Annotated in this window: 49 protein-coding genes and 1 pseudogene; 24 read left to right on the forward strand and 26 right to left on the reverse strand. The window is 50.8% G+C overall.

Going from position 1 to position 50,860, the window contains the following annotated elements; genetic code table 11:
• Positions 1-813 (reverse strand): annotated as a pseudogene (locus tag V7676_RS16355) (transposase); the annotation flags it as partial.
• Positions 814-1,486: 673 nt separating this feature from the next.
• Between V7676_RS16355 and V7676_RS16360 the strand changes: the two are divergent.
• The 3 genes from V7676_RS16360 to V7676_RS16370 all read left to right on the forward strand — a co-directional run bounded on the left by V7676_RS16360 (position 1,487) and on the right by V7676_RS16370 (position 6,196).
• Positions 1,487-3,679, forward strand: coding sequence for a catalase (locus V7676_RS16360; RefSeq protein ID WP_335660680.1), 2,193 nt, complete (start codon positions 1,487-1,489; stop codon positions 3,677-3,679).
• Positions 3,680-3,889: 210 nt separating this feature from the next.
• Positions 3,890-5,443: an FAD/NAD(P)-binding protein gene (locus V7676_RS16365; RefSeq protein WP_335660727.1), complete on the forward strand. Its 1,554-nt coding sequence runs from the start codon at positions 3,890-3,892 to the stop codon at positions 5,441-5,443.
• 249 nt (positions 5,444-5,692) lie between these two features.
• Positions 5,693-6,196 carry a Dps family protein gene (locus V7676_RS16370; protein ID WP_335660681.1) on the forward strand — a complete coding sequence of 168 codons (504 nt, stop codon included), beginning with the start codon at positions 5,693-5,695 and terminating at the stop codon, positions 6,194-6,196.
• Between the two features lie 114 nt (positions 6,197-6,310).
• Here V7676_RS16370 and V7676_RS16375 read toward each other — a convergent pair whose 3' ends face one another.
• Entirely contained in the window at positions 6,311-6,538 is a 228-nt protein-coding gene (locus tag V7676_RS16375) for a hypothetical protein (protein ID WP_335660682.1), read from the reverse strand.
• Positions 6,539-6,632: 94 nt separating this feature from the next.
• Positions 6,633-8,153: a sensor histidine kinase gene (locus tag V7676_RS16380; RefSeq protein WP_335660683.1), complete on the reverse strand. Its 1,521-nt coding sequence runs from the start codon at positions 8,151-8,153 to the stop codon at positions 6,633-6,635.
• A 158-nt stretch (positions 8,154-8,311) separates the two neighbouring features.
• Between V7676_RS16380 and V7676_RS16385 the strand changes: the two genes are divergently transcribed.
• A complete protein-coding gene (locus tag V7676_RS16385; RefSeq protein WP_335660684.1) occupies positions 8,312-9,088 on the forward strand; it encodes a response regulator in 777 nt (258 codons plus the stop codon).
• 148 nt (positions 9,089-9,236) lie between these two features.
• Here V7676_RS16385 and V7676_RS16390 read toward each other — a convergent pair whose 3' ends face one another.
• Positions 9,237-9,827: a sigma-70 family RNA polymerase sigma factor gene (locus tag V7676_RS16390; protein ID WP_335660685.1), complete on the reverse strand. Its 591-nt coding sequence runs from the start codon at positions 9,825-9,827 to the stop codon at positions 9,237-9,239.
• Complete coding sequence (locus V7676_RS16395; protein ID WP_335660686.1) at positions 9,820-9,984, reverse strand: NepR family anti-sigma factor; 165 nt, start codon at positions 9,982-9,984, stop codon at positions 9,820-9,822. Before V7676_RS16395 ends, V7676_RS16390 begins: the two co-directional genes overlap by 8 nt.
• 250 nt (positions 9,985-10,234) lie before the next feature.
• Between V7676_RS16395 and V7676_RS16400 the strand changes: the two genes are divergently transcribed.
• The gene (locus V7676_RS16400) at positions 10,235-10,459 is read left to right on the forward strand and encodes a hypothetical protein (RefSeq protein ID WP_335660687.1); all 225 of its coding nucleotides are present in this window, start codon (positions 10,235-10,237) and stop codon (positions 10,457-10,459) included.
• A 33-nt stretch (positions 10,460-10,492) separates the two neighbouring features.
• Here the strand turns inward: V7676_RS16400 and V7676_RS16405 are convergent, their stop codons facing one another.
• Positions 10,493-10,915, reverse strand: a complete 423-nt coding sequence (locus tag V7676_RS16405) for a BLUF domain-containing protein (RefSeq protein WP_335660688.1) — start codon at positions 10,913-10,915, stop codon at positions 10,493-10,495.
• Positions 10,916-11,226: 311 nt separating this feature from the next.
• Between V7676_RS16405 and V7676_RS16410 the strand changes: the two genes are divergently transcribed.
• Both V7676_RS16410 and V7676_RS16415 read left to right on the forward strand, forming a co-directional pair.
• A complete protein-coding gene (locus V7676_RS16410; RefSeq protein WP_335660689.1) occupies positions 11,227-11,667 on the forward strand; it encodes a ferritin-like domain-containing protein in 441 nt (146 codons plus the stop codon).
• A gap of 35 nt (positions 11,668-11,702) precedes the next feature.
• Positions 11,703-11,888 (forward strand): PLD nuclease N-terminal domain-containing protein, encoded by a 186-nt coding sequence (locus tag V7676_RS16415; RefSeq protein ID WP_335660690.1) that lies wholly within the window; start codon positions 11,703-11,705, stop codon positions 11,886-11,888.
• 656 nt (positions 11,889-12,544) lie between these two features.
• Here V7676_RS16415 and V7676_RS16420 read toward each other — a convergent pair.
• A complete protein-coding gene (locus V7676_RS16420; RefSeq protein WP_335660691.1) occupies positions 12,545-13,414 on the reverse strand; it encodes a LysR family transcriptional regulator in 870 nt (289 codons plus the stop codon).
• Between the two features lie 101 nt (positions 13,415-13,515).
• Here V7676_RS16420 and V7676_RS16425 point away from each other — a divergent pair, with 101 nt between their 5' ends.
• The 6 genes from V7676_RS16425 to V7676_RS16450 all read left to right on the forward strand — a co-directional run bounded on the left by V7676_RS16425 (position 13,516) and on the right by V7676_RS16450 (position 20,693).
• Positions 13,516-15,084 (forward strand): proton-conducting transporter transmembrane domain-containing protein, encoded by a 1,569-nt coding sequence (locus V7676_RS16425; protein WP_335660692.1) that lies wholly within the window; start codon positions 13,516-13,518, stop codon positions 15,082-15,084.
• 4 nt (positions 15,085-15,088) lie between these two features.
• On the forward strand, positions 15,089-17,590 hold the full coding sequence (locus tag V7676_RS16430; RefSeq protein ID WP_335660693.1) for a YbcC family protein: 2,502 nt from the start codon (positions 15,089-15,091) through the stop codon (positions 17,588-17,590).
• A 331-nt stretch (positions 17,591-17,921) separates the two neighbouring features.
• The gene (locus V7676_RS16435) at positions 17,922-18,137 is read left to right on the forward strand and encodes a hypothetical protein (protein WP_335660694.1); all 216 of its coding nucleotides are present in this window, start codon (positions 17,922-17,924) and stop codon (positions 18,135-18,137) included.
• An 852-nt stretch (positions 18,138-18,989) separates the two neighbouring features.
• A complete protein-coding gene (locus V7676_RS16440) occupies positions 18,990-19,274 on the forward strand; it encodes a TFIIB-type zinc ribbon-containing protein (protein WP_335660695.1) in 285 nt (94 codons plus the stop codon).
• A gap of 189 nt (positions 19,275-19,463) precedes the next feature.
• Positions 19,464-20,207, forward strand: coding sequence for a TerC family protein (locus V7676_RS16445; protein ID WP_335660696.1), 744 nt, complete (start codon positions 19,464-19,466; stop codon positions 20,205-20,207).
• Positions 20,208-20,426: 219 nt separating this feature from the next.
• Complete coding sequence (locus V7676_RS16450) at positions 20,427-20,693, forward strand: hypothetical protein (protein ID WP_335660697.1); 267 nt, start codon at positions 20,427-20,429, stop codon at positions 20,691-20,693.
• A 331-nt stretch (positions 20,694-21,024) separates the two neighbouring features.
• Here the strand turns inward: V7676_RS16450 and V7676_RS16455 are convergent, their stop codons facing one another.
• The 5 genes from V7676_RS16455 to V7676_RS16470 all read right to left on the reverse strand — a co-directional run bounded on the left by V7676_RS16455 (position 21,025) and on the right by V7676_RS16470 (position 23,090).
• Positions 21,025-21,315: a hypothetical protein gene (locus tag V7676_RS16455; protein ID WP_335660698.1), complete on the reverse strand. Its 291-nt coding sequence runs from the start codon at positions 21,313-21,315 to the stop codon at positions 21,025-21,027.
• A 324-nt stretch (positions 21,316-21,639) separates the two neighbouring features.
• On the reverse strand, positions 21,640-21,831 hold the full coding sequence (locus V7676_RS18875) for an RNA polymerase sigma factor (RefSeq protein WP_442955459.1): 192 nt from the start codon (positions 21,829-21,831) through the stop codon (positions 21,640-21,642).
• A gap of 24 nt (positions 21,832-21,855) precedes the next feature.
• Positions 21,856-22,218 (reverse strand): RNA polymerase sigma factor, encoded by a 363-nt coding sequence (locus tag V7676_RS16460; RefSeq protein ID WP_335660699.1) that lies wholly within the window; start codon positions 22,216-22,218, stop codon positions 21,856-21,858.
• A gap of 36 nt (positions 22,219-22,254) precedes the next feature.
• Positions 22,255-22,500: a Spy/CpxP family protein refolding chaperone gene (locus V7676_RS16465; protein ID WP_335660728.1), complete on the reverse strand. Its 246-nt coding sequence runs from the start codon at positions 22,498-22,500 to the stop codon at positions 22,255-22,257.
• Between the two features lie 50 nt (positions 22,501-22,550).
• Positions 22,551-23,090, reverse strand: coding sequence for a metallophosphoesterase family protein (locus V7676_RS16470; RefSeq protein ID WP_335660700.1), 540 nt, complete (start codon positions 23,088-23,090; stop codon positions 22,551-22,553).
• A gap of 382 nt (positions 23,091-23,472) precedes the next feature.
• Here V7676_RS16470 and V7676_RS16475 point away from each other — a divergent pair, with 382 nt between their 5' ends.
• On the forward strand, positions 23,473-23,613 hold the full coding sequence (locus tag V7676_RS16475; RefSeq protein ID WP_335660701.1) for a hypothetical protein: 141 nt from the start codon (positions 23,473-23,475) through the stop codon (positions 23,611-23,613).
• A 406-nt stretch (positions 23,614-24,019) separates the two neighbouring features.
• Here V7676_RS16475 and V7676_RS16480 read toward each other — a convergent pair whose 3' ends face one another.
• From V7676_RS16480 to V7676_RS16530, 11 genes are all read right to left on the reverse strand, one after another.
• A complete protein-coding gene (locus V7676_RS16480) occupies positions 24,020-24,631 on the reverse strand; it encodes a cytochrome c oxidase subunit 3 (RefSeq protein WP_335660702.1) in 612 nt (203 codons plus the stop codon).
• A complete protein-coding gene (locus V7676_RS16485; RefSeq protein WP_335660703.1) occupies positions 24,628-25,329 on the reverse strand; it encodes a hypothetical protein in 702 nt (233 codons plus the stop codon). Before V7676_RS16485 ends, V7676_RS16480 begins: the two co-directional genes overlap by 4 nt.
• A 65-nt stretch (positions 25,330-25,394) precedes the next feature.
• Complete coding sequence (locus V7676_RS16490; protein ID WP_335660704.1) at positions 25,395-26,171, reverse strand: EthD domain-containing protein; 777 nt, start codon at positions 26,169-26,171, stop codon at positions 25,395-25,397.
• Positions 26,159-26,950, reverse strand: coding sequence for an SDR family oxidoreductase (locus V7676_RS16495; RefSeq protein WP_335660705.1), 792 nt, complete (start codon positions 26,948-26,950; stop codon positions 26,159-26,161). The genes V7676_RS16490 and V7676_RS16495 overlap by 13 nt, the downstream gene beginning before the upstream one ends.
• The gene (locus V7676_RS16500) at positions 26,947-28,356 is read right to left on the reverse strand and encodes an aldehyde dehydrogenase family protein (protein ID WP_335660706.1); all 1,410 of its coding nucleotides are present in this window, start codon (positions 28,354-28,356) and stop codon (positions 26,947-26,949) included. Before V7676_RS16500 ends, V7676_RS16495 begins: the two co-directional genes overlap by 4 nt.
• Positions 28,357-28,401: 45 nt before the next feature.
• Positions 28,402-31,890, reverse strand: coding sequence for an indolepyruvate ferredoxin oxidoreductase family protein (locus V7676_RS16505; RefSeq protein ID WP_335660707.1), 3,489 nt, complete (start codon positions 31,888-31,890; stop codon positions 28,402-28,404).
• Positions 31,891-31,910: 20 nt separating this feature from the next.
• Positions 31,911-32,609 (reverse strand): glutathione S-transferase family protein, encoded by a 699-nt coding sequence (locus tag V7676_RS16510; protein WP_335660708.1) that lies wholly within the window; start codon positions 32,607-32,609, stop codon positions 31,911-31,913.
• Positions 32,610-32,611: 2 nt separating this feature from the next.
• Positions 32,612-34,057 (reverse strand): FAD-binding oxidoreductase, encoded by a 1,446-nt coding sequence (locus V7676_RS16515; RefSeq protein ID WP_335660709.1) that lies wholly within the window; start codon positions 34,055-34,057, stop codon positions 32,612-32,614.
• On the reverse strand, positions 34,057-34,359 hold the full coding sequence (locus V7676_RS16520; protein ID WP_335660710.1) for a Rieske (2Fe-2S) protein: 303 nt from the start codon (positions 34,357-34,359) through the stop codon (positions 34,057-34,059). Before V7676_RS16520 ends, V7676_RS16515 begins: the two co-directional genes overlap by 1 nt.
• Positions 34,360-34,361: 2 nt before the next feature.
• Positions 34,362-35,591: a cytochrome P450 gene (locus tag V7676_RS16525; RefSeq protein ID WP_335660711.1), complete on the reverse strand. Its 1,230-nt coding sequence runs from the start codon at positions 35,589-35,591 to the stop codon at positions 34,362-34,364.
• 12 nt (positions 35,592-35,603) lie between these two features.
• Positions 35,604-36,020 carry an ester cyclase gene (locus V7676_RS16530; protein WP_335660712.1) on the reverse strand — a complete coding sequence of 139 codons (417 nt, stop codon included), beginning with the start codon at positions 36,018-36,020 and terminating at the stop codon, positions 35,604-35,606.
• 393 nt (positions 36,021-36,413) lie between these two features.
• Here V7676_RS16530 and V7676_RS16535 point away from each other — a divergent pair, with 393 nt between their 5' ends.
• From V7676_RS16535 to V7676_RS16545, 3 genes are all read left to right on the forward strand, one after another.
• The gene (locus V7676_RS16535; protein WP_335660713.1) at positions 36,414-38,696 is read left to right on the forward strand and encodes a TonB-dependent receptor; all 2,283 of its coding nucleotides are present in this window, start codon (positions 36,414-36,416) and stop codon (positions 38,694-38,696) included.
• Between the two features lie 82 nt (positions 38,697-38,778).
• Positions 38,779-39,207 carry an ester cyclase gene (locus V7676_RS16540; RefSeq protein ID WP_335660714.1) on the forward strand — a complete coding sequence of 143 codons (429 nt, stop codon included), beginning with the start codon at positions 38,779-38,781 and terminating at the stop codon, positions 39,205-39,207.
• Positions 39,208-39,209: 2 nt separating this feature from the next.
• A complete protein-coding gene (locus tag V7676_RS16545) occupies positions 39,210-39,971 on the forward strand; it encodes an SDR family NAD(P)-dependent oxidoreductase (RefSeq protein ID WP_335660715.1) in 762 nt (253 codons plus the stop codon).
• Between the two features lie 99 nt (positions 39,972-40,070).
• Here V7676_RS16545 and V7676_RS16550 read toward each other — a convergent pair whose 3' ends face one another.
• The 3 genes from V7676_RS16550 to V7676_RS16560 form a co-directional block, all read right to left on the reverse strand.
• Positions 40,071-41,096 (reverse strand): AraC family transcriptional regulator, encoded by a 1,026-nt coding sequence (locus V7676_RS16550; RefSeq protein ID WP_335660716.1) that lies wholly within the window; start codon positions 41,094-41,096, stop codon positions 40,071-40,073.
• 356 nt (positions 41,097-41,452) lie between these two features.
• Positions 41,453-42,070, reverse strand: coding sequence for a response regulator transcription factor (locus tag V7676_RS16555; RefSeq protein ID WP_335660717.1), 618 nt, complete (start codon positions 42,068-42,070; stop codon positions 41,453-41,455).
• A 26-nt stretch (positions 42,071-42,096) separates the two neighbouring features.
• Positions 42,097-44,211, reverse strand: a complete 2,115-nt coding sequence (locus V7676_RS16560) for a sensor histidine kinase (RefSeq protein WP_335660718.1) — start codon at positions 44,209-44,211, stop codon at positions 42,097-42,099.
• Positions 44,212-44,461: 250 nt separating this feature from the next.
• Here V7676_RS16560 and V7676_RS16565 point away from each other — a divergent pair, with 250 nt between their 5' ends.
• Genes V7676_RS16565 through V7676_RS16595 form a run of 7 tightly spaced genes read left to right on the forward strand, consistent with a single transcriptional unit; the run spans position 44,462 to position 50,322 of the window.
• Positions 44,462-45,694, forward strand: a complete 1,233-nt coding sequence (locus V7676_RS16565; RefSeq protein ID WP_335660719.1) for a hypothetical protein — start codon at positions 44,462-44,464, stop codon at positions 45,692-45,694.
• Positions 45,691-46,980: a tetratricopeptide repeat protein gene (locus V7676_RS16570; protein WP_335660720.1), complete on the forward strand. Its 1,290-nt coding sequence runs from the start codon at positions 45,691-45,693 to the stop codon at positions 46,978-46,980. Before V7676_RS16565 ends, V7676_RS16570 begins: the two co-directional genes overlap by 4 nt.
• Before the next feature lie 5 nt (positions 46,981-46,985).
• Entirely contained in the window at positions 46,986-47,618 is a 633-nt protein-coding gene (locus tag V7676_RS16575; RefSeq protein ID WP_335660722.1) for a tetratricopeptide repeat protein, read from the forward strand.
• A gap of 6 nt (positions 47,619-47,624) precedes the next feature.
• On the forward strand, positions 47,625-48,506 hold the full coding sequence (locus tag V7676_RS16580; protein ID WP_335660723.1) for a hypothetical protein: 882 nt from the start codon (positions 47,625-47,627) through the stop codon (positions 48,504-48,506).
• Positions 48,507-48,527: 21 nt separating this feature from the next.
• Positions 48,528-48,863, forward strand: coding sequence for a hypothetical protein (locus V7676_RS16585; RefSeq protein ID WP_335660724.1), 336 nt, complete (start codon positions 48,528-48,530; stop codon positions 48,861-48,863).
• 40 nt (positions 48,864-48,903) lie between these two features.
• The gene (locus V7676_RS16590) at positions 48,904-49,794 is read left to right on the forward strand and encodes a hypothetical protein (RefSeq protein WP_335660725.1); all 891 of its coding nucleotides are present in this window, start codon (positions 48,904-48,906) and stop codon (positions 49,792-49,794) included.
• A 27-nt stretch (positions 49,795-49,821) separates the two neighbouring features.
• Entirely contained in the window at positions 49,822-50,322 is a 501-nt protein-coding gene (locus V7676_RS16595) for a hypothetical protein (RefSeq protein ID WP_335660726.1), read from the forward strand.
• Positions 50,323-50,860: the final 538 nt, after the last annotated feature.

The raw sequence follows: 50,860 nt of genomic DNA on the forward strand, positions 1-50,860 counted from the left end.
GGCATCGGCTACAAGCCGGTCCGGCCACAGACCAAAGCGTTCCTGCGTCCGCTCGATCATAGTGCGCTGTGCAGTTACCTCGGCCTGACGGATCGAGGTCGTCGCTTCTACATCCATGATCAACGCATGGTCCAGGTCGATCAGATAGTTGGTTGAGTAAGCGAAGAAGGCCCGTTCGCGGCTCGCTGCGGTCCATCGCGCGGCAGTATCGGTGGGGGCCAGCTACTTGGGCACGACTGGCGTCGCGCCACCGAACGCTGCATCGTCAAGCACTGCGAGATACTCGGTGACGGCGCGTCCCGCAGCTTGGGGTGGTAGACCTTCACTGCCGGGAACCGCACGCTGTCGGTCAACATCCGCTCGGATCAGGCTGGCATCAATCGCGAAGCCTTCGCCGCCAACCAGACCTTCCTCAATGCACCACCGCACGGTCGCCTCGAACAACTTGCGCAGCAGATCACTATCCCTGAAACGGCCATGTCAATTTTTGGAGAAGGTAGAATGCTCGGGCACCGCACCATCGAGGCCCAAGCGGCAGAACCAGCGATAGGCAAGGTTGAGATGAACCTCTTCGCATAAGCGACGTTCCGAACGAATGCCCATGCAATAGCCGATAATCAACATCCGGATCATCAGCTCAGGATCGATTGAGGGCCTTCCCATTGAACTATAGAACGGCTTTAAATGATCGCGGATACTCGACAGATCAACGAACCTATCAATCGACCGCAGCAAGTGATCACCCGGCACATGATCTTCCAGACTGAACCCGTAAAATAGTGCCTCCTGCATCACCGTCCGCTCGCCCATCATCGCAGTATCTCCCGCTTCCACAGAAATACTGAATCACATCTTTACAACGCTGGCAAGGGAGAGTTTTTCAACACAATCTCCCCCGATGCGGACAGTCGCAGCAGTCCGCATCCTGTGTCCGCTTTGCATTCAATTCCGGGTATTTACGTGCAATTATGAAATTGCTAAAATTAGACATTCCGAGCACTGCGCATATGCGCCTCTGGATAGATTTAGTGTAGGAACTTTTGGACCATTTCTGCCCAATCGGTCCAAGGAAATGCAACATGAGTATATCATAATACGATCTACCAACTGGCAATAAACCACTTGGAACGCTGGAGCGAAGGTCGAATCAAAGTGGCCTTTCACGCAGAACTAAATCTTGGCTATCCGTTTCTCCTTGGACTGCGAACAGCGTATGCGCGAAAAAGCTACGTTTGATCTTGGGATTCCTCCAAGCCTCCAAGATCGGTTCCCTTAGGCCTATACCTTCAAATCGCGCACCACCTATGGTCGTATCATGCAGGCTGCAATCCTCGAAAATCGTCGGCCGAAAGCCCCATTTGTTCAAATTACACTGGGGAAAATCAATCACAAACTTCCAAGATTGATTTTTGGGAACGAAAATTGAGGTGAGTTGTTTCCTCATAACAATGCAACCCTATGCAACCGCAGTCAGAGGAGTGATTATATGACCAATAAGAAATCTAAACCTATGTCGAAACGGCAATCTACTTCACGCAGCCCTGCGCTCGACAACGGGCTTCTTGAAATCCAGCCTGGTAGCGGCCGTACTGAATATGTGGAAGTGCAACGAGACATTGGAGGCGAAACTCATCAACAAGTTAAATCAGATGCAGATCAAAGCAATGAGATTGCCCACCTGACTGACAATTTCGGACACCGGATTTCCGACAATCAGAACAGCCTCAAATCTGGAACACGCGGACCCAGTCTGCTGGAAGATTTCGTGCTCCGCGAAAAAATATTCCATTTTGACCATGAACGCATCCCTGAGCGCATCGTACATGCGCGTGGTTCCGGAGCGCATGGTGTATTCGAGGTGACCGAAGCCATTCCTGAGTTGACGAAGGCCGCTCTTTTCCAAAAAAAAGGGAATAGCTGTCCGCTATTTGTACGCTTTTCGACGGTCGCCGGATCGAAAGGTTCCAAGGACACACCACGCGACGTTCGCGGATTTGCCGTAAAATTCTATACGGAAGCCGGGAATTGGGATCTGGTAGGCAACAATATGGCCCCATTTTTTATCCAAGACGCGATCAAATTCCCCGATCTCATTCATTCGGTAAAGCCAGAAGCCGATCGCGGCTACCCCCAGGCAGCCTCTGCCCATGATACGTTCTGGGATTTTATCAGCCTGATGCCGGAAAGCATGCACATGATCATGTGGGCGATGTCCGATCGTGCCCTGCCCCGCAGCTTGCGGATGATGGAAGGGTTTGGCGTCCACACGTTCCGCCTCGTCAATGCCGAGGGCAAGGGAACATTCGTCAAGTTCCACTGGAAGCCAAAGCTTGGTATGCAGTCAACCACCTGGGACGAGGCGGTCAAGATTTCCGGCGCCGATCCCGACTATCACCGCCGCGACCTGCACGACGCTATTGACGCGGGTGATTTTCCCGAATGGGAACTGGGTATCCAGACCTTTGACGAGGAATGGGCGGCCAAGCAGCCTTACGATGTGCTCGACGCTACCAAAATAATACCCGAAGAAGAAATTCCGGTTCGGATCGTTGGTAAAATGACACTCAACCGTAACCCGGACAATTTTTTTGCCGAAACTGAGCAGGTGGCCTTTTTGCCGACGAATGTCATTCCCGGTATCGATTTCTCCAATGATCCTCTGCTCCAGGGGCGACTGTTCAGCTATCTCGATACGCAGAAATCGCGTCTCGGAACGACGAACTTTCACCAGATCCCGATCAATGCGCCGAAATGCCCGATGCACAATTTCGAGCGCGACGGCCTGATGCAGACAATGGTGCCGACAGGTCGCGCCAACTACGAGCCGAACAGTCTCGCCGAAGCAGGTGAGGACGGTGGCCCGCGCGAATGTCCGGAAACCGGTTTTACTTCTTTCACCGAAAATGGCGAGAGAAATGACCCGACCGAAAAAGTACGGGCGCGTGGAGAATTGTTTGCCGATCATTTCAGCCAGGCACGAATGTTCTATCTTTCCCAGACCGAAAACGAACAGGCGCATATCGCTTCGGCAATCGTCTTCGAATTGTCGAAAGTAACCCTGGCCCATGTTCGCGAACGCGTGGTTTCCCAGATACGGAATATCGATGAGGATCTGGCCCAGCGGATTGCCGATGGCCTGGCGATTGATCTGCCGAAGGCCGCCAAGCCGGCGCGCGAGCCGGTCGATCTCGGCACCTCCGACGCCCTGTCCATTCAGAAGAACGCCAAGGACATATTGCAGGGCCGACAGGTGGGCATCCTGTTTGCGGAAGGTTCGGACAAGAAAGCGATCGACGACATCAAGAAGGCGGTCGAAGACAAGGGCGGCACCGCCATGTTGATCGCCCCTAAGGTGGGAGGAATCAAGGTGAAAGGCGGAACGCTGGAAGCCGACGGCCAGTTGGCAGGAACCCCCTCGGTGCTACTCGATGCTGTCGCCATGGTTCTAACGGAGGCGGCGGCCAAGAAACTCACCACGGACAGCGCGGCCGTCGGCTTCGTCTGCGATGCCTGGGCGCATTTAAAGGCGATTGGCTATGACGAGGGCGCTCTTGTGTTGCTCGATCATTGCCACGTGCCAAATGATGCAGACGGGGTCTCCGGCGCTGACGCGTCGTTTGTCGACAACGCAGCGATGCGTTTCTTTAATCGGGAGCCCGATGTTCGCGATCTTGCGTGATAGGATATAAATATTTGTTTTGCTGGCCGGATGATCGTGTAGTGGTAATCGCAAATTGGTGGGTGACAGACCGCTAGCGCAATTTCGGCCAGCAGGCTGTAACATTCCGTTTTCGATGCGGCCGCGCTTCAGGTTATCCGTTTTAAAGCGCTGCGCCGTTTTGCGTTTTGTGTTGCCGAAAGGGATTAATTCGTGCGTCAGATTGGAATCGTGGGCAGCGGGCCCATGGCAATTTACCTCCTGAAGCATCTCGCTTCCAGCGATGAACCGCTTGCGATTACCATTTTCGAAGCCTCGACGTCTGCGGGCGTGGGCATGCCATACGATCCCGCCCTGAACGCGGACTATATGCTCTGCAACGCTTTTAGCCGCGAAATCCCTGCACTTGAGCGGCCGCTGATAGACTGGCTCAAGGACCGTCCGGCCCGCGAGCTTAGCGAGTGGGAGCTGTCCGTGCATGACCTAACGGCCCGCGCTTTCTATCCGCGCGTGCTGATCGGTGAATATCTCCATTCGCAATTTGGGGATTTGTGCGAAAATGCACGCGCTGCAGGGCACATGGTCACGGTGCACACGGATAGCCGCGTCAACGACATTAGGGTTGCCGATACAGCAAAGGTGACAATCCATTACGGGTCGGGGCAGTTCGGACAAACCGCACAGTTTGACGCTGTCATAATCGCTTCGGGTCATTCCTGGTCAAGCGTTCCTGAAATTGATGGCGTCAAGCTGGTCTCGCCGTGGCCATACACCAATATCACCGAGCTGGCCCAAGACAATATCGGCGTTCTTGGGTCGTCTCTGTCGGCGATCGACGTCGTGGGGGCAATTGCTCATGCGCGGGGTCAGTTTGAGGAAAGCGGGGATCGGATCAGCTGGTTACCGAATGATATAGATGATGCGCTGCGGATCACTATGGTGTCGCACATGGGGATCATGCCGGAGGGGGATTTCTACTATCCCTTTCCGTATGAGCCGCTGATCTGCATTACACAGGAAGCGATCAACGACGAGATTGCCCGTGGATCTGAGGATCTGCTGGATCGCGTGTTCACGCTTCTGTGCGATGAGCTCGACGCTGCTGACCCCGACTATCTGGACAGTTTGCCTAAAACGGCGAGAACTGTCGAAGGGTTTGCGCCAGCGTATTTTTCACGGCGGCGCGAAGTTGGCGGACTGCGTGCGGTGAAGCGTGATTTGGCTGCGGCGCGCGAGACCTTGCGGCGCAAGGAGACAATCCTCCATCGTTATGCCTTGCTTCGCGGTCACGAGGCGTTCGATCATATATTGCGGGAACTGACGCCTGAAGACTATTCGCGTTTTCTCGATCATCTTATGCCAGTCTTTGCTGATTGCTATGCTGCTGTTCCGCACCTTTCTCTCGCTCGCATCATCGCTCTGTACGATGCTGGTGTTCTTGAGCTTGTTGCAACTGAGGAAGGAGCAAAATTTTCACAAACGGAGGATGGTCGCATCGAGGTAGATACTGAAGATGGTACCATAGGATTTGATGTCATGGTAGATGCGCGCGGGCAGGCTCCAGCAAGTTTGACGGATTTGCCATTCCCGGAGCTGGTTAAGGCTTTACGCAGTCCCGAAGAACCGGTGTTGCAGCCGTTTGCGCTGGACTTGGCGCAAGATAGTGCAAGCCGGATTTACTGTCTGGCGCTGCCACAACTTTTGGAACGTTATCCGTTCTCTCAGGGTTTGGTCGAATGTTCCCACCACGCCCGCCGTGTCGTTGACGATATCTTCTGCGCTTAGAAAGGCCATCTGGCTATCCGATAAATTCCAAGGTCTGGGTGGCGCAGCACGCTTACTTGGAGGGATAAACAAGTGGGTCAAGAATAAGGTTGTTGAGCGAGTTTTTGGAACCAACTCTCTCCGGATGTGTTGTTTTAATATGAATGATCGAAAAACACATAATGTCAGGGCGTCTTATCCGGCGCAGCTCGCTTTCTAACGGGGATGACCAGAAATCAGAGGCTTTTTAACAACCTGAAGGATTAGATTATGACAACTACAATTTTACAATCTGTAACTGAAACAAATGACATAGATACCGGGATAGATGATAAAAAGACGGTCGGTATTGCAAAGGCGCTCAGTAAAGCGCTAGCGGATAGCTATACTCTATATGTGAAGACATTGGGTGTGCACTGGAATGTCACCGGACCTGCATTTTACAGCCTCCATAAGCTCACGGAGGCGCAATATGAAGACCTCCACGCAGCAGCTGACGCAATAGCGGAGCGCGTGCGGGCTTTGGGCCAGATTGCGCCAGCATCTTATGACGAGTTCAAAAAACTATCGAAAATCGAAAGCAGCAAAATACCGATGCAAGCAAGTGAAATGCTCGATGAATTGATCGCTGACAACGAAATTGCAGCGAAGCGGTTCAGAGAGTTTGTCACGATTGCGGAGGAAGCAGAAGACGTCTTTACGGCCGATATGTTGACCTCGCGGATCGGGCAACATGAAGAAAATATATGGATGCTGAAATCCATGCGCGGATGATCGCTCGATAACATAAAAGAAAAGCCGCTTTTGCGGCTTTTTTTGTTTCTGGAACATGCACAAAAAAGGGAGCTGAACTAATATGTCCAGCTCCCTTTTTTAATCCTGTTTGACCTATTTTTCGTCAGGCATCGTCACGTCGACATCAGGAACTTCGATAGTGGTTTTTTCTGTGCCGATTTCAACATCAGCAGTTTCAACGTCGATTTCCGGCAATTTTCCGGCGTCACCAGCTACATCTACGTCCAATTCAGGCATTTCGCCTTCTTCAGTGACTTTGGCTTCACATGCTGTAAGCGCCAGGGCCGCTGCTGCGACTGCTGCAATCGAAATCTTTTTCATTTTAATCGTCCTCCATTTGGTTCGAACCATTTACGATTCGCTTCAAACATGGTTCCATCTTTTCTCGAAAAATTTTTGTGCGGACTATATTTACCTAGTTAGTTAGCTCCGGTACCGGAAAGCGGATCGTGCACTCAAGGCCCTCTGCTCGCCACTCGCGCTTTATCTCGCCTTGCAGGTTTCCTTTGACGCTATGATCGATGAGCGATGCTCCAAAGCCCGAGCTAGGCGCAGTGTTAAGCGGCTCTGCTGTACCCTTCTCGGACCAGATAAGGATAATATGCTCCGCCTCGTCGACAGTTTCTATGGTCCATTGGATTCTGATCCTGCCCCTGTTCGAGGAAAGCGCCCCGTATTTTGATGCGTTTGTAGCTAGTTCATTCAACACCAGAGATATTGATACCATCGCATTCTCCGGGATTGTGATTTCCGGACCTTCGAAAAATATCCGAGGATAGGATTGCGTCAAATCCTGCACTAATGCGGTAAGTGATCCGGTGACGAAATTAGTATCGAGCAATATTTGTTGCGCCCGGTTCAGGGCTCTCAGCCGTCCTTGGATCCTCTCGATATAGTCATCGATTGAGGTCGCAGATTTTTTAGTCAAGGACATTATTGACTGTAGTGTTGCGAACAGATTGCGCATCCGGTGATGCAATTCCCGGGTGTGGAGTTTTAACTGTTCCTGCTGAGCGATTGATTCGGTTATGTCTACGTTAAGTCCTGTAAGGAAGGGGGCCCCGTTCCGTTCGACATAATCCCCGTAACCATGGATCCATTTCGTCTGCCCGGAGGGGAGCACGATCCGAAAAGTGGCATCATAGCTTTTCCCCGGCAATCCCGCCGCAGCCATAGCTTCCTGCACGGAGGCTCTGTCTTCCGGGTGGACACGCTCGAACGCAGCTTCTTCGGTGCCCAGATTGTCCGCAGTATCTTCGCCCCAGACCTCCGAATAAGCACCACCCCAAGTGAGTTTCCCTTCCACCAAATCTAACACGAAGCTTGCAGTATTGCTGAGCGCGAGCGTTAGTTCGAGATTTGCGCGGTCTTCTGCGGCCTGCCTTTGCGCCTGTCTCCGCGCGCTGATTTCGCGACGCAATTCCAGCTCGCTCATCACAATATCGGCCATTGTTCTCAGCTGTTCGATTTCGGGTGGCCTGAAATCGGTTCGTGCGTGGGTATCGCCGATCCACAATGTTCCTATCACCAGACCATTTTCGGCGACCAGTGGCGCGCCGGCGTAAAAACGAATATGGGGGGCGTTGAGTACTAAAGGATTTTTGTAAAAGCGTTCGTCCTCCTGTGCGTCCCTAACGATAAGAGCTTCCCGGCTTTCCACGATAAAACGACAGAATGATATGTTGCGCGCGGTCTGCTCCAGATTGACCCCCACCACCGATTTGAACCATTGGCGCTTGTCATCAATAAATGAAATGGAAGCGAGGGGAACTTTGAATATATTTGCCGCGAGATGGGTTAGCCGGTCAAACACAATCTCCGGTTCGCTGTCCATGATATCGTAGCTGTTGAGCGTAGCCAAACGTTCGGGTTCGAACGGATCGGAGCCGGACGATATAATATCTGATTCCAAATCTTCAGCTTTTGTCAGTGTCATTGCCGCTCCCGTGTTTCGGATATTACCCAATTACTACCATCGAACTATGCTTCGGTTCCAGTCGAACCTGCATCTCTAAATCTTTGAGCATAAATTTCGATTTTATTGGAACCAATTGGATCGAATTGGGTATATTAATCAAAATTGGAGGGTTTTATATGTCATTAGCGGATAAACTTCGGCCACATCTGCCTTATCTTCGTCGATATGCGCGGGTTGTGAGCGGTAGCCAGAGCAGTGGGGATTCATTCGTGAATGCTACGTTGGAGGCTATTGTTGCTGACCCTGAAACAATCACCGCCGGTGATAATCTTCGGGTTCAATTGTACAAAGCGTTCTGCAAAATTTGGGAAAGCGCTAATCTGGAAGTGGAGCGCGACGAGGGCGATACAGTCCAGAATCATTTGCGAAAAATCCCGCCCATTAGCCGACAGATATTGCTTCTGACGTCGCTGGAAGGTTTTTCCACCGATGAAGTCGCTGAAATTGTGGATGTCGGCGTCAACTCTATCAACGGGTTGCTGGAAGATGCGATTTTGGAAATCGAAAACGAGCTGAGATCAGATGTTCTGATTATTGAGGATGAAGCCTTGATTTCGATGGAGCTGGAGCAGATTGTCACCGGATTGGGACATAAAGTGTGCGGTACCGCGACAACCCATAAAGGCGCGTTGGCAGCGGTCGCAAAATCAAAGCCGAATCTGGTGCTGGCAGATATTCAATTGGCGGATGGCAGCTCTGGTATCGATGCTGTAAAAGACATTCTGGCGCAGTTTACGGTTCCAGTTATTTTCATCACCGCGTTCCCCGAGAGGTTGTTGACGGGCGAGCGTCCCGAGCCAACATTTTTAATCACCAAGCCGTTCCAGCCCAACGCCATCCGCGCGGCGATCAGCCAAGCGCTGTTCTTCACGCCGGCTCAGCAGGATGCGTAGGGAATAATAAATTCATCGAGCATCGGACGAGAAGCGTCTAGCTGCGACAAAAGATAACAGACCCTGATACGGGTTTTGGCTGTTTAGTGTTTCAACAAAAAGTCGCGCGCAGATATTGTCTGCGCGCGACTTTTTGTTCTTATCATTTCTAGAGTGTAGCGGCGTCGACCGCTTCCAATATCTTTTCCAGCGCAGAGTCGGTTGATTGGTTCGAGCCTTCAGACGCTTGGGTAAACCGGCCGTCGTCCAATATTCCGTGCAATGTTGCGCGTGCTCGCGAGACCCTGCTCTTCATTGTACCAAGAGTGGTTCCGGCAATATCGGCCGCATCCTGATAGGAATGACCGCCAGCGCCGACCAATATTATAGCTTCGCGCTGATCATCTGACAATTCCATCAATGCGCGTCGCAAGTCCGCAAGATGCAAAGGATCCTGTTGTGGCGCTGGCGTCGACAATATCCGCTCCGCCACCAACTCGTCATAATTTCCTTTGAACTTATTCTGGCGCATCTGTGAAAAATATGTGTTTCGCAGGATAACGAAGGTCCAAGCCCGCATCGAACTACCTGCGACAAATCGGTCCCGCGCTGCCCAGGCTTTGAGCAAAGTGTCTTGTACTAAATCATCGGCGGTATCGGGGTTTCCCGACAGACTCCGCCCAAACGCACGAAGATGCGGCAGGGTTTCTGCCAATTCTATTTTGAAATCCGGATCCGAAAGCGGCTTATCCTCACTCATCAGAGTTTGAATCCGATCCGGTCTCGCTATCAAGCTTTCCAAGCTTATCCAGCAACGCCAACATATTGTCTGGCAGGGGTTCGTCGAGCACGCTTTGATACATGTTTTTGAGGCCCATGCCCAGCCTATCCTGTGCTTGTTGTGTCTCCAATGTCATGCCGTTATCCCCCCCCAGTGCTTCGGTAGCGTTCTGATTTGGCGACGCGGATCCGTGCTCTTGATCGTCATCTTCTTTTTCTTCCTGATTTGGCAAAGGATGGCCTCGCATTCTCTGATTTCATGATGATAAAACACGGCTGGGGGGAAAAGGTTCCATAATATTTTCTACCGGAAAAGTCCAACTGACCGGGAACAAATGTGGCTTAGCTTCGTTGAGAGCATATCTGAACAGCCAATTGAAGGATAAAATGATGACAGTTGAACAGCAGAAAAATGATTCAAATCTAAAAATGGAAGGCGAGGGTAGTCGTGAGGGTTCAAGGCGCTATCAGGAAGCCCAGCATGAGTTTGCGCAAAATGCGGACGTACGGAAAAAAGCGAAAGAAGCTGCTGCTGCGCTAGACGGTGAAGAGGCTGGAGAGCTAGAAAAAGCGCGACAGGCCGCAGCACAAGGCAAAACTACCGAAGGCTAGTCAATACCGGAGGCGGGAGCTTTTTTTTTGAGATTATTCGGCTTGCGAGCCAAAGGATTTGAAGCTTACGAAATGTTTTCTCGTCTCCGGTTTAACCCACTTGCTAGACAAAAGTTCGTCGATACCAAGCTTGGTATCGGATCCCTCCGCACTTAGGAGGATGCCAGCCATTTTCCAGTCTGGAAATTCCCGATGCTGAGCCTCGCGCCGATCAAATATTACCATCCCGTCATGGCGCTTATCGGCTTCGATCGAGCGAATGCAACAATTGACATTGTCTCGCGGACCCTCCAGAATCTGCATAAAGTTCAGCCCGTTGAAAGCGAGCAAACCGGTTAAGCCAAGCTCCGCGTTTCGATGATTGGCGCTATCTAGAATAATCTGAAAATCCGAAGTTTCCAGATCGGATCGCGCGGTACTGATATAGCTAATTGATGTTATCAAGCTATCTGGCATGTTGTAGCAACCCTCCCTAGCTCTGCTGTCTATCTAGATGTAAAATAGCGCTTATCCACTTTCGCTAAGCTTGACCAGCCGCAAAACAGTTAACACTGACGGTGCCGAATATACTGCGTCCTATCACTCAGGTCAGAGTAAATTTAATCCACCCAGCAGCGGCCTTTTCCCAAAGCAGCCAAAAATTTTCCGCCAGAAAACCAGTGGTTTCAGCCTGTTGAATCAAATTTGATGAAAATAGTCCTCATTTTTTGGAACTGTTGCCGGGCCCGGTGGTTGGTCAGTTATACTTTCAACTGAATGAGGACGATATGACAAACGATAAATCTATTAGCATTCTGAATGACGTTCTGGAAACTCTGGTTGATTCGAGAGACGGATACCAGAAGGCAGCAGAGGTCGCTGATCGCGAGGTATTCAAACAGTTTTTCACACACCGGGCAGCAGCGCGGAACGCTATGATCGCCAAAGCCCAGGCCGAAATTCGCTACCTAGGGGGCGAACCCGCTGAAGAGGGAACAATTTTGGCTAAGGCGCACCGTATGTTCCTCTCGATCAGCTCTGCGTTGGAGGGCAACGACGAAGCGGCAGTAGAAGCTGTGGAAAACGGTGAAGAATATCTGCGGAACAAAGTGAATGATGCTCTCGCCAATGAAGAGCTCGCAACGACGGCGAAGGCGCTGTTAAGCGGTTTCAATGGCGAATTGCGGGCTGATGGGAGGTTGCTCGACCATCTCGAAGCCTCCGTTTAAATTTTCGCGACCAATTAAAAAGAAAGGAATAAATTATGGAATATGGAATTTTAGGACTCGTCATTCTGGCTCTGGATATCTGGGCACTGCTCGGCGTCTGGGGAAGCAGCACATCGGTTGGTTCCAAATTGCTTTGGACCGCGCTCATCGTAATCCTGCCAGTGATCGGACTGATTATCTGGTATTTTGTCGGACCAAAAGGTTCTGTGCAGGCAGTCTAGATATTTAAACGTACGGAACAGTTGACCCCTGAAAGCCATTCCCCATGGCTGTCGGGGGTTTTTATATCCGGTTTCGAGCATGTAATGATTATGGGTTGATCATCTCGGCGATGCGTCCGGTTTTTCTATTCAGGGCTATAAAATTGTCGTCGGCGCTGTGCGGGTCCAGGATATCATTCTCGGCGAGTGATGTTTCAACGCCATTCAAGTCCGGGAGTTGATAATCGCGCAAGGTTGTGCCGGTCGAACGGCAGAGCTTGATGGTTCCTGTCAGGGACCCGGTTTCTCCAAAGACTTCCGCTATTCATGGTGCGGCAAAGCTTCTGGCCTTTCAATCCAATGAGATGAGGCCGCGGTCGCATTTTACGTCAAAGGCTGCTTCGCGCCAAATTGCAGTCGTTTCTAGGTAATGCCCCACTTCGGTAAAGCAGGCGTTCCTCGATCGCTCGTGTTGAGTTTAAGAAGCGCTGGTTCTCTAGCGATAACACCTTGCCACAGGTTTACCGAAAATTTGTCAATGCGTTCTGAGCAGATTGCATCGATGCTCAAGATTAGGGGCCTTAACGCACGGCTTATTAAGTTGATCAACGGGACGCTACTCGTCGTTCCGGGCGAGTCAATTCGAGGGGCACGGAAATCGAGTTCCTTGCTTTTGATTAGGTATTCAGCAGTCTGGCTAAAAGGGAATTTGGAAATTTGCGCTTTACCGTCACTGCGTAAAAACTTTCCGTAAGGTCAAGGTTGATATTAGATTCCAATAACTGACCCGTCGCAATCTCGTCTCTCACGACTATGGGCGGGATGACTGCTAGTCCTGCATCCTCGCGAACCAGAAGCCGCATCATCGCCATATCATCGACCTCCGCGGCAATCTTTGGTCTAATATTTTGTCGTTCCATTAATGCATCAAAACCGGATCGCACACTGGTGCCTACCGATGGTAAAATTACCGGGTGATCCATAAATAAAGAAGCAAGTGGCTGATTACCTTGAAGGCGTTTCTGACTACCGATCAATCCCACCTTCTGTTCGGCAATTTTATACGTAATAAAGGGAGTGAGATCATCACGCGGAGCCGGTTGATTGGTCAATACCACGTCAAGATTCAGCGCCTCTAACCCCAGAAAAAGCTCATCTGCGCTCCCCGAACGTAGGATAATTTCAATATTCTCTTGTCCAAGAATGGGCTTCAAAAAGGACATCTGAAAATTGCGTGACAGCGTAGCCAATGCGCCTATCCGCAATGCCTGCCTCGCTTCACCGGCCAATGATAATGTGCCGAGCAGGTCCTTGCCTGCCGCAAAGATCGTATCGGCGTGGTCGAGCGTGATCCGCCCGACTTCTGTCAAATGCAATCGCCGCCCACGCCGTTCAAATAGGTTGTGGCCCAGTCTCTGCTCTAGTTTCCTAATCTGCACCGATAGCGCGGATTGTGAAAGGTTCAGCCTTTCTGCGGTGCGCGTTAGGTTTCCGTCATGTGCCACGGCCCAGAAATAGCGCAGATGGTTATAATTGAGATCAGTCATATCGTTCACTTAAACAGAATGAATACCGATGAACAATGAATTTTTAATGATGTTATAACGCGACTATTGGGCTGGCATTCACCAATAAGGGAAGGTTCCAGATGGATTTTAGCTTTTTGCCATGGCTGACAATGCTGCTAGTTCTGATCGCGGCGACCTTTGGAGCTTTGCAACGACAGCGTGGGGGTATGGCGCTGGGTGTGTCACAGGGGTTCATATTTTCCTCGTTCATATTAGCGCTTGGATCGGCAGCTTTGCTGGTTATGTCCGGAAATATTACTTCTTCCGCACCAGGAATTTTAGGATATGGTCTGTCTATCCGGATCGATAGTGTCAGCATAATAATGCTGTTGCTGGTCAGCTTTATCGGCTGGATCGTTGTGCGCTACAGCGCGACCTATCTTGATGGGGAAAAAGGGCAAAACAGATTCACGTTGTGGCTTTGCCTCACTCTGTTTGCCGTAATGATGCTAGTGGTAGCGGGCAATCTCATTCAATTGGTGATAGCTTGGGTGGCTACTAGCCATTTTTTGCACCGGCTGCTGCTGTTTTACCCGGAACGGCCGGGAGCGCAGCGCGCAGCGCGTAAGAAATTCCTCATTGCGCGGATGGCCGATCTGGCGCTGTCAGTGGCGGCGATATTACTATTCGTGCAATATCGCACGTTCGACATCGGACAGATACTGACGCTGGCGCGGACAGACGACACCAATTGGACTACGACCGGCGTAGCAGTACTGCTCGCTTTTGCCGCCATCCTCAAATCGGCGCAATTCCCGTTTCATGGCTGGTTGACCGAAGTGATGGAAGCGCCGACGCCCGTTTCCGCCTTGCTCCATGCCGGTGTCATTAACGGCGGCGGCTTCCTGCTCATCCGCTTTGCCGATGTCATGCTGCTCTCCCCCGGCGTTATGGCAACACTAGTTATGATCGGCGGCTTCACCGCTTTGTTCGGAGGGTTGGTAATGCTCACCCAACCTGCGGTTAAAACCTCGCTTGCTTGGTCCACTATTGCCCAGATGGGCTTCATGATCCTGCAATGTGGCCTCGCACTTTTTCCGTTCGCGCTGCTGCATATCGTGGCCCATTCGCTCTATAAAGCGCACAGCTTTTTAAATGCGGGCAGCTCTGTTGAGATGGTAACATCGGTTCGTCGTCCGGGGCTAATTGCGATTGCGGATGCCGCCGCTGTGGCGCGCGCTTTCCTGCTAGCGCTGGCAATCTATGCCGGGATTGGTCTTATCATGGGGCTGGGCGGAAAATCGCCGCAGGCGATCGCGCTGGGTGCAATTCTTGTGTTCGGCGTCGCTTATCTACTGGCCCAAGGGCTAGCCGACGCCGCGCCAAAAGCACTGATGAGACGCACGATCATTTATTCGCTTGCGGCAACAGCCAGCTATTTTCTTCTGCAATCTGCCTCGGTCTGGGTAACCTCCGACATATTGCCGGCGACGCCCGCGCCGGGTCCTCTGCAATGGGCTTTGATAATGCTCGCACTTTTCAGTTTCGGTGCGGTGGCTGTGGTGCAGGCAATGTTCCCCCTCTGGGCTTTGCACCCTGCTGCAGCTGGCCTTCGTGTCCATTTATCCAACGGCTTTTACATTAACGCCATTTTTGACCGCATGCTTGGTAACTGGTCAAGTCGGAAATATAGTTCGAATAAGGAATAATCGAATGAGCTTCAATACTGACGGAATTGACGCAGCAGCCCGAAATGCCGCGCGCACCGTTCCTCCTTTATGGCCCCTTGCATCGAGCGTTGCGGTCAATCCGTTTATTGGCCAGACCACATCCTCTCTCGCTGATACCGGCGCACTCTTGGGCCGGATGAGCGGATCAGCGATCACGATGCCCCGCCTCTGGTATCGAGAAAAGCTGGCGGCGGGCGATATTGCTGATTGCGACCTCACCTCTGCACTGGAAGCGAGCACAAATCCAAAACGACCGCCCGATCTTGCCGCGCTGAAAGATGCACTATTTGTGGATAGATTGCCAATTAAGGCGTTCTCAACGATTACCGAACTTGCTTCTGATGTCAGCGGAACGGACTGGCCCGGTATTTTTCGCGAGCGGTTTAGTGCATGGGCGGCCGGCTACTTCGATGCAGGGCAAGCGCTGTGGACTGCGCCAACCGATAAAAGCGCCTATGCCGCATGGCGAGCGATTTCGATGCACGACCTGACCCCGGAAATTTCTGGCCTGAAGGGATTTTCGCGCTTCGTCGCAGATTGCCCTGAAAATGCAGACGACGCCATCCGCTTCTGTGCTGACACGCTCCAACTGCCGTCCGAAGCAAGTCTTCATTATTTTCAACGGCTTTTGACGGTTCAGGGCGGATGGTCGCAATATGCGCGCTACTTGCTTTGGCAGGCCGAATTGAGGGGCGGTAATGATACGACGTTGACCGACTGCCTCGCTATTGCAACGGTTTGGGAGGCGTCACTTTACAGGCAATATTGCGAACAGATTAGTTCGGCTTGGCAGGATGTCATAAAGCAATACGCAGCGCCCATAGCTGCTGACCCGGACTTAATCGTTGATACCATTCTGCAGGATGCCTTTGAGCGCGCGGGCCAGCGCAAACTGGCGGCTTTACTTACCCAATCAGAACCTCAATCAAACTCGCAGCGCCCAATGCTGCAAATGGTTTTTTGTATTGATGTTCGTTCGGAAGTTTTCCGGCGTGCGTTGGAAGCCCAGTCCCCTGATATCAGAACCATTGGTTTCGCAGGGTTTTTTGGTCTCACCGTATCACATCATGATTTTGCCTCTGACATTCCCGAGTACCGTCTGCCGGTTTTACTCAACGCAGGCCTGCATAGCCGCAGCGGCAATGCCTCGAATGGCGAGGAAGACCTTGCTGCACGTTATAAAGCGCGGGCCATTCGCGCCTGGGGCCGATTCAAGCTGGCGGCAGTTTCCTCTTTCGCCTTTGTCGAGGCGAGCGGCCCCATCTATGTTGGCAAGCTCTTGCGCGATGCGTTAGGCATAGAGACCAAGAAGACGTTCATTGCTCCTGCGCCGCAGATCACTAGCGCGATCACTCTTCAGGAACGCGCTGGCATCGCCGAGAATATTTTGCGCACGATGTCGTTAACGGATAATTTTGCGCGGTTGATCATTCTCGCCGGACACGGTGCAACCGTCGCCAATAATCCTCATCACAGTGCGCTTAAATGTGGGGCTTGTGGAGGTTATTCGGGCGAAGTCAACGCGCGTTTGCTTGCCTCACTGCTGAATGACGGGCCGGTAAGAACGGAGCTTGCTGTAAAAGGAATCTCTATTCCATCCGAAACGCTTTTCGTAGCGGCGCTCCACGATACAACCACTGACCATGTCACACTATATGACGGTGACCATTCCTCTGCTGATCATATTGAGGATATACATCAGACAGAAAAATGGCTCGCCGAAGCATCGGTGCGGACGCGACGGGAGCGTGCGGTGCGGCTACCCCGCGCAAAGGACGAGTGCAGTATCTTGCCGCGCAGCACCGATTGGTCTGAAATTCGTCCTGAATGGGGGCTCGCAGGATGCAGTTCTTTCATAGCAGCGCCGCGTTCTCGAACTGCGGGCAAGAATTTGGCGGGCGGCGCTTTCTTGCATGAGTATGAATGGAAGGGCGATAAAGACTTTGGGGTGCTAGAGCTAATCCTGACCGCTCCAGTTGTGGTGGCTAGCTGGATCAGCCTGCAATATTATGGCTCAACAGTAATGCCGGAGCAATTTGGTGGCGGTAATAAACTTCTCCATAATATCGTCGGAGGCATAGGTGTCGTCGAAGGCAATGGCGGCAACCTACGCCCTGGACTTCCCTGGCAATCAATCCACGACGGAGACGAATATGTCCATGATCCCCGCCGTCTGACTGTATGTATTGAAGCTCCACGAGAAGCAATCAGCGAGATACTCGCCAAACATGATGGAGTGAGGGCGCTCTTCGACAATGGCTGGCTCCATTTATTTGCTATCACCGGGGATGGGCAGATGCGCTGGCGCTATGCGGGTGAGCTGAGGTGGCTGGATACCTATGCCATAGATTCCAATGGCAACGATTTGCGACCTGTTGTTCGCGAAGCGCGCTTCGCTTCGAACTTAGAGTGCCAAGGACGAAATAGCGACAATGAAGATGGCGGCTCACTCGGGCAGAAAAAACGCGAAGGCGATTTCTTATGAAACCGGACCCCGTTTCTTTCTATCAAAGTCGGCTGGCCTTTACTGACAATGACAGGCGGGTGAATTGCAATCCTTTGCGGATGCGGTCAATTGGACGGGCCGCTGTCGATGTTGTGCGCCAATATCGCTGCCTCTGCCCCCAATATAAAATCTGCGATTTACCATAATGGAATCGGTTCCCAGCCTACCCAGTGCCGTTCGCCGACAGCTCTTATCAGAATGCACATTTGGATCTATCGCAAATGCTCCTTTGAACAGCACGAAACTATCAAGAAGACGGGTTTGTCCAGACTAATGTATCTATTGTAATCCATAAAAGGAGATAACAACCATGACTTATGATTTTGCAATGCTGACCAGTGATCAATGGTCTGACGAACAATTTCGTCAATTTCTGGAATCTTCGAATATTAGCGATTGGTTGAAGCAATGCTTGCTATTGGCAACCGACTTGGACCCGAACGATGTAGCAAACGAAGCGGAAATTTTACGAACAATCCTGTCGATCAGAGCAACAAAATTGACCTTTCGGGCATTGTCGCCTTAATATCAGAATGCAAGTGGTTAGCGATCTGACTGTTCTCAAAAAACGGGCATGGTAAAGTCGCTGTAGAGACAAAATATATTCATGCGAAACCGGCTTTAGGAAGGCGCACACCAGTCGGCCCATTTGAAACGTGACTAGAAAATTATCAAAGCCAATATGCCGAATCCTAAGACAATAACGATGAGATTAACGACAAAGCCGACCGGGCCGGAAAATAATTCGGCTTTATTGGTCCTACTGGCAAAAAAACCTGCAGACAGCCCCCACCACAAAAGCCCTAAACCTAAAACTACAAATATAATGATTGTAAAAAGCATTTCATTTCGTTCGAGAAGAAAACCATAATCCGATTTTACGCTTTCAAGCACATGAAGGTCTCGAAAAGGGCAGGGCCAAAAGGCCGGTCTGCTTCATTCTTGTATGCTGATTTTTGGATGCCCGGCAATGGAATTAATTGATGTTCACGAAATAGTTATTATCTATTGATAGATACATTGTTATTCGATTGGTTCAATGAATGCCTGTGTTGCATAGGAACGTGACAACGAGAAGAGGCAAGCGATGAAAAATTATCTAAGTGGGCTTGTTAAGCGCCATAGAAGCTTGAACCGTCAAATCGACAATAGCAAAGTGGCGGGTTGGCAAGTTGATGTGAAATAACTCAAGCGGCTTCGGTTGCGTATCAAGGATGAAATTCAGATACTGCGCAAGCATCTGCAAAAAACGCCCTCGTAAAGCCCAAGAAATTGGGCCGGACGGCGCATGCCTCCCCTTGGCTATATGCGCCGTCCAATTTGCTTGAAAAAGGGCCAATATCCAAACTCGCTAATTTTGAAAAAGGTAACGAATAGAATGAATACCGCACCAACTATGTCCTGCCCCGCTTGCTCGGTCGCATTGGCCATAAGTGAGCGTCAAGGCATCGAAATCGACTATTGCCCGAGGTGCCGCGGCGTTTGGCTAGATCGCGGCGAGCTCGACAAAATGATCGAGCGTTCGGCGCCACCGGTTCAGGTGGTTCAGGAACGGCAGTCTTCAGGCTATGACCACCGGGATAATAGAAGCCAGAATGAGGACTATGATCGCGGTTATAAAAAGAAGCGCCGGAAATCATTCCTAGAGGAGCTGTTCGACTGAGGGCGGCACTTTCATCCCGTGGTTTTTTGGGAAAACCTGCTGAAAAGGGAATTTTGCAGCAAACTTCTGCGATGATTATACACACGAAACTTCGACTATCTTGCGACAAGCCATATGGTGCAAGTGGTTTGGAGCTAAGCTAATCGTGCGTGATACTGAACGAGCGACCAAGAAAGACAATGGCAGACAATGACAGACATCCTTGCAATTTTTGCAGATCCTACCAATTGGGCCGCTATTGCTGCGCTCATTACGATGGAGATTGTTCTTGGTATCGACAACCTGATTTTCATTTCGATCCTGACCAACAAGCTACCTGAAGAATTTCGTGCCCGGGCGCGTCGAATTGGCATTGGGTTGGCACTTGGGATGCGGCTTGTATTGCTGGGTTTAATTGCTTTCATTGTAACGCTCACTCAGCCGCTATTCGAAGCTTTTGGCCACGGATTTTCTTGGCGAGACTTGATCTTGATCGCCGGCGGCCTGTTTTTGGTTTGGAAGGCAACAACGGAAATCCACCACAATGTAGATTCCAATACTACCGATGACATATTCGATACATTGAAATCTGGTTTGGGATTCAGCGCCGCAATTGTTCAAATCATATTGCTCGATCTCGTTTTTTCGATTGATTCAATCATCACGGCAGTCGGTATGACGGACCATGTCCCGATTATGTTTGTTGCAGTGATCATAGCCGTTGCTGTCATGCTTACAGCTGCCGGACCATTGTCTCGATTTATCGAACGAAATCCAACAGTCGTCATGCTGGCACTGGCATTCCTGTTCATGATCGGAATGACATTGATCGCAGAAGGGTTCGGCACCCATGTTCCCAAAGGCTATATTTATGCGGCAATGGCATTCTCGGTGATGGTCGAAGGGCTAAATATCTGGGCTCGGCATACTCGCAAAAAAGGCAAAGCTGTTTGATGGAATAGGTTCGGGCGGGTGTTGCAAAACAAAGAGCTTCATTGCTTTGCAGGGCAATTATGGCAAAACAAAAACCTAAAACTACCTGATAATTGGGAAGCCTATAATTAGGAACATGAATAAATACCGCATCGTTTTCGTGGATTACCTTGTTTCAATTCTTATTTTGCAACGATGTTTCAGTATTAACCGCGATCAATCGATACGGGATCCAAGAAAATGACTTTGATGGACAATGCTTTACAGATTCTGGATTTGGCAATAATCGCCTTCGCTCTGGCATCGGGCTGGCTTTGGCTAGCTGCCAGCAGACGCCGTCTCCGGCGCGTGAGCATTTATGAAACGCTCAATGCCGCCGATTATAATCGGATAATAACGGCTCTTAATCGCACACAAATCCTCAATTCCCGCGCCGCGATTAGCACTGGAATAGCAGCATTTATGGCAGCGCTTCGTATAATTTTTTATGAGGTTTCCGGGGACTGAATTGCGTTCGACGTGCTGCTAATTAATAGCAATGTAAATGGCATAATCGCTAGTCAACGCTAGGGTTATGCCGACAAAAAAGGAACGGCGACTTGATAGGGGCACGCTTGGCAACAAGCGCAACGAAAGGAGCCGTTAACATGTCGCCAATTAATAAGCCCACCATTGATTCTGTAAATGCTTCCAGTCCCATAGAGAACAGAAATGTAACCGATACCGCAACCGTCAGAAAAAACTCGGCGCTGTGGACTGTACCAATGGTTTTGCGGGGAGAGGATCGCTGAATGCGTAGGTTTGAAGTCACAACTGCCCCCCCCCACCGCCTGCAGCGTCAAGAAACCCGCCAACCAATCCAAGCGGAGCGATAAAGCGAGGTTCCTTTATCTGAAGCGGCCAATAGCCGCACGCGCTCGCCAGCTTTGAACAGATATTCTAGTCCTTCATTCGCTCCGCGCCCATTGGCAAGGAATGTGTAAGTCGGCGCGCCAATGTCGGCGATATCGGTCGGCATCATCCGCATTTTGGCCCACATCCGCCGTTCCTCACCCGTCATCTCGTAATCATCGGTCCAGGTATTTTGCTGGAGACTGAAATATCCTTCGCCAGTGCGCAGGCGGTTCATAATGAAATGCGGGTCGAGCGTTGTGAAGTCGCTGAGCAGGAGAATATAATCACACGATCAACTTTGATAGGATCGTCGCTGCGGGGCTCATCGCCGCCATGCAGGCTGTGGCCGCGCGCGCCATGCAGGCATAGCGGTTGCCATGTAACCCAAACCCGCTGCACCAGCTCCTACGGTCAGAAAATTTCTTCGATTGAGTTTAGTCATTTCTATCTTTCGGATAACGGCCATTACATCTGTTACGTGAGCAGCAGTCTTTGCCCTCAAAATAAAATCGGTTTTTTACCGGTAACTCAGATTGCTTGAGCCATCTATAAAAGCTGATTAGCCTTCGAACTTTTCCAGTTTTTCTCGAAGCCGATTTCTGGCGCGATAAATTCGCGTTTCTATCGCTTTTTCAGTGGTGCCCAGAATAGTCGCGGCTTCTGCCTGGCTTTGGCCATCGAAAGTGAGGAGTACCAAGGCTTCCCGAAGTCGAGCAGGTAGATTGGAAATCTCTTTTTGAACAAATCTCAGGGACTGGACTGCCTCTGTGCTTTCCTACTGGTCGGGACTATTTGAAGCGACCTGTTCGACCTCATTGTCTAGGCCGAAATCAAAAAGTCGCATAACTTTTCGTTTGCGCAGCTGATCTCTGCATTTGTTCAAAACAATGCGTGTTATCCACGGACCAAACGGAAGCGTTTGATCAAATTGACTCAGCTTGAACCAGGCTGATGCCATTGCTTCTTGCAATGCATCTTCAGCATCGACGTTGTTACCCATTGTTCGGCGGGCAAGATTGGTCATTCTTGGCTCGTGACGGCGCATCAGTTCATCAAAGGCCTGCCGCTTTCCCGAATTTGCCTGCGCTATGAGGATGCTATCTGACTGTTGCGCATCTTCAGGCGCTGACTGCGTCATTCCTGATTGGCGGTCAGCGCGTTCCCGACATGGGCATCAAATGCTTTTTTGTTGCTCATCGGTAAGCAGGCGGCGCATGTTGAAAATATGTTCGACAGTGGCTTTCTGCAAAGCGCCCATTTTGTGATGCACCGCTTCTATCGCAGTTGCTAAGTCAGCATTCGCCGCCCGCAGGGATAGTTCCAGCGATTCCTGTTTTACGGCGAAACCTGCTTCAAGCGCCTCTAGCTGTGTCAGCTGACTATCGGTCAGATCGAGTTCGTCATGTATGAAGCTGTGAATGCCTTGCGTTTCGACATTCCGCTGTGACCAGTAATTGGCGCAACAGGAGCCTAGCCAAGGCGAATAGAATTGACCAGCGCGATAAAATGCGTGCCGCCAGCATCAAAACTATACCAGCCTTCACCCACGCTACCTTTGCCAAAGCGCTCCAGATAGGCTCTTGGGTCTATGCCGTCGGTCATATCATGTTCGCCAGGGACATAATATATCGGCAGCTTCAATTCCGATAGCAGCATTTGCGCGTCATCAAATTGTTGCGCTGTGGCCAAATGGGTTATGTCCCCCGTGTGTAAGATAAAATCAGGTTGTTGGGGCAGGGCTTTAACCTTAGATATGGTTTCGCGCAGCGTGCCAAGAGGGTCTGGATTAGCAGCTTTGGAAAAACCGATATGGGTGTCGCTAATCTGGACGAAGGAAAGTGCATTAGATTTTGCGGGTTTTACAGACATGCCGAGCGCAGTATCCAATGTCTTTGATGCGGCCACACCGCCGCTGAACGAAAATAGCGCGCCCGTGCCTGCCCAGCCCATGCATTGCAGCATGTTGCGGCGGTTAAGGCTTTTGGTTGTGGGTTTTGCAGTTTTCGTCATGATTGGATCTTCCTGTAATCGGGTTGCAATCTGTAGACAAGCGAATGGGCAATTTTATTCCCGCTGAGTATGAGTTTTTAGACAAATGCCGGCGGGAGATAGCTTAGGGCGCTATGCTTTCATAGTTGGTGGAGCGCTTCGGTCTAAGCTCTTTAAGACCAACGCGCCGATATTGCTCGAGAAATTTGGGTTTGAGCGCGTTAGGGCAACGTCAGCACGATTTTTTTCCAATGTCGCAATATGCTGCTGAATCTTTTCCAAAGGCGGCAATTTTTTCCATCCCCCGCCAATGCAGAGCGTTCTTTATGCACCCGTCCGCAAGAGAGGGCGGCGCTCACGCGGTTTTCGCAACGACATTTGCCTTGTCTCGAAACAAGCCCGCATGAGGATTGAACAAAAGCGATTACATTGGCACGCGCCCTACGAAGGCGCTGTCGATATCGGAAGGCCAGCATCTGGCACGGCAAAGCGATCGAGTACCTTCAAGGCGGCTGCGTTGGATAGGGAAGTGCTGGAACTTTGATCTCGGTCGCGCTCGACGGTGACGCGAACATCGCCTCCCACAGGACATACAGGTTCTCTGACCGGCTCCTTTGACAATATGGGCGAGTACTTGAAGTGAGCCGGGAGAATGCCCCGTTTTAAAATCCCTTATGTCAGCCGAACCTAACGAAGCATCAAGACAACATGAAGGACGACTATAACGACCAAAGGGGCAGAAATAAGCGCAAAAAATGAGAGTTTCCATGATCGTGGTCCTCGCCTTACCCCGATATAAAACCAGATAATTGCGAAAGCCTTCATACCGGCGAGAGTCATAATTAATGCAAAAGCTGAGCCTGCAGGAAATATCGGAGTTACCAGTTCGACACTGAAAACTGTGATGAGAACCAAACAAAACCACACCAACGGATAAAGGGTATTAGCCTTCATGATCCCGCTCCAGTCTGCAGATATAATATCGGGAACATGACCAGCCAGATTATATCGACCATGTGCCAGTAAAGAGCGCCAGAGCGCATCCATATCGCGTAATTGCTCTTGGCACGCCACCGGCCCGATGCAAGCAGGCTTAACAAGACTATGCCCGCAAGATAGTGGATGAAATGTATGCCCGTCAGAACAAAATAATAGGTGAAAAAAATATCGGTTGTCGGGTTAATCCCCACCGAAATTTTTGCGTTATATTCGTAGAGCTTGGTAAAAAAGAAAAAGGCCCCGACCGCGATACCGCCGAGCAGCCAACGCTTTGACGCTTTATCGGGGCCGCCGCCTGCCTCAACAACCTTTGCCTCGGCCATGGCTACGCAGAAACCGCTGGTTACTAATATAAGCGTATTCACCAAACCAAGTGATAGATTGAGCATAGACGCTGAGCTTGCAAAAAGCGCCTCTGCCTTGAGCCTTTCCACCATGAATATGATGAAAAATACCATGAAGCTCGCAATATCTACAAATGCGAAAACAGCAATGCCGGGAAGCGCGGCATGGTTCGCCTCCTTATCAGGTCCCGCAGAAAGCGCTTCCTTCAATGAGGTCATTTTTCCTTCTCAAGCACAGGTATCGCTTTGAGCATCGCAATAGACGCCAGCAATACGAAGAAGAAGAAAATCGGAAATTCAACCCAGTAATTTATCAGCCCATTGCGCCCAAATGGTCCGGTCTTAAACAGGCCAATCAAGCCCAATAGGGGCAACATGCAACCAACCCAAAGCACGAACCATGATATCCATTTCGGCACGATGGGGATTTCGCGCTTATCTTTCAAAAAGCAAATAGCCATTGGGATGAGTTGCAATACGGTGAACGAGAATTGCACGTCGAATAATATCCACCCCAAATCATATAACATCCGCGTTGTCTGCGGATCTATCTCGGCGGGGCGAAAGGCGGCTGTTAGCCAAACGCAGCCTGGAATTGATAGAACGAGCGTCGTCAAACCAGCGCCCCAATTTTGCAGCAGGGGCAAGATAGGGTCAGAGGGATCAATAGCCTCCATGACCGCACGCACAGCGATGCCCCATGTCAGGTAACAGACAGAAAAGGCAACAGTCAGTGTCATGCCAATACGCACGACCGTTCCGTTATCAATAAAATGCTGCGCAATATCTTCTGCGCTGACATCAGAACCAAAGGGCGGGATATTATAACCCATTAGCCCCCAGAATATGATGAGAGCGACCAATAATATCGGCCCCGTCCACGCACAGGCCCGCACATAACCAAATTTGTCTATCATATCGATTCCTTCAATCTAAAATTGGGAGGACGTCTAGGGATGTAGTGAAAAATGCTCTGACGGGATTAAGCGCGTTGTTCGACAGGCACGAGGCCAGCGCCATATATGTCTTCAACAACTTCGGCGGCGAGCTGGTTGACGGCGTCAGCCTCCATAATCGTGCGAACCGCATCTAAACCGCGCAGCCCAATGGCTGTGGGAAAGCCGTCATCCACCATGACATAGCTATTATCGAGATGATAAATGCCGATATGCTCGCCAATGCCCTGCTCGGCCTTGTCGGCCTTTGCCATATCTTGCCAGCCAGCATGCACGAGCGCGATAAAGGTTTCTCCATCACCGCCATCACTCGCATCGGTTTCGTTCCAAGCCGAAGGATCGCCGGTGCGCAGATCATAAATGTCTTGGCAGGCGCAGCCCGCACTTCGCAGAATGTGCTGGAATTGCTGAGCGTCTTGGCCGCTTGGCAAGACATAGAAGCGTTGCGTCATTTCGGCCATATCCGTGCCTAGACCGCCGCTCACATAAGCGCCCTCGGCAAGGTTATAAAGCAATGCCCGGCGGAAAACATTTTGCTCGTCACGATGAATATGGCGCGTCACAGCAGAATTGGCGAGGCCCCCGCGTGCTTCTTCTGTAGCGAATGAGACTAGCGCGATGCCCTCGAAGTTCTTGCCTGTCTCATGCCCTTTTTTCGGCGTAACATGATATTGCGTATAGCGCGCAAAGCCCGGAATCCGCGCAGCCATCACGCCGTGGACATCACGCCAATAGCGCGAGAACAGGTCACGCGTTATGTCTGTTTTTCGCTCTATCAGCGCAACTGTTCTTATACCTGCCATAACGCACCTTCAAGCGGCAAGACCGTCCCCGACACATAAGCGCCCGCACGCGAGCAAAGGAATATCACTGCGCCGCCAACATCTTCTTTGCTGCCCAGACGCCCTGCTGGAATAGCCCCCTCCATCTGTTCTTTCAGTCCTTCGACAGCATTAAAAAAGCCATCGGTCATGTCGCTGGGAAAGAAGCCCGGCGCAATTGCATTGACCGTGACGCCCTGCGCAGTCAGGTCAGAGGCGAGCATACGCGTGAGTTGATGAACAGCCGCTTTGCTTGAGCCATAAGCATATGCGCCATTGCTGCTCTTGCCCCACAAAGCGCCGATAGAACCGATATTGATGATACGGGCCGGATCATTGTCTTTTGATGCCGCTTTCAAGAGCGGGAGCAGCGCTTGCGCCAAGAAAAATGGTGCGCGCAGGTTGAGCCCCATTTCTCTATCCCATTGGTCGGCCTTAGCTTCTTCAACCGCGCCTGCGCTAAAAATGCCCGCATTATTGACTAATATGTCGAGTGTATCGCAGCGGGTTTTTACATTATCAGCAAGCGCCTCCACGCCCTCTATGCTGCCAAGATCGGCAGCGATGAAAGCCGCTTTGCCTGTGCCTTTCAGGCTGGCAACAAAGGCTTCCCCTTGCGCTGCATCACGCGCGGCGATGATAACATCGACGCCCGCTTCGACCAGCGTTTGCGCAATCATCGCGCCCACACCTTTTGCGCCGCCAGTGACAAGCGCTGTTTTGCCTTCAACCGAAAATAGACTATAGAGTGAAGCGGTCATGCAGCGTCTCCCTTGGCAATATTTACGATTTTATAATTGGTATAAGCATAAAGCCCTTCTCGCCCGCCTTCCACGCCAAGACCTGATTGCTTGGACGTGGGAAAGGGCACAGCGGGATCAAGCGCGCAATGCTGATTGACCCAGATTGTCCCGCTATCGAGTCTATTCGCTACCGCAGTAGCGGCCTCAACATCGGCGGACCAGACAGAGCCGCCCAGACCAAAGGGAGAGGCATTGGCGCGGGCAATGACTTCATCGACATCGGAATAACGAATGATCGGCAATATCGGGCCAAATGGCTCTTCATCAACAATTTTTGCGCCATCTGATATATCTGCAACCACTGTGAGCGGCACAAAATATCCAGCGCCTTCAATCGCCTCGCCGCCCGCAATGATACGGCCTTCCTGCTTGGCAATATCTATATAGCGCAGCACTTTTTCATATTGCGCCTTGTTTTGGATAGGCCCGAACTGGACAGCCGGATCAGCGCCATCACCGACGGGGAAGGCAGACGCCATGCCAGCGATTTCGGTACATAACGCGTCATAGATGCTGTCATGCACATAAAGCCTTTTGATAACGGCACATACCTGACCGCTGTTAAAAAACGCAAAGCCAAATAATGCAGGCGCTATCGCTTTAACATCAGCGTCGGGCAACACGATAGCTGCGTCATTTCCTCCCAGTTCCAATGTCAGTTTTTTAAGGCCCGGCGCAGCAGCGGCCATGATCTTACGGCCTGTTTCGGTTGATCCGGTAAAAGCTATTTTTGCCACATCTTCATGCGCAACGGCGTGAGCGGCAGCGTCATTATCCGCCGAGATAATGTTGATGACACCGGCTGGCACAATATCTGCAATCAGTTCGCCCAAGCGCAATGTTGTCAGCGGCGTAGTTGGCGCTGGTTTTACTACTATCGTATTACCCGCGATGAGCGCGGGGCCGATTTTATTGGCGGCTAAGTAAAGCGGCGCGTTCCAAGGAACAATGGCTGCAACCACGCCTAGTGGATTGCGATGAGCCTCAACGCGGCGGGTTGGTTCATCAAATAATATTTCAGGTTCAAGCACCTGCTCGGCAGCATAATCAAGAAATTGCGTCGCCAATTGTACTTCAAATTGCGCAACGCCAATAGGGCGGCCCGTTTCTTTAATCAGCAACTGTCCCAGCTCTTCGGCATTATCGCTAATCGCCTTTGAAATAGCCTGTAATACTGCCTTGCGCTCGGCAAAGCTGGTGGCCCTCCAGCTGGCAAAAGCGGCCTTGGCGGCGGCAACTGCCTGATCCATTTCAGCAATGCCGGCGAAGGCCACTTGGCCTGCAACTGTTTCATCGACGGGATTGATAACGTCCATCGGCGTTTCTGTTTCCAGCAACGCGCCGCCTATCAAATTTCTCAACATCCTCATCTCCTATTTTACGCCGCCAATATTTTTATGCGGCTTACGTCACGCTACTTTGTCGGTTTTTGCTTCGATATTCCGTGTTTGCGGCGCTGGGTTTTGATATTTCTGCAAAATCTGCGCTTCGAGCAATTTGACTTTCTCGACGCTCTCTTCTTTCACGTGGCCATAGCCCCTGATTTGCGCAGGCAGGCTCGCTAATTCTATTGCCGCGCGATAATTGTCGGCCTTCAGCGTATTGGCGACCATTTCCATTTGCTGCTCGTAGCTATCGACCAATCCGCGCTCCATACGGCGCTCGTCGGTATAGCCGAAGATATCCAACGCAGTACCGCGCAGCCCTTTCATCTTGGCCAAAACCGGGAAGAGCTTGCCGACCCACGGCCCAAATTCGCGCTTTTGCAATGCGCCGGTTTGCGGATCGCGTTTGGAAATTAGCGGCGGCGCCAAATTATAACGGAGTTTCGCGCCATCTTCAAAAGCCTTGGCAAATGACTCTTTAAACGCGGGGTCACTATAAAGGCGGCCAACTTCATATTCATCTTTGTAAGCCATGAGCTTGGAGAAGTTACGCGCAACCATGATTGATAGCTCGTCATTTCCCGCGCCAATACCCTTTTCGGCGGCAATGACTTTATCGACGAGATTGCGATAACGCTCTGCATAAGCCACATTTTGATAATCCGTCAGGAGCGCCGTTCGATGGTCGATAATTTCATGTAAATCCGTAAGGGGTTTAAACTCAACCTCGGTTATCGTCGCGGCCACAGCTTCTCTAATGCGCTCTGGCGCAACCGCTTGCAGACGGCCAAGCGCAAATGCCTTTTTATTAAAGTCGATTGCCACGCCGTTTATTTCCACTGCTCTTATTAATGCAGCAGGGGAAACTGGGAGCAATCCAAGCTGTGAGGCATAGCCCAGCATGAAGAGGTTGGAGGCTATGCTATCGCCCAATAAAGCGAGGCCTAACCCGCTTGCATCGACATCGTAAATTTCCGTTGATAGTTTTTTGAGACGGCCAAAAAGCAGGTTTTTATCAAGCGTTAAATCGGGGCTGCGCTGGAAGGCAGGAGTTGGCGTAATGCGCGCGTTAACAACCGTTTTTGTGCGATCACCGGCCAAAGTCATCACAGGTTCTTTTGACAAGGCGGCAACAGCGTCAAAGGCGAGCGCGACATCGGCTTCACCTACGCCCAGTTTTTGCGCGCCAAGATCATCGACATTACCGGCAATACGCACATGGCTATAAACAGCGCCATTTTTTTGGCTGAGGCCCGTCATATCAAAAATGGAGGTCTGCAGACCCTCAAGATGCGCCGCCATGCCAAGCAAAGCGCCGATTGTGACAACGCCCGTTCCGCCGATGCCAGACACCATGATGTTACAAGCGCCGGATTCTAGATTAGCAAGCGCTGGTTCTGGTAGAGCGCCAATATCATCATCGGCAAGCTCTGATTTTTCAGGCTTGCGCGGCTCGGCGTCGAGCACAGTGACGAAGCTGGGGCAAAAGCCTTTCACGCAGCTATAATCCTTGTTGCAGCTTGATTGATCTATCTGCCGTTTGCGGCCAAGCTCGGTTTCTTTGGGCCATAAACTCACGCAATTGGACTGCACAGAGCAATCCCCGCACCCTTCGCAAACCGCTGAGTTAATGAACATGCGCTTTGCTGGATCGGGGAATTTACCGCGCTTACGGCGGCGGCGTTTTTCGGCGGCGCAGGTCTGTTCATAGACCACGACCGTCACGCCTTTTATCTTTGCGATATCCTGCTGCACCTGATCGTAAACATCACGGTGAAAGACTTTTACGCCCTCTGCAAGGCCGCTTGCGCTGGTATAAAGGTCGGGCCGGTCCGTCACGACCACGCAGCTTTTTACGCCTTCGGCCAGCACCTGTTTGGTAATATCGCCAACGGATAATGGCCCGTCAAACGGCTGCCCGCCGGTCATGGCCACCGCGTCATTATATAATATTTTAAACGTCATATCTGCGCCAGACGCTACGGCCCCGCGCACTGCAAGCAAGCCGCTATGAAAATAGGTACCATCGCCCATATTCTGGAAGATATGCGGCGCATCTGTGAAATGATGCAATCCATACCATTGCGCGCCTTCACCGCCCATTTGCGTGTTGGGCAACATCTCCGGTCCGCTATACATGGCCATGGCGTGACAGCCAATGCCGCCTGCGGCCAAGCTACCTTCGGGAAAGCGCGTACCGGTATTATGCGGGCAACCCGAGCAGAAATAAGGCGTGCGCGCAGCGGCGACAGGCCCCATGCTAGCGAGCGCATCCAAGCGCTCGGATAGCGCGCCGATCAGGTTGCTAGCATTCGTGAGTCCGCTACCTAAACGTTTCATTCGCTCCGCAATTTGCAATCCGAGTTCGGCAGGCTCGAGTTGCAAGTCAGAGGGCACGAGCGCGATGCCGTGCTCGTCTTTCTTGCCGACAATAGCTGGCGCATTTTCTATGCCATAAAGCACAGACTTAAGCTGCTGCTCGACCAGACCGTCTTTTTCTTCGATAACAAAAAGCATCTCATGGCCGTCGGCAAATTCTTTTAATCCCTGTTCTTCGACGGGATACATGCAGCCCAGCTTATATAGCGAGATACCAGCTTGCGCCGCTGCTTCATCGCTCAAGCCCAATAGGCGCAGCGCTTGATGCACGTCTTGCACCGCTTTACCGGTTGATACGATACCGAGGCGCTTTTTAGGGGCTTTGATAACTGTCTTATCGATGCCATTTGCTCGCACAAATTTTTGCACTAGCGGCCAGCGATAGCGTTTAGCAACGATTTCAGATTGCACGCGGTCTAGATGCGTAGGGTAGTTGTGGAAACCGTTAGCAGGAGCCTCTCCGCGATCTGGTTCGACAGCTTGTACATCTGCTAAAGCAATATCGACCGTCATCGTTTGCTCTAAAACTTCGTTGCACATTTTAAAGCCGGTCCATAAGCCGGTGTAGCGCGACATCGCAAAGCCGAGCATGCCCAGCTCAAGCACATCGGCCACATTTGACGGCGCTAATATGGGCATACCCGCATGCATAAGGGCGATTTCGCTCTGGTGCGCCACGGTGGAAGACTTGCCGCTATGGTCATCGCCCGCGACAACCAGCACGCCGCCTTTTGGATGCGTTCCTGCCATATTGCCATGTTTAAAAGGGTCGCCCGAGCGATCTACGCCCGGCCCCTTACCATACCATATCGCAAATACGCCGTCACGGTTGGCCTGCGGCACGCCATCGAGCATTTGTGTGCCCCAAACGGCGGTTGCGGCCAGATCTTCGTTCACGCCTGGTTGAAAAACAACATCTTGCTCGGCGAGCAGGTCTTTCACACGCCAAAGCTCTTGGTCATAGGAACCAAGCGGTGATCCACGATAGCCAGAAATAAAGCCCGCCGTATTCCAGCCACGCACGCGATCTGCTTCACGCATTAGCATCGGTAAGCGCACTAAGGCCTGCGTTCCGGTCATGATCACAGTGCCGCTGGTTTGCAGATATTTATCTTTTAATGTTACTTCACGCATCTACTGACCCTTTGAATTTTCTAGTTTTCTGAGAAATGCGGAACTAGAATATAGTCCGACTTTTTCTCCTTGAGATATGTTGCGAGATAAGTTTCAAAATCCCCCATCACTGTCTGCGTTGAGCTGCGCTGCGCCATGTCGCTCCACCAGCTTTTGAGAGCTAACTCATCTATTATCGAACGCCCTAAGGCCGCATTTGCCACCCGCTCGGCCATGCCCAGATTATAATAAGCAAATAAATCGGCCTGCGAGAGCGCATCACCTAATAAAAAGGGTGCAGGCTTCAGCAATCTGCCCAATGCTATGATCGCGCGGTCCAAACTCTGCGTAAAAACAGCGGTCTGCTGATCACTATTGCTCTGCCCCATGAAAAGTCCGGGATATAAAGCGCGTGCCGGAAGCTCTAGATACACTTGAACAACATTATTTATCTGCCGCATGAGCGCCCGCGTCGCTAGATTGTCTGGCCTAAGGCTCGTTTCGGGATAGGCATCATCGAGATACTCTAAAATCGCAATCGTTTCAGCGATATAAACATCGCCTGACGCCAGAACCGGTATTTTTCCCATAGGGTTTTTTGCAAGAAATTCCTCTGTCTGGCTAGCGGGACAAATATCAAGCGCATATTGCACAGCCTTTTCAATCAATGCCGCGCGCACGATGTTGAAATAGTTGCTTACCGGATAGCCTATCAGCCTGATTTCATCGGTTGCCGCCATATTTACCCGGCCTCAGAGACAAGACCCGAGTCAAAAATCTTTCCGCGATTCAAAATTTTCTTGGGGTCGAGCAATGATTTTATATCGCTCATCAAGCTAAGCTCTGGCGCGCTTCGGCTTATTTCAAGCCAAGGCTTTTTCTCCAGACCAATGCCATGTTCGGCAGAGACAGACCCGCCATATTTCCGTAGTGGCTCATAAACGCAGCGCTCGACTTCTTCTCTGTCTTCTGCTTGCCCAGCGCCTATTGCGACGTGTAAATTGCCGTCACCGACATGACCTAAAAAGGCAATCTTGCCCTCTGGCCATTGGCCCTTTAGCATTGCGGTCACGCGCTGCATATATTCTTCCATATTGCCAACAGGCAGACTTACGTCAAAGGCATAGAAGGGCTGGAAATCACGCACGACATTTTCGAGATCTTCCCGTATCGCCCATATGCCCTCGCGCTCCCGCTCAGATCGCGCCAATATAGCATCACTAAACAATCCAGCCTCAGCGCCTGCCATCAGCACATTTTCAAACATGTCTGCGTCACGCTCCTGATTAGAGCCGAGAGCTTCGATAATGGCGTAAAATGGCTTGTCGGCGGGGAGGGGCGGTTTATGGCGGCCCTCTAGCGTGTTTACATTATAAAAACTGTTATCGACCAGCTCAAATGCGCTCAACAAACCGCCTAAGCGGCCATCCATGAAACGAAGCAATTTGGCGATTTGATCGAAACTATCGGCGCAGACCAAGGCAGTGTTACTAGTGGTTGGGCGCTCACGCAGGCGCAAGACTAGCTTGGTTATAACGCCAAGGCTGCCCTCGCTGCCGATGAAGAGCTGCTTGAGATCATAGCCGGTATTATTTTTAATCATGTTGTTCATTGCGCTAATCACACGACCATCAGCCAAAACAACCTCTAGGCCCAAAACCTGCTCGCGCATCATGCCGTAGCGGATCACCCGCATACCGCCTGCATTGGTAGACGCATTACCGCCTAATTGGCAGGAGCCACGGCCACCGAGATCGAGCGGAAAGGTCAAGCCATGTTCTTCAAGAGCGTTATCGAAATTTTCTAATATTACGCCCGCTTGCACAGTCGCTGTTCTATTCTCAGGGTCAATTGCTTCGATCTCGCCCATGCGTTCCATCGATATAGCAATGTCATTCGAACTCGTCTGCGTCGCACGCACCCAGCCAGACATCCCGCCATGCACCACAATCGGCTGATTAGCTTCATTACATAAGGCCAAAATCCGTGAGACTTCCTCGGTCGAGCGCGGACGAACAATCGCAGGTGCGCCGATTTCATCCATGAAAACGCCAGGGTTGCGCGCTTTGACATCAGCGCCAGTCAATACCCCGCCCTCACCAACAATCTCGGCTAAAGCATCGAGCAGAGCTGGCGAGACGGTTTTGCTAAATTGCTGCTCAGCCCCATGATGGTCCGCTGACGCCATTAGATTGTGACCCAAATATCGTCGCCATCAATCCGAACGGGGAAACGTTGCAGCTCCAACTCAGGGTCTTCTTCACAAATGCCGGTTTTGAGATCAAATTCCCAGCCATGCCACGGGCAGGTCAGCAACGTGCCATCAACCTCTCCCTCATGTAGGGGCCCATGCGCGTGCGGGCAGCGCCCGCTTGTCGCAACAATATCGTCACCGCAAGCGAATAGGGCAATTGCGGTTTTGTCGACTTTTGCTTTTGTTGGCTCACCTGCGCGAACGGCAGCAACCGAGCCTATCTTATGCTCTGCCATGATTAGCGTACCTTAAATTTTACAGGAAGGGTTTTTGGGCCGCGCGCAAAATAGCTGTCGGACCATGTAACATTTTCTTCAGTCGGCATCAGCTCTGAAAAGCGCGTAAGCAGCGTTTCAAGCGCCGCCTTGGCCTCCATACGAGACAGATATGATCCGAGGCAGAAATGCGGGCCTTGTCCAAACGACATGATTTCACTCGGCGCGCGATCATAAATAAAGCTCTCGGAATCCTCAAAAGCATCTTCATCATGATTAGCTGAGCCGAGAAGGAGCATGACAAGGGTGTTCTCCGGGATGCTCACGCCGCGTACCTCTGTATCCTCGGTCGTGTGACGAAACAGCATTTGCACGGGGCCATCGAAACGCAACATTTCCTCAAGCATCATCGGTATCTTCGCGTGATCTTCGCGGATTGCCGCATAAGCCTCGGGATGATTTTTAAGGTGCGCGAAGGTAATCCCGAGCAGATTTGTAGTCGTTTCCACGCCGCCAATAAGGAGCAAGATAGCAAGATTGAGGACCTCGCTTTTTGACAGACGCTCCCCTTTGACTTCTGCAGCAATGAAGCCGCTGATCAGATCATCTTTTGGTTCAGCGAGACGGGCTTCATAAACCTGCTCAAAATATTCACGAATAGACTTAGAGCTTTTTTCGATCTCTGCGAGACGCTCTGGCCCATAAGAAGCCCTGTTACCCGCCGATAAGAGGTCATCAACCCAATGCTTGAATTCAACGCGGCGCGCCAGATCTACGCCAATAACCTCGGCGACAACGCTGACAGGAAAGAGCGCAGAAAATTCCCACACGAAGTCAATATTACCTTCGTTACCGTGCCGCTCAATGATGTCGTCAATTAGCTGATTAGCGGTATCGTAGATTTTATCGTTCAGCGCGCCGACCCGGCTGGGAACAAAGGCTTTGTTCGCCAGCTTTCGCGTCTTCATATGGTGCGGCGGGTCAAGTGAAATCATTGGCTGCACTTCTGGCACAGGGTCATATTCGCCCAATAGTTCAGGCCAAAATTGCGCAGAGCTAAATATCTTGCCGTTCGTCAATATCGCCTGAACGTCATCCCATTTAGAAATAACAAAACCTTGCATGGACTCTACCCACTGAACCGGCGCCTTAGCCCTAAGCTCAGCATAATGCGGATAAGGGCGAGACGTCACTTCGGGATTTAGCGGATCATAGCTCGTCTCTACGCCGCGCTCTTTTACGATTTCATTCATTATTATTATTCCTCAAGCAGGTATCGCGCCGAGCTGCTGCATCACGGGGATCGCGTCCCAGATGCTGCGCTCCAGAATGATTTTTCCCTCTTCGTTCCAGCCCATCACCGTCACGCCCTGGGTTTTTGTAATTTTACCTACAGCGGGCACACCTAAAAAATCTGCCGCGTGCTTGGTTTCCCAAGTCCATTGAAATGAACCAAGCCGGTCGTCTCCGACATAGTCAAAAACATCGAATTTATTGTAGCTCGCCTCTGGGTCTTCGATGATGAAATTTTCAAAAAACTGACGCAGCGCGCCAAGATCTTTGTTGATTTTCAGACCAAAATTTACGTCTTCAAACTGGATTTCAGGCGAGTAGAGAGACATTAGCTCATCGGTGCCGTCTGCAAAAAGACCGATCCAATATTGTGCCCATTTCTTATTCATTATGCGTACCTTTCATAAAAAACATCCAACTCTTGGCATGGCCTTAATTATAGAGCCGCTAGCCAGTCCCATAGAACGCGCTAACATCTCGGCCTTGTCTAAATATAGCTATACCCAATATCCCCGGCCAACCTATACCCAAGCGAGCCAGCATCCATCTATTCGTGACAATAATTGTCTAGAATGATGGATTCTGCACTATGACGCCACGGTAACACGCCAGTTTAGTTACCCATAGAGGGCACAATATGTCGCGCAAAGATACGCCTTGTCACGGCGGGAGCTTTGCACCGCTCGCAAACCCTGCTTAGTTGCGCGGCAGATTGGAGGCACTCACATCGCTTTGGTGACCTCTAACATCTACAAGGATGGGATACATGGAGGGCCCACATAATGAAAATAATCAAACGCGTACATCTTAACGCCGCGTCGCTAGCGGCTATCACATTAGCACAATTTTTTACGGTCTCGGCTCAAGCGCAGACCGCAGATTCTGACGCAAGATCAGCGGGTAGCGATGAGATCGTCGTAACGGCAACCAAGCGTGACGAAGCGCTTGAAAAAGTGCCTATCGCGGTCAGCGTTATGACCGAAGCTGCGCTTAATGAACAAGGCATATCCCGTGCGTCTGACTTTTTAGACAGCACGCCAAATGTTACCTTCATCGAGGATAATGCCGGCGAAGCCTATATCAACATTCGCGGCCAAACTTCCGTCCGAAATTCAGATCCAAACGTTGCGATTGTTATCGATGGTGTAACGCTTTCAAGCGTAAAACCCTTTAACCAAGAGCTTTTTGGTCTACAGCAAATCGAGGTACTTAAAGGACCGCAAAGCGCTCTTTATGGCCGAAATGCAGCTGCCGGCGCAATTGTAGTTACCACCAAAAAACCTGATGACTATTTTGAAGGGCAAGTTGTTGTCGCGAGAGAAAGCTTTAACACCACACGGATGAGTGCCGGTGTTAGCGGGCCGCTTACCGACACGCTCGGCTTCACCATTGCGGGCGCTTTTAAAGACACGGACGGGGCATTTACAAACGATCTTACGGGTGAAAATGTCCACCGCTTCCAGTCAACAAATGGCCGTGCGCGCCTTGTTTGGGAGCCCACGGATCGCTTGAGCGTCGATTTTAAAGTCGGCGGCCATAAGTCAAAAGGCGGCGGTAGCGCTTATAATGCGCAAATCGCAGGCTCCGGCATTGGCGGCCTACCGGGCGGCCTCGATGCAAATTTCGCAGACATGGATTTTGTCTCTAATATTGCTGGCCAGTTCAACGAGAGCTTCGTCGACGTGACGCTAAAGGCTGATTACGAGTTTGATTTTGCGACACTAACGTCAATCTCGGCCTATAACCGCCTCAATCAATATTTTGGCAGTGATTCACCGCCTTATGTATCTGATACCGGTGCTGCTGGCGCAAATTATCAGCAATATACCTATCTCGATAAAAACTACTCGCAGGAAGTACGACTGACTTCGCCCAGTGACGGACGTTTTCGTTGGCAGGTCGGCTTCTCATATCTCCGCTTTGACCGCAATCAAACGAGCAATGTTGGCATAGACACATTGGGCACATTGCCGGGCAATCGTAATGATATCAAAGATGCGTCTTCACCATTTGCAACACTATCATACAGCAATCCGATCTATCGGACGACAAGCTATGCTCCTTTTGCAAGTTTGCAATTTGACGTAACGGACCGCCTGCACCTTAACCTTGCTGGCCGTTATGATACTGAAAAACGCTCTGTAAAAGAGGTCGCCTCTAGCGCAATCAATCCTCTAACCGGCGCAAGCTACAACAATTGCGTAGCCCTGACCGGACGGGACATTGATGATTGCGTTAACAAGCGCACATTCAAACAGTTCGAACCAAAAGCGAGCTTGTCTTATGATATTGGCGAAATAGGCAGCATCTACGCAAGCTATGGCAAGGGCTTCAAATCCGGCGGTTTCAACCCCATCGGCTCACGCGATACCTTACGTGCAGCAGCTATTGCTGCGAATCTTAATCCCGATAGCGTATATGTCCAAGATGGCTATGATAAAGAGGTTTCTACCTCTTATGAAGCCGGCTTGAAAACACGCCTTTTTGATCGCGCATTGAGCTTTAACATTGCGGCCTTCCAAACCGACATCAAGGGCGCTCAGCAGTTTGAATTTTATCCCACTGTTGGCTTACAAACGACCATCAGTGTTGATGAAGTGCGCTTACGCGGATTTGACCTCGACTTTGAATGGCGCAGTGACTTTGGCATGAAAATCTTTGGTAGCTATGGCTATGTTGATGGCGAAGTGAAGAATTTTGCTGGTAACCCGACGTTTAACGGAAATGTTGCACCAGGCTCATTTAAATCGACATTGAGCCTCGGTACCGCATATGAGTTGCCAATCTCAGATGAATTCACTTTGACACCGCGATTTGAAGTGAACCGCTATGGCACCATCTGGTGGGATGTCGCCAACACGCCAGGTACTAAGCGTGATCCGCTTTATCTAGTCAATGGCCGTCTTTCACTCAAGTCGGGTGATCGTTGGGAACTATCTGCTTATGGTAATAACCTCACCAACGAAAAATATTTCCAGGAAGTTGTACCACTCTTAGGCTTCTTCACAGTGAACTACCGAGGACCAACGCGCAGCTTTGGCGCTGAAGCGCGCGTATATTTCTAATACTCCCTCTAGGGGCGGCTCTCGGGCCGCCCCTTTTTTTGAGCATTAAATTGCCACTCCGCGCAAACATTAGGAGAGCAGCATGAACCTGGAATGGGAACAAGACTGGCTTGAACAATTTGACAATCGCCTCGATGAGTTGATGGCTAATTATACCGACAAATTTGAATATGAAGATATGAACCTTGGCGTGCGGATAGTAGACGACAAGCCCGCACTGATTAAGCTATTCAAAACATTTGAAAATAGCGACCCAGAGGCCTCCCTCCATTATTTCGACGCAACCCGCTATCACGGAGATGAACGAGGTGGCACGTTGGAGTGGACATGGAAGATTCAGCATAGAACTGATTTTTTAGGTCTGCCGACAAGTGGGAAAACCACCCTGGTGCGCGGCATGACTATCCATAAATTTGACAACGATAAAATCATATTGGAGCGCAGCTTGTGGGATACTGCTAGCCTGCTCCGTCAAGTTGGTATGCCAGCGCCTGTAGAATTGGAGTTTTAGATATGTTTTCATTAAACGGCAAAGCAGCGATCGTAACCGGCGGCGCATCGGGCATCGGCGCAGCTATCGCCCAGCGCCTAAAAAAGGCGGGAGCCGATGTTTTAGTCGCCGATATAACAGACAGCAATGACCTTGTGACGAGCTGGGGCTGCAAGTTTATCCGCGCGGATTTGTCCAAGCCCGAAGAAGTGACGAATGTCTGCGAACAGGCCGTTACCCTTTTCAATAAGCTTGACATATTGGTGAATAATGCGGGAATTGCGGCTGGTTTCCCACTTTCTGAATCTAGTCCCGAGCGATCTGAGAAATTTTGGCGCCTGCACATTCTAGGTGTTCAGACGGGTATTAAAGAAGCCGCAAAGCGAATGACCGCAGGAGGCTCCATCGTCAATATCTCGTCGATAACCGCTATGCGTGGTTTTGTTAACTGGGGCGAATATGCTGCAACAAAGGCGGGTATCATCTCGCTCACCCAGACAGCGGCGGTCGAATATGGGCCTGCCTTGATCCGCGTAAATTGTATCGCGCCCGGCATTATCGACACGCCACTGGCAATGAATGAAGCACCAGATATGGTGGCCCGCAACGCTGAGGTGTTCAGCTTGCTTGGCCGCATCGGCACGCCAGAGGAATTGGCCGCTGCTGTGCATTTCATGGCAAGCGATGATGCTAGCTATGTGACGGGCCAAACGCTGCTCGTAGACGGCGGTTGGAGCACTGGCACTTCGGTGAAAGGGATAGAGTTGGCGCTATCGACTATGTAAATTGCTAATCATACAATCGATCATGGTCTAACGTGGGCGATCCTAGAAAGATGATGGCGGCAAGAATGATGGCGGCAAGAAGGCTGGGAACGTTAACTCTCAGCCTTTTTTTTTCTGCGTTCGCATCCGGCGTTGGCTGCTGCGCCACTCGCTAGGCCGCTCTCCTGTCCAGCGAAGAAACGCGCGAGAAAAGGCGCTGCTACTTGAAAATCCAAGCTGCTCAGAAATATTATCTATAGTGAAGGCGTCTTGCCGTAGGTAATCATAAGCCATTTCTTCACGCAGCCGGTAAAGCAGCTCTTGAAAGGTTGTATTTTCTTCTCGAAGGCGGCGCAAAAGAGTGCGCTCTGTCATTCCTAATTCTTTGGCAATCTCGACTTTTTTAGGCTCACCTTGAGACAAGTGAACAATCAAGGCCTCGCGTACTTTACTCGAAAAACGGCTCTTGAAACGGAGCGATAGATATTTTGATGTCATATCGTCGAGCACCATCGCCAGTTCCTCATTGGCTGAGGCTATGGGGCTCTCTAAATCGCTTGAGCGAAAGGTAATACTATTGTCCGCCTGCGAAAAATATACGGGGCAATGAAATATCTGGGTATATTCCAAGTCGCTCTCGGGCGGCGCATGTTGAAAATCTACGCGGACGGGATGAATAGATCCCCCTAATATCCATTCGCTTAGCAAAAAATACCCTGCTAATATAGTGTCTATTGTATGATAGAATGGCTGACGGCCCTCTGGATTGAGTTCCACGCGCATCACCGCATTTTCTCCAGCAATGTTAAAATCAATAACCGCAGAATCCGAAATCAAACGTGCTGATCGCGCAAATCTTTCGGTAGCTCGCCGTAAATTTTCGCTACATGCCATCGCATAGCCAACCACGTGAAACGTAGATGGCCTCACAAAGCGTGCGACCTTTAGGCCGAAATAATCGTCTCCCGTCTCCGCAACGGCTACATCCCAAAGATCCGTCACTTGGTCTTGTGAAAATCGTTCATTGAGATCGGCAATTTTGTCGGGCGCTATCCCTATGGATTCCAGTAATTTGTCACTCTCAACACCGGCATCATCGAGCGCTTTTACAATTGCCAATACCCAAGCAGATATCCCCGTCTGCATATTGTGTCCTTTCGCCAGATAAGTGAGGTCACCATCGACAAGCCTCTTCCCATATTTTTCAAGCCCCGTCAGCCGAATTCCAAACTATTGTCTGACCGCCATAACTTTTCGAAAATGGACATGAGATGTTACTCGTGTATTCGTCGAAACGGGAAACCAATCATCGCACAACAAGCCCTGAAAACTGGTATAAACCGCCCCGGGATTGCCAGAGGCAATGATCAGTTATACATCGCAATGGGCCCTCCCGATCCAGATTCAGAAATTTGGCCGTTTAACCGGTGTGCGGCGAAGAAGAGGCATTCTGCAGAAGCTGCTGATCAGCTGATACATTATTTCCCATCAGAAGAGCAGGACTAGGTCAAATTGCGTTTCTGCGCCTCAATCGCGACCTCTGCGCGCGAAGTTACATCCAGTTTGCGGTAGATTGATTTCAGATGATCGCGCACCGTGTGCGAGCTTATTTTTAGTTGTTCTGCCACTTCCTTAGCGCGAAGCCCTCGCCCGACGAGGCAAAGCACCTCGCGTTCCCGATCTGTCAACGGGTCGGTTTGATGATCTTGCTCAGGCCGGAACCGCGCCAACATCATCCGCGCAATGGCTGGCGATAGAGATGGTTCGCCAGCCATCAGCCTAGCGATACGGTAATGCAGTAAATCAGGCTCGACATCTTTGATTAAATATCCGTCCGCTCCCGCCGCCAATGTCGCCTCCACGCTCTTCCGGTCGTCCATCACGGTTACGGCAGCAATGATGATTTCAGGATTGGCTTTCAGGCTACGGATAATGTCCCAGCCTCGGCCATCTGGCAGATGCAGGTCGACAAATGCAAAATCAAATTTTTGATCCAGCATGACCATTGCTTCTTTAAAAGAGGCCGCCTCGGAAAGCGCATAGTTCACGATATTTCGCTCAGCGAGCACGTCCTTAATCGCAGAGCCCAGCAATCGCCGCGCGGATAACAAATCGTCCACGATCAATATTCGCGTTTGCGGCACCGTCATTGCGATTCAACTGGGAGTGCAATGCTGGTACGGAAACCTGTGGGGTCCAAGTCACCATAATCAAAATTGCCGCCAAGCACCGTAAGCCGGACCCTGATGTTATTCAGGCCATTACCTTGGCGTTTGCCAGCACTGGCCCCTTTGCCGTTATCACTCGCTACAATATAGATGGTGCCATTTTCCAGCCGTGTCTTTACCTGCATTTCGGTCGCCTCTGAATGCTTTATAACGTTAGTCACCATTTCTCGGAGGATAGAGGTGAGCGCCTTTTGCGGTTGCGGCATCAGTATGCCCGATGCCGCAACAATCGGCCAATTCAAGGCTATGCCCGAAGCTTCTAAACGATCTGCCGCCTCCGCCCTGCTATCGGCAAGAATATCCGCAAGCAAGCGGGTGTCGCCGACCTCAGCCGAAACGATCATCCGAACCTCTGCCAAAGAAGAGCGGAGCACCGATTTCAAATCATCCGGATTGTCCGAGTTAAGCCCAGACATCAGCAACGCCGAAAGATCATCATGTAGATCGCGGGATATTCTGCCCCGTTCACTAGTTACGCCATCGGCAAATGCTTCTTGTTGGCGTTTTAAGCTAGAGAGAAAGTCGATCATACGGGCGGCGACTTGCCGGTCGCGCTTTTGAAATAGCCGCGTGCCCTTATTTTTGTAACGGAGCGATAGCGGCGCACAACCAGCAACCGTAGGAATGTGTAGCATGACGCCTTGCTCTTCAATCTCCACAAGTTGACCTTTGCTGTTCCCATCCAAACTCGTTTCAATAACCAAAGGCGTAAATGCCTGTTGCAAAATTTCCTGCCATTTTGCGCTGCGGTCACTCGCGTTGTCAATCAATGCAACATGGGCGACTTCTTCAAGCAAGTCTTCAATAGGCGTGGCCTGAAATAACCAACGCTGCACCATGCTCCGCCATGGAAGATAGAAAAAGGGTAAAATGAGCAACATAGTCAGGACCGTGGCGCCGCTTAGCGATCCGAGCAGTGCGACAAGAGCCACATCAACCGCAATCAACAATATGCCGACCGACACCGCCTTAAACATTGTGATCGCCCAAAGTTCACTTTCAAACAGATTTTGCCGTTTCAGACCGAATGCGATACCCAGATGGACAATCAGGAAAAACGCAAAGGCGTAGCTTTGGTTGACCAGCGGTTCGGCGTCCAAAAGAACGGGGATGATCGCCATGCAAATAAACAGCCCCGACCCAATTAAAGTCGACACACCAACCCATCGGATTGCTGCCATATCGAGTGGGCGGCCGCGCGATTTTATAAATTGGATAACGACGAGAACCAGAATTGCCAGCATCTCAATTGCGGTAAGCAGAGGGGTCTCATTGGCTGGCTCACCAAGCAGATTTAGTTGACCCAACACATAGAGGCCCAATATTGGGATGGAGACCAATATCAGAAGATAGTTTTTAACTAAACGGATCGGATAGATGAGGAACAAACAGATAAGCGCGATGCCAAAACCGATCGACCCCAAAGCGTTCAGCGCACTCAACGGTGCAAACAGATCAGTGGGCAAAGCCAGCCACCGCGTGCTATAAATTGCAGCGCAAGTGGCGGCGAGCCATAAACAAACCCCGACCAGTCCGAATAATTGGTTGGGAAGCCGCTTTGGTTGCAGAGCCCATATCCAAGCGGACACGACAAAACCGGCAAATCCAACCAACATTTGCAACCAAAATTCGAACGGCATTATTTTTTCCGGAGTGAGTCCGATCGCGTGCGCTGATTCATTAACAGTGATCGATAAAATTTTCTGACTGCGGAGAATCTCTGCAAATGCATCTTGGCGAGCAGTGAACCGGTGTTGTTGGTCATAGCTTTCCATCACGTCAGGTTCTTGGGTGAGGTCAGCCGGTTCAATTTCTTGCGCACGAGGACCTATGCGCGGGGAACGGCCAATTATTTGGCCCTTCGCATTTTGCAAAACCACGCCTTGTTCGGAAACGACCAATTGTTCGCTAAAACGGTGCTGAGAAAAGGCGGCTATAAACGCCGCTAACGAGGCCAAGAAGCCAAAGGAAATAACGATAGAGAGCAATATGCCCGGCATTGCAAAATAGCTTTTTTGGCTTTGCCGCGTCATTTCTGTCTCTATATATACAAAAGCTGACGGTGAAGCGCAAACGCTCCACCGTCAAGACCTAGCTGCCTGAATACGGGTCGCATATATATTCAGGCTACCAGTCAGAAAATAAACCTAAATTTATTTCCCGACAAGCCATCTGAGGTGAAATTTCGAAAGTGACCATCCCCCAAAAGGGGGATTGCAAAATCCAGCACTTCATATTCATAAGCAGCATGCAAGAGTTTATATAAGACGCAGCGGGGGCGGTGTGAATAATCATCAATATCAGAATAAATCTTTCCGGAAAAAACTGCTAAAATTCTCGACATATATTTTGCCCGTACTCTCGGCTTTTGCCATTGCGCCGTCCGCCCATGCACAGCAACCAAATGCCAACCAAGTGCAAGCGGTTGCCAATCTCTACGCTCTTTCCACCTACGCGCTCGGCGCGAACGAAAGTTGCGACATTTTCTTGCTCGGCGAGTATCGCGCTATGATGCTCATCCGCGACAAATTTGGCCCGGATTTGAAAAAAATTCTAAATGCCGAACAATATCGTTCCGTTGATAGTTTCGAAAAAGGTAAAAAAGAATGGGTCGGTTGTGCTGGAAAGTCGCCGCACACGGATGCGGTCCAATTGATAGGCTCCGCCGATTTGCTCGCCGATGCGCTCATCTCGGCACCAAGTGCAATGACCAGCGATCCTAAACTATGTTCTGTTGCCGGGGAATATAAGGCCTTGAGCAAGCTGGAATGGAGCGTCATCGCAAATACCCGAAAAATCAAATATAACCAATCACCGAAAAAGGCAGAGTTTGAGAATTTGCTGCAATCCTTCGCCGATATGATCGAGGCCGAATGCAAGTCCAAATATTCTTCGTTGATGCAGGCTGGCTACGAACAATTAGTTTTGACCGAAGACCTCAACCAGCATTTGCAAGGGAGTATCGAGAAGAAAATTCTATTCACGTCTGTTGGTACGCTGGTCAGCTTTGACTCGGCTTCGGACGACTTCGGGATCTGGCGCTCTCGTATGGGTCGTTTCTCAGGCACGCGAAAAACTGCGGGCTTGTCGGTATACCGCTTACTGAAACGGGATGACGAAAATACTGTGCGATTTGAACTTTCGCGTCCAGGAATGTTCGATCCGCGGGGGCGGATGTTTATCACGCAAAAAGGCCGCTGGGTCGCTAGTATGCGAAGCAATATCGATGCTATAGAAATACGCCTGTCTGATGGCACCAAACTCGCTATGAATAAAGAAAGTGGCAACGGCAGTATCGCCGTTGGTAGTTCAAAGTTCAATCTTCTCACGCAATCCCAACGTATCATTGAGCGCAAACCAGACCAGACAAGCGTGACAGTGGCCTTTCAAAAAGCAGGCGTCTGGACTGAATTTCAGGATATTGGGAAAAACGCATCTGTCCAAAGCCAAAGCCTTGGTGATCTTCGCAAAGCCCTGCAATGGGCTAATGCTCCTGTTCTGAATGCCAAAAAATGAACCGGAAAAACATTTATATCAATCTTATGGTGAAGGCCTTGCTCCGGACGATAGCCATAATCCTGTTCATGGCCACGCCGTCAATGTCGATTGGGCAAAGCAATCCTGACCAACCGGATACACCGACACCCGAAGCCGCCCGCCTCTATGCCGATGGGCAAGCAGCATTGGCGTCGGAGAATTTTGAACAGGCGGCTTTGAATTTCTCGCAAAGCTGTAATCTTGGCTATTCCGCGGCGTGCGTGGATGCCGGCCGCATTTTGTTGGATCATCTGCCCTCGACCGCAAATGACACAAAAGCACGCGGACAATTTGTCCGAGGCTGTATTTTACGCAACGGCAATGCTTGTCGCGGATTGGCACCGTTGATGCAACGGGGTGTCGGCGGTCCCGTCGACAAAGACGGTGCGCTGAATATCTACAAAATGCTGTGCGAAGCCAATGCCGTGGATGGTTGTGCTTTACATGCCATCTTGATTGCCAACAAGCTCAGCGCTGCGACAGATGATAGCAGCAGGAACGCAATTTATAGCTTGGCTCGCACCAGCTATTTCAAAGCTTGTGACCTTGGCGCCGCCGATGCTTGTGTCGACGCCGGTGCCTATGCCGCTGAAGGAAGGGGCGGAGCCAAGGATGGCGCACTTGCCGTCAAATATAGCCAGCAGGCCTGCGAGGGCGGAGAAATAAAAGGCTGCGCCAATATGGGCGTTTTTGCACGCGAAGGCTTCGGCATGGCTACTGATAACGGTATCGCTAAAAGCTATTTTTCCAAAGCTTGTGACGGGGGGGTGGCGATAGCCTGTAGCAATCTCGGAACGTTATGGATGGATGAAGCAGCAACGGCCAAGACGAAAACTACGGCATTTGTTCTTGCCGTTATCGCCTTTGAAAAGGCTTGCAAGGGCAACGATCCGATGGGCTGCAGTAATTTGGCGACCGCTTATTACAAAGGCGACGGCATTGCGAAAAGCTACCCGAGTGCGATGCAATTCGCGCAAAAAGCATGCGAGCTGGACTATGCGAACGGATGCTACACACAGGCGGTGATGTATTATACCGGCGAAGGTGTCACACAGGACATATTCAAATTTCGCATATGGGCGACAAGAGCGTGTGACAAAGGCCATGCGCAGGCCTGTACAAATATCGGCATGTTTTACTTGCATGGGAAAGGTGGATTTGTCCGCGATGTGCAAAAGGCCGGGCAACTGCTGAAACAAGGATGCGATGGCGGCTATCAACGTGCCTGTAGTGAATTAGCCAATCTAGAGCCATCGCGGGAATAGACCTGATGCGGATATCACATATCAACCTTTGCCTGTTCTCTGCTTTCTGGATTTTTGCATCCGCAGCACAAGCACAGGAAATAGCGACAGAAAGCACCACAAACGCTGCTGAAACGTCGACAACCGCCGAGCGTACCAAAGACGAAAAGCGACGCCATTTTGAAGATGCAATGCGGCTCGATCAACTTGGCGGAAAGACCGAGGCACGCGCGATGCTGAAGTCATCCTGTTTTGATGATGACCTGGATGAAGCCTGTCATAATTTTGGCGCTATGGCGGAGGCAGGAGAAGGCGGCGACGCTGACCTTGAGGGCGCGCGCGCCGCCTATAAAAAAGGCTGCGAACTGCAATTTCGTCAGAGCTGTTTCAACTATGCCAACATGCTCCGCGAAGGGCGCGGCGGCGAGCAGCTCTATCCCGGAGCGCTTGACCTTTACGCCCAAATTTGCCGCGCATCAGACGGTCGGGGATGTCTCAATGCGGGGATCATGGTCGAACAGGGAATGGGTGTGACCCATAAAGATACAAACGTTGCGATGGATGCTTATCGGGCAGGATGTGACCTGCATAACAAGGCCTCGTGCGATCGGCTCGCAAAGCTATCGATAGCATCACCCCAGACCGACGAAGCGGAGTAACCCAATATGAACAAAGCTCGATTTGTACCGCTTTTGACCGACGCACCTTTGTCATTTTTAGCAATGCTCGTGATCTCAGGGATGGCGCTATCTTTGAATTTCGCAAATCCGGTATTCGCCCAAGATGAGCAAGGCTCAGCCCCTGCTCCAATCCCAACGGTAACCGTATGTCCTGACGGTGGTTATGAAAACCTCTGCACAATTGCACAGATGGAAAAAGCAATCAGTCTAACACCCAATTCCATGCTGCTGCTATCAAAACAATGTCTGTATCAGACCGAAGCGCGTTGCTGGGTAAACGCCAGCGGAACCATTAGCAGCATGGAACGTGGCGGTCCCGTGATTTGGCAACATATGTTGCTAGCACCTAATGATGGTCCGGCGACCGAAATGGTCGTACTTGCCGAACTCGATGGAAAACCAGTCCCCATGCTGGTCGCGGCCGCACAAACCGAAGGCTGGTTCTTGGCGCCGGATATCGCCGCCAATAGCGATAGCGGCGTGTTGATCCACCTACCTGGACGCACCGGTGGCAACGGCGCGGGAAATGCAGACATTTTGGTTCGCCGCACGAAAGCTGGGTGGAGTCATATCGATCTCACTACTTGGTTTGATGAAATAAATGCTATGCTGCCCCTCGGATTTGAATTGCAAAGCGGGATTAATTTCAACTTTCGGGAAATGCACGCCAGCTCGCCGGTATGGCGCGCCGCTGACGGCCATTGCTGCCCGACAGGCGGCACCGTGCAGATTGATTTTACCATTGATACCACTGACCAGCTTATTGTCACGGGTCTGGCTTTCGATGAAACAAAGCCGGTCGGCTCCACTATTTACTTACCAGAAAAGCAGCAAAATTCGGAGCAGAGCGCGCCGAATCCTAAATAATTTTCCACAAGGAGACCTAGAATGAAAAATGCATTTACAATCTTGGCGATCAGCGCCCTCTCACTTTCCACACACCCCGCTTTGGCGGCATCCAAACAAGAAGCGAAGATGCTGAAAAGCGCAGCTGAATGCACATACGTGGTCCAAATTGCCGAAGAAAATGGCATCAAGTTGAAGAATAGTAGCGACACTTGGGCAAACCTACTTATGCAGGCCAGCGATAAACTGGGCTTGGATGCAGGCGCTTACTATAATGAAGCCAAAGCGGAATATGAGTCCCGCGCAAAAACTATGGGTGCCGACAATACCCTGACCAAGATGATCGATAATGCACGGAAATGCGACAACGGGCTCTAATCCCGGCGACGAGTAAAAACGGATGCGACGGAGAAAATGCATGACCAATAAAGTTCCACTATTGTGCTTGGCCGTTCTTGCGGCATTTTCAATTCCAGCGGTCGCATCGGCTCAGACGGCTAATCCCCAAGACAGGATCGACAGCATTTATGAATGCGCGCAGGCGATCGAGGTTGGTGAGAAAGAAGGTAATAGCTACGACGTCTCTAGTAAATTCGCATGGGGATATTTCGACCGCATTTTAACTGGAAGCGGGGCGAGCGAAAATACCGCGAAAGCCAATGTTACAAAACAGTGGCTCGACTATAAAGCCAGCAACGGCGATCGCGCATTGTTAGATCATGTCTTAGAAGCTGCTGGCGAGTGTGAAACGGTACTTTACGAAATCTCGTCTAGCGATAGCGACAATAGCGGCAGTCCTGTTGCTACCGCTGCGGCGGCGGCTACTCAAGCTCCGCGTTCGTATAGCGTAGCGGATTTGCGTTATCATGTTCAGGAAACGGGCGACTACGCCTCCGTTGCGGATTATATCGTAGAGCGTTATCCCTACGGAAAAAAATTGATAGACGAAATTCCTGAAGGCAATCTGCTGGGTGAATTAGTAGTGGAGGCTGGCGCGAAAGGCGTCACCCGTTTCAGCGATGCTGCCGTGGTGGCACTCGCCAACCAATATTATTGGCAATATAATCCACCTGCAACGCGTATCATCTTTGCCGAATATCAGCGGCGGCTGCGGGTCCGAAAATATACCGAAAATGAGGGCAAGCAATGGGCTGCTCGTGCAGCCAAGGAGCGGGCGGCCCAAGCCGCCTCAGCAGCTTCCGGTTCATCTTCGGAGCAAAGAACTCCGCGCCAGAAATTCAAAACCTGCACCACTACAACCTATAGCGGCGTTGGCGGCGGCACCGCGATATCATGTAAAGACTATTAGATTTAGCGGCCTTTATGGAAGCCTCCTGTGCATTCGCAAGAGACAAAGGGTTTCAAGGAAATTGAAATGCATGTGAAATGGATCGTGAAGAGTCCCCTGCCCTTGGCTATGGCTACTCTTCTAATCTCAGCCCCTATCGCGGCCAGTTCTTCTCAGAATGAAAATGCGAGACGTGCGAATTTAGCTTTTGCCGAGGGAGCAGCCATCGGTGTTAGCCCAATGACGCCTTCCGAGATGGCGCAATGTTCGGCTTATTGGGATCGCTGGAAGTATATAGTGGATAGTTCAAACATCCCGCAATTTAACGAAGCTTTGCGAACCGAATTATCTTCTAACAATGCAAAAAAAGCTGCGGCACGATGGCTGAAACTAAGCAAAAAGGCACTTCGCCGCCGATCCGGAAATTTGGACGAACTAGCCGAAATTCTTGGAGAATCCAATGAACACGCCGATGCAGCCTATGCGAATTGGGTGAATGATGAAATGGGCACAGCTTACGAACTGCCCCGGACATTGGGCAGTTGTTAAGCGAACTTGGGGAGCAGCGAGCCCGAATTTTTTTGGACGCAAGGTTCCAAGGGTGGACCGGACAGCGAAGTTAGAATAACAACAAAGAGCGTCAGCTATTCGGACCTAATAGATCCAGCTGCTATGTCTGAATTTGGGCGCGAGGCAGACGTTGACTTGAATTTTGATCGCAGCCTCATCGCATTGTGTCGAGAAACCAAAATGTTTTTCACGCCACGGACATCTGTTTTGAGTAACCCGAATCCCGATGTTCTCCTTAATTACACCGGAGAAACACCGGAGTTCCAAGTAGCTCTAACCCAAGAAATGGCAGAAAATATGGTGCACCCGACATCATAATAATGGGCACTCAAATCATTGGGAAATTTCAGTTGTTTTGCCGGAATAATACAGGTTATGTCGAAATTTCACCGTGACTTCAGTTGCCAATATAAATTTTCGAAACTGGGCTGATTGCGGCTTGTAACATCGGGTGACTGGTGAGACATTCACTTCATAGCGTTATAGCTTTTCCCGAAGAGCTTCGTAAGGTGTTTTT

The sequence above is a fragment of the Parasphingorhabdus sp. genome (assembly GCF_036963805.1).
Lineage (GTDB): Bacteria > Pseudomonadota > Alphaproteobacteria > Sphingomonadales > Sphingomonadaceae > Parasphingorhabdus.

What these genes read in the sequence shown, in the direction of transcription:
- V7676_RS16360 (WP_335660680.1), top strand. Translation starts at nt 1,487, where the DNA reads ATGACCAATAAGAAATCTAAACCTATGTCGAAACGGCAATCTACTTCA.
- V7676_RS16370 (WP_335660681.1), top strand. Translation starts at nt 5,693, where the DNA reads ATGACAACTACAATTTTACAATCTGTAACTGAAACAAATGACATAGAT.
- V7676_RS16375 (WP_335660682.1), bottom strand. Translation starts at nt 6,538, where the DNA reads ATGAAAAAGATTTCGATTGCAGCAGTCGCAGCAGCGGCCCTGGCGCTT.
- V7676_RS16380 (WP_335660683.1), bottom strand. Translation starts at nt 8,153, where the DNA reads ATGACACTGACAAAAGCTGAAGATTTGGAATCAGATATTATATCGTCC.
- V7676_RS16385 (WP_335660684.1), top strand. Translation starts at nt 8,312, where the DNA reads ATGTCATTAGCGGATAAACTTCGGCCACATCTGCCTTATCTTCGTCGA.
- V7676_RS16390 (WP_335660685.1), bottom strand. Translation starts at nt 9,827, where the DNA reads ATGAGTGAGGATAAGCCGCTTTCGGATCCGGATTTCAAAATAGAATTG.
- V7676_RS16395 (WP_335660686.1), bottom strand. Translation starts at nt 9,984, where the DNA reads ATGACATTGGAGACACAACAAGCACAGGATAGGCTGGGCATGGGCCTC.
- V7676_RS16400 (WP_335660687.1), top strand. Translation starts at nt 10,235, where the DNA reads ATGATGACAGTTGAACAGCAGAAAAATGATTCAAATCTAAAAATGGAA.
- V7676_RS16405 (WP_335660688.1), bottom strand. Translation starts at nt 10,915, where the DNA reads ATGCCAGATAGCTTGATAACATCAATTAGCTATATCAGTACCGCGCGA.
- V7676_RS16410 (WP_335660689.1), top strand. Translation starts at nt 11,227, where the DNA reads ATGACAAACGATAAATCTATTAGCATTCTGAATGACGTTCTGGAAACT.
- V7676_RS16415 (WP_335660690.1), top strand. Translation starts at nt 11,703, where the DNA reads ATGGAATATGGAATTTTAGGACTCGTCATTCTGGCTCTGGATATCTGG.
- V7676_RS16420 (WP_335660691.1), bottom strand. Translation starts at nt 13,414, where the DNA reads ATGACTGATCTCAATTATAACCATCTGCGCTATTTCTGGGCCGTGGCA.
- V7676_RS16425 (WP_335660692.1), top strand. Translation starts at nt 13,516, where the DNA reads ATGGATTTTAGCTTTTTGCCATGGCTGACAATGCTGCTAGTTCTGATC.
- V7676_RS16430 (WP_335660693.1), top strand. Translation starts at nt 15,089, where the DNA reads ATGAGCTTCAATACTGACGGAATTGACGCAGCAGCCCGAAATGCCGCG.
- V7676_RS16435 (WP_335660694.1), top strand. Translation starts at nt 17,922, where the DNA reads ATGACTTATGATTTTGCAATGCTGACCAGTGATCAATGGTCTGACGAA.
- V7676_RS16440 (WP_335660695.1), top strand. Translation starts at nt 18,990, where the DNA reads ATGAATACCGCACCAACTATGTCCTGCCCCGCTTGCTCGGTCGCATTG.
- V7676_RS16445 (WP_335660696.1), top strand. Translation starts at nt 19,464, where the DNA reads ATGACAGACATCCTTGCAATTTTTGCAGATCCTACCAATTGGGCCGCT.
- V7676_RS16450 (WP_335660697.1), top strand. Translation starts at nt 20,427, where the DNA reads ATGACTTTGATGGACAATGCTTTACAGATTCTGGATTTGGCAATAATC.
- V7676_RS16455 (WP_335660698.1), bottom strand. Translation starts at nt 21,315, where the DNA reads ATGAACCGCCTGCGCACTGGCGAAGGATATTTCAGTCTCCAGCAAAAT.
- V7676_RS16460 (WP_335660699.1), bottom strand. Translation starts at nt 22,218, where the DNA reads ATGACGCAGTCAGCGCCTGAAGATGCGCAACAGTCAGATAGCATCCTC.
- V7676_RS16470 (WP_335660700.1), bottom strand. Translation starts at nt 23,090, where the DNA reads ATGACGAAAACTGCAAAACCCACAACCAAAAGCCTTAACCGCCGCAAC.
- V7676_RS16475 (WP_335660701.1), top strand. Translation starts at nt 23,473, where the DNA reads ATGAGGATTGAACAAAAGCGATTACATTGGCACGCGCCCTACGAAGGC.
- V7676_RS16480 (WP_335660702.1), bottom strand. Translation starts at nt 24,631, where the DNA reads ATGACCTCATTGAAGGAAGCGCTTTCTGCGGGACCTGATAAGGAGGCG.
- V7676_RS16485 (WP_335660703.1), bottom strand. Translation starts at nt 25,329, where the DNA reads ATGATAGACAAATTTGGTTATGTGCGGGCCTGTGCGTGGACGGGGCCG.
- V7676_RS16490 (WP_335660704.1), bottom strand. Translation starts at nt 26,171, where the DNA reads ATGGCAGGTATAAGAACAGTTGCGCTGATAGAGCGAAAAACAGACATA.
- V7676_RS16495 (WP_335660705.1), bottom strand. Translation starts at nt 26,950, where the DNA reads ATGACCGCTTCACTCTATAGTCTATTTTCGGTTGAAGGCAAAACAGCG.
- V7676_RS16500 (WP_335660706.1), bottom strand. Translation starts at nt 28,356, where the DNA reads ATGTTGAGAAATTTGATAGGCGGCGCGTTGCTGGAAACAGAAACGCCG.
- V7676_RS16505 (WP_335660707.1), bottom strand. Translation starts at nt 31,890, where the DNA reads ATGCGTGAAGTAACATTAAAAGATAAATATCTGCAAACCAGCGGCACT.
- V7676_RS16510 (WP_335660708.1), bottom strand. Translation starts at nt 32,609, where the DNA reads ATGGCGGCAACCGATGAAATCAGGCTGATAGGCTATCCGGTAAGCAAC.
- V7676_RS16515 (WP_335660709.1), bottom strand. Translation starts at nt 34,057, where the DNA reads ATGGCGTCAGCGGACCATCATGGGGCTGAGCAGCAATTTAGCAAAACC.
- V7676_RS16520 (WP_335660710.1), bottom strand. Translation starts at nt 34,359, where the DNA reads ATGGCAGAGCATAAGATAGGCTCGGTTGCTGCCGTTCGCGCAGGTGAG.
- V7676_RS16525 (WP_335660711.1), bottom strand. Translation starts at nt 35,591, where the DNA reads ATGAATGAAATCGTAAAAGAGCGCGGCGTAGAGACGAGCTATGATCCG.
- V7676_RS16530 (WP_335660712.1), bottom strand. Translation starts at nt 36,020, where the DNA reads ATGAATAAGAAATGGGCACAATATTGGATCGGTCTTTTTGCAGACGGC.
- V7676_RS16535 (WP_335660713.1), top strand. Translation starts at nt 36,414, where the DNA reads ATGAAAATAATCAAACGCGTACATCTTAACGCCGCGTCGCTAGCGGCT.
- V7676_RS16540 (WP_335660714.1), top strand. Translation starts at nt 38,779, where the DNA reads ATGAACCTGGAATGGGAACAAGACTGGCTTGAACAATTTGACAATCGC.
- V7676_RS16545 (WP_335660715.1), top strand. Translation starts at nt 39,210, where the DNA reads ATGTTTTCATTAAACGGCAAAGCAGCGATCGTAACCGGCGGCGCATCG.
- V7676_RS16550 (WP_335660716.1), bottom strand. Translation starts at nt 41,096, where the DNA reads ATGCAGACGGGGATATCTGCTTGGGTATTGGCAATTGTAAAAGCGCTC.
- V7676_RS16560 (WP_335660718.1), bottom strand. Translation starts at nt 44,211, where the DNA reads ATGACGCGGCAAAGCCAAAAAAGCTATTTTGCAATGCCGGGCATATTG.
- V7676_RS16570 (WP_335660720.1), top strand. Translation starts at nt 45,691, where the DNA reads ATGAACCGGAAAAACATTTATATCAATCTTATGGTGAAGGCCTTGCTC.
- V7676_RS16575 (WP_335660722.1), top strand. Translation starts at nt 46,986, where the DNA reads ATGCGGATATCACATATCAACCTTTGCCTGTTCTCTGCTTTCTGGATT.
- V7676_RS16580 (WP_335660723.1), top strand. Translation starts at nt 47,625, where the DNA reads ATGAACAAAGCTCGATTTGTACCGCTTTTGACCGACGCACCTTTGTCA.
- V7676_RS16585 (WP_335660724.1), top strand. Translation starts at nt 48,528, where the DNA reads ATGAAAAATGCATTTACAATCTTGGCGATCAGCGCCCTCTCACTTTCC.
- V7676_RS16590 (WP_335660725.1), top strand. Translation starts at nt 48,904, where the DNA reads ATGACCAATAAAGTTCCACTATTGTGCTTGGCCGTTCTTGCGGCATTT.